Source organism: Streptomyces sp. G-G2 (assembly GCF_030063135.1).
GTDB lineage: Bacteria > Actinomycetota > Actinomycetes > Streptomycetales > Streptomycetaceae > Streptomyces.
Genome location: NZ_JASISO010000017.1, coordinates 57,672 through 115,342 on the forward strand (window position 1 = coordinate 57,672; position 57,671 = coordinate 115,342).

General features: G+C 73.6%; 32 protein-coding genes (2 of these 32 cut by a window edge). 26 read left to right on the top strand and 6 right to left on the bottom strand.

Annotation, left to right across the window (positions count from 1 at the left end):
* The 5 genes from QMF80_RS15820 to QMF80_RS15840 form a co-directional block, all read left to right on the top strand.
* Positions 1 to 14,519 carry the 3' portion of a non-ribosomal peptide synthetase gene (locus QMF80_RS15820; RefSeq protein ID WP_283453661.1) on the top strand. It extends 1,006 nt beyond the left edge of the window, so the window shows 14,519 of its 15,525 coding nt (coding positions 1,007–15,525); the start codon falls outside the window, past its left edge; its stop codon occupies positions 14,517 to 14,519.
* A 71-nt stretch (positions 14,520 to 14,590) separates the two neighbouring features.
* Positions 14,591 to 29,296 carry an amino acid adenylation domain-containing protein gene (locus QMF80_RS15825; protein WP_502962855.1) on the top strand — a complete coding sequence of 4,902 codons (14,706 nt, stop codon included), beginning with the start codon at positions 14,591 to 14,593 and terminating at the stop codon, positions 29,294 to 29,296.
* A gap of 128 nt (positions 29,297 to 29,424) precedes the next feature.
* Complete coding sequence (locus QMF80_RS15830; RefSeq protein ID WP_283453665.1) at positions 29,425 to 30,498, top strand: hypothetical protein; 1,074 nt, start codon at positions 29,425 to 29,427, stop codon at positions 30,496 to 30,498.
* A 100-nt stretch (positions 30,499 to 30,598) separates the two neighbouring features.
* Entirely contained in the window at positions 30,599 to 30,943 is a 345-nt protein-coding gene (locus QMF80_RS15835) for an alpha-amylase inhibitor (protein WP_283453666.1), read from the top strand.
* Positions 30,944 to 31,148: 205 nt separating this feature from the next.
* The gene (locus QMF80_RS15840) at positions 31,149 to 32,249 is read left to right on the top strand and encodes an NYN domain-containing protein (protein WP_283453667.1); all 1,101 of its coding nucleotides are present in this window, start codon (positions 31,149 to 31,151) and stop codon (positions 32,247 to 32,249) included.
* A gap of 88 nt (positions 32,250 to 32,337) precedes the next feature.
* On the opposite strand, the gene QMF80_RS15845 is transcribed toward QMF80_RS15840, so the two are convergent.
* From QMF80_RS15845 to QMF80_RS15855, 3 genes are all read right to left on the bottom strand, one after another.
* Positions 32,338 to 33,183: an ABC transporter permease gene (locus QMF80_RS15845; RefSeq protein ID WP_283453669.1), complete on the bottom strand. Its 846-nt coding sequence runs from the start codon at positions 33,181 to 33,183 to the stop codon at positions 32,338 to 32,340.
* Positions 33,180 to 34,136 carry an ATP-binding cassette domain-containing protein gene (locus tag QMF80_RS15850; protein WP_283453672.1) on the bottom strand — a complete coding sequence of 319 codons (957 nt, stop codon included), beginning with the start codon at positions 34,134 to 34,136 and terminating at the stop codon, positions 33,180 to 33,182. The genes QMF80_RS15845 and QMF80_RS15850 overlap by 4 nt, the downstream gene beginning before the upstream one ends.
* 199 nt (positions 34,137 to 34,335) lie before the next feature.
* Positions 34,336 to 35,571: a sensor histidine kinase gene (locus QMF80_RS15855; RefSeq protein WP_283453675.1), complete on the bottom strand. Its 1,236-nt coding sequence runs from the start codon at positions 35,569 to 35,571 to the stop codon at positions 34,336 to 34,338.
* A gap of 167 nt (positions 35,572 to 35,738) precedes the next feature.
* Here QMF80_RS15855 and QMF80_RS15860 point away from each other — a divergent pair, with 167 nt between their 5' ends.
* The gene (locus QMF80_RS15860; protein ID WP_283453677.1) at positions 35,739 to 36,275 is read left to right on the top strand and encodes a hypothetical protein; all 537 of its coding nucleotides are present in this window, start codon (positions 35,739 to 35,741) and stop codon (positions 36,273 to 36,275) included.
* On the opposite strand, the gene QMF80_RS15865 is transcribed toward QMF80_RS15860, so the two are convergent.
* Positions 36,179 to 37,051: a thioesterase II family protein gene (locus tag QMF80_RS15865; RefSeq protein WP_283453679.1), complete on the bottom strand. Its 873-nt coding sequence runs from the start codon at positions 37,049 to 37,051 to the stop codon at positions 36,179 to 36,181. The two genes, QMF80_RS15860 and QMF80_RS15865, sit on opposite strands and share 97 nt — an antisense overlap.
* A 362-nt stretch (positions 37,052 to 37,413) precedes the next feature.
* Here QMF80_RS15865 and QMF80_RS15870 point away from each other — a divergent pair, with 362 nt between their 5' ends.
* From QMF80_RS15870 to QMF80_RS15955, 18 genes are all read left to right on the top strand, one after another.
* Positions 37,414 to 37,632 (top strand): MbtH family protein, encoded by a 219-nt coding sequence (locus tag QMF80_RS15870; RefSeq protein WP_283453682.1) that lies wholly within the window; start codon positions 37,414 to 37,416, stop codon positions 37,630 to 37,632.
* Between the two features lie 85 nt (positions 37,633 to 37,717).
* On the top strand, positions 37,718 to 37,969 hold the full coding sequence (locus QMF80_RS15875; RefSeq protein WP_283453684.1) for an acyl carrier protein: 252 nt from the start codon (positions 37,718 to 37,720) through the stop codon (positions 37,967 to 37,969).
* A 54-nt stretch (positions 37,970 to 38,023) separates the two neighbouring features.
* Positions 38,024 to 39,274, top strand: coding sequence for a beta-ketoacyl-[acyl-carrier-protein] synthase family protein (locus QMF80_RS15880; RefSeq protein ID WP_283453685.1), 1,251 nt, complete (start codon positions 38,024 to 38,026; stop codon positions 39,272 to 39,274).
* Entirely contained in the window at positions 39,271 to 40,401 is a 1,131-nt protein-coding gene (locus tag QMF80_RS15885) for a beta-ketoacyl-[acyl-carrier-protein] synthase family protein (RefSeq protein WP_283453687.1), read from the top strand. Before QMF80_RS15880 ends, QMF80_RS15885 begins: the two co-directional genes overlap by 4 nt.
* Positions 40,398 to 41,288, top strand: a complete 891-nt coding sequence (locus QMF80_RS15890; RefSeq protein WP_283453690.1) for a beta-ketoacyl synthase N-terminal-like domain-containing protein — start codon at positions 40,398 to 40,400, stop codon at positions 41,286 to 41,288. The genes QMF80_RS15885 and QMF80_RS15890 overlap by 4 nt, the downstream gene beginning before the upstream one ends.
* Complete coding sequence (locus QMF80_RS15895) at positions 41,285 to 42,037, top strand: alpha/beta fold hydrolase (RefSeq protein WP_283453693.1); 753 nt, start codon at positions 41,285 to 41,287, stop codon at positions 42,035 to 42,037. The genes QMF80_RS15890 and QMF80_RS15895 overlap by 4 nt, the downstream gene beginning before the upstream one ends.
* Before the next feature lie 61 nt (positions 42,038 to 42,098).
* Entirely contained in the window at positions 42,099 to 43,106 is a 1,008-nt protein-coding gene (locus tag QMF80_RS15900; RefSeq protein ID WP_283453695.1) for an acyl-CoA thioesterase family protein, read from the top strand.
* Complete coding sequence (locus QMF80_RS15905) at positions 43,103 to 44,209, top strand: beta-ketoacyl synthase N-terminal-like domain-containing protein (protein WP_283453697.1); 1,107 nt, start codon at positions 43,103 to 43,105, stop codon at positions 44,207 to 44,209. The genes QMF80_RS15900 and QMF80_RS15905 overlap by 4 nt, the downstream gene beginning before the upstream one ends.
* Positions 44,206 to 44,610: a 3-hydroxyacyl-ACP dehydratase FabZ family protein gene (locus QMF80_RS15910; RefSeq protein WP_283453699.1), complete on the top strand. Its 405-nt coding sequence runs from the start codon at positions 44,206 to 44,208 to the stop codon at positions 44,608 to 44,610. The genes QMF80_RS15905 and QMF80_RS15910 overlap by 4 nt, the downstream gene beginning before the upstream one ends.
* On the top strand, positions 44,607 to 45,113 hold the full coding sequence (locus QMF80_RS15915) for a 3-hydroxyacyl-ACP dehydratase FabZ family protein (RefSeq protein ID WP_283453701.1): 507 nt from the start codon (positions 44,607 to 44,609) through the stop codon (positions 45,111 to 45,113). The genes QMF80_RS15910 and QMF80_RS15915 overlap by 4 nt, the downstream gene beginning before the upstream one ends.
* Positions 45,110 to 45,853, top strand: a complete 744-nt coding sequence (gene fabG / locus QMF80_RS15920; RefSeq protein ID WP_283453703.1) for a 3-oxoacyl-ACP reductase FabG — start codon at positions 45,110 to 45,112, stop codon at positions 45,851 to 45,853. The genes QMF80_RS15915 and fabG overlap by 4 nt, the downstream gene beginning before the upstream one ends.
* On the top strand, positions 45,850 to 46,545 hold the full coding sequence (locus tag QMF80_RS15925; RefSeq protein WP_283453705.1) for a 2-hydroxychromene-2-carboxylate isomerase: 696 nt from the start codon (positions 45,850 to 45,852) through the stop codon (positions 46,543 to 46,545). Before fabG ends, QMF80_RS15925 begins: the two co-directional genes overlap by 4 nt.
* Before the next feature lie 11 nt (positions 46,546 to 46,556).
* Positions 46,557 to 50,066: a non-ribosomal peptide synthetase gene (locus QMF80_RS15930; protein WP_283453706.1), complete on the top strand. Its 3,510-nt coding sequence runs from the start codon at positions 46,557 to 46,559 to the stop codon at positions 50,064 to 50,066.
* A gap of 81 nt (positions 50,067 to 50,147) precedes the next feature.
* Positions 50,148 to 51,185: a 2,3-diaminopropionate biosynthesis protein SbnB gene (gene sbnB, locus QMF80_RS15935; protein ID WP_283453708.1), complete on the top strand. Its 1,038-nt coding sequence runs from the start codon at positions 50,148 to 50,150 to the stop codon at positions 51,183 to 51,185.
* Between the two features lie 32 nt (positions 51,186 to 51,217).
* Positions 51,218 to 52,240, top strand: coding sequence for a 2,3-diaminopropionate biosynthesis protein SbnA (sbnA, locus tag QMF80_RS15940; RefSeq protein WP_283453710.1), 1,023 nt, complete (start codon positions 51,218 to 51,220; stop codon positions 52,238 to 52,240).
* Between the two features lie 43 nt (positions 52,241 to 52,283).
* Complete coding sequence (gene serA, locus QMF80_RS15945) at positions 52,284 to 53,948, top strand: phosphoglycerate dehydrogenase (RefSeq protein ID WP_283453712.1); 1,665 nt, start codon at positions 52,284 to 52,286, stop codon at positions 53,946 to 53,948.
* 17 nt (positions 53,949 to 53,965) lie between these two features.
* Entirely contained in the window at positions 53,966 to 54,448 is a 483-nt protein-coding gene (locus tag QMF80_RS15950) for a YbaK/EbsC family protein (protein WP_502962856.1), read from the top strand.
* Positions 54,445 to 55,227, top strand: a complete 783-nt coding sequence (locus QMF80_RS15955; protein ID WP_283453716.1) for a thioesterase II family protein — start codon at positions 54,445 to 54,447, stop codon at positions 55,225 to 55,227. Before QMF80_RS15950 ends, QMF80_RS15955 begins: the two co-directional genes overlap by 4 nt.
* Positions 55,228 to 55,257: 30 nt before the next feature.
* Here QMF80_RS15955 and QMF80_RS15960 read toward each other — a convergent pair whose 3' ends face one another.
* Positions 55,258 to 55,761, bottom strand: a complete 504-nt coding sequence (locus tag QMF80_RS15960) for a nuclear transport factor 2 family protein (RefSeq protein ID WP_283453718.1) — start codon at positions 55,759 to 55,761, stop codon at positions 55,258 to 55,260.
* A 112-nt stretch (positions 55,762 to 55,873) separates the two neighbouring features.
* Between QMF80_RS15960 and QMF80_RS15965 the strand changes: the two genes are divergently transcribed.
* Both QMF80_RS15965 and QMF80_RS15970 read left to right on the top strand, forming a co-directional pair.
* Entirely contained in the window at positions 55,874 to 56,434 is a 561-nt protein-coding gene (locus QMF80_RS15965) for a PadR family transcriptional regulator (protein ID WP_283453720.1), read from the top strand.
* Positions 56,431 to 57,216, top strand: coding sequence for an SGNH/GDSL hydrolase family protein (locus QMF80_RS15970; protein WP_283453722.1), 786 nt, complete (start codon positions 56,431 to 56,433; stop codon positions 57,214 to 57,216). Before QMF80_RS15965 ends, QMF80_RS15970 begins: the two co-directional genes overlap by 4 nt.
* Before the next feature lie 35 nt (positions 57,217 to 57,251).
* Here the strand turns inward: QMF80_RS15970 and QMF80_RS15975 are convergent, their stop codons facing one another.
* Positions 57,252 to 57,671 carry the 3' end of a PucR family transcriptional regulator gene (locus tag QMF80_RS15975; protein WP_283453723.1) on the bottom strand. 816 nt of this gene lie beyond the right edge of the window, so only the last 420 of its 1,236 coding nucleotides appear in the window; its start codon lies beyond the right edge, outside the window; the stop codon is at positions 57,252 to 57,254.

Genomic DNA, 57,671 nt, shown 5'->3' on the forward strand with positions numbered 1-57,671 from the left:
GGCTGTCGGGCCACTCCGAACTCTTCGACACCTACGTCGCGTTCGAGAACTTCCCCTTCGACCTCCAGGGCCTGCGCGACCTCGCGGGCGGCCTGACCATCGACGGCTTCGACGTCCTGGACGCCAACCACTACCCGCTCTGCCTCGTCTCGCACGTCCACGAGGGCAAGCTGCGGCTGCTGCTCAACTACCGCCCGGACCTCTTCGAGCTGGAGCAGGTCGAGGTCGTCGGCGCCCGGCTGGTGCGCCTGCTGCGGACCCTGACCGAGGACCTCGGGCGCACCGTCGCCGGACTGGACCTGCTCACCGGCGCCGAGCGGAGCCTGCTGGCCGCGGGCCCGGACACGGCGGCGGACGCGGTGGAACGCTCCACCTTCCCCGAGCTGTTCGCCGCCCAGGCCGCACGCACCCCCGACGCCGTCGCCGTCGAGTCCGTCGGCCTCTGCCTGACCTACGCGGAGCTGGACGCGCGCACCGACGAGCTGGCGGCGCTGCTGACCGCCCAGGGCGTCGGCCCCGAGCAGGTCGTGGCACTCGTCCTCGGCCGCTCCGTGGAGTCCGTCGTCGGCTCGCTCGCCGTGATGAAGGCGGGCGCCGCCTACCTGCCGGTGGACCCCGACTACCCGGCCGAGCGCATCGCGTTCATGTTCGGCGACGCGCGTCCCGCGGCGGTGCTCACCACCACCGCGTACGAGCGTGTGCTGCCCCCGTCTCAGGGCACGCCCGTGCTGCTGCTCGACGGCGCTCCGCAGCGGGCGGGCGAGCGCGTCCGCCCCGCCGGCCCGGTGTCCGTCGCCTCCCCCGCCTACCTGATCTACACCTCCGGTTCGACGGGCGTCCCCAAGGGCGTCGTCGTCACCCACACCGGTCTGGCCGCCTTCGCGGCGACCGAGCGCGAGCGGTTCGCCGTCGACGGCGACAGCCGTGTCCTGCAGTTCTCCTCGCCGAGCTTCGACGCCTCCGTGCTGGAGCTGTGCATGACGCTGACCTCGGGCGCCACCCTGGTGGTGCCCGAGCCCGGCCCGCTGGCGGGCGAGCCCCTCGCCGAGGTCATCGCGGCGCGCGGGGTGACCCACGCCCTGATTCCCCCGGCCGCGCTGGCCAGCGTCCCCGCCGTGGACCTGCCCGGCTTCGCCTGCCTGATCGTGGGCGGTGACGCCACCTCGGCCGAGCTCGTCGCACGCTGGGCGCCGGGCCGGCGCATGGTCAACGCGTATGGCCCCACCGAGTCGACCGTCGCGGTGTCGATGAGTACCCCGCTGGAGGTCACCGGCACGGTGCCGCCGATCGGCGCGCCGGTGCTGGACACCCGCGCCTACGTCCTCGACGGCGCGCTGCGCCTGGTTCCGCGGGGCGCCTCGGGCGAGCTGTACGTGGCGGGCGCGGGCCTGGCCCGCGGCTACCTCCGGCGTGCCGCTCTGACCTCGGAGCGGTTCGTCGCCAACCCGTACGGAGCCCCCGGCGAGCGGATGTACCGCACCGGTGACGTCGTACGGCTCGGCGAGGACGGCCAGTTCCAGTTCGTCGGCCGCGCCGACGACCAGGTCAAGGTCCGCGGCTTCCGCATCGAACTGGGCGAGATCGAGAGCGTACTGGCCCGCCACGAGGGCGTGGACCAGGCGGCCGTGACCGTGCACGAGACGCAGCCGGGCGTGAAGCAGCTCGTCGCCTACGTGGTCCCCACCGCCGCCGGCGGCTTCGACGCGGCGGGTCTGCGCACCCACGTCGCCGGGCAGCTGCCCGAGTACATGGTCCCGGCGGTCGTCATCGCGCTGGACGCGCTGCCGCTGATGGTCAACGGCAAGCTGGACCGCAAGGCGCTGCCCGCCCCCGAGCTCACCGTGTCCGACGGCCGCGCCCCGGCCACCGCCCGCGAGGAGCTGCTGTGCACGCTCTTCGCCGAGGTCCTGGGCGTGGAGAAGGTCGGCGCCGACCAGAGCTTCTTCGAGCTCGGCGGTGACAGCATCGCCTCCATCCAGCTGATCAGCCGCGCCCGCAAGGCCGGTCTGCGGTTCACCCCGCGCGACGTCTTCACCCACAAGACCGTCGAGGCCGTCGCCGCCGTCGCGACCGAGTCCACCGGTACCGAGCGCCGCCGCCGCGCCCCCTCCGACGGCGTCGGGGGAGTGCCGCTGACCCCGATCATCCACTGGTTCAGCGAACACAGCGGGCCCGTCGACCCGTTCAACCAGGCGATGCCGCTGCCCGTGCCCGCGGGCCTCGACACGGCCCGGATCACCACCGTGCTCCAGACCTTCCTCGACCACCACGACGCGCTGCGGCTCCGGCTCACCCGCATCGAGGACCTCGGCGAGTGGACGCTGGAGATCACCCCGGCCGGGACCGTCGCCGCCGCCGAGTCCCTCCACCGGGTCGACGCCACCGGGCTCGACGCGGACGCCCTGCGGGCCGTCATCGAGCGCGAGTCCGCCGCCGCCCAGGGCCGGCTCGCCCCCGAGCAGGGCCGGATGGTGCAGGCCGTCTGGTTCGACGCCGGTGCGGACCTGCCCGGCCGGATGCTGCTCGTCATCCACCACCTCTCGGTGGACGGGGTGTCCTGGCGCATCCTGCTGCCGGAGATCTCGGCCGCGCTGGAGGCCGCCGCCGAGGGCGCCGGGTACACCCCCGAGCCCGTCGGCACCTCCTTCCGCCGCTGGTCGCAGCACCTCGCCGCGGCCGCCTCGGAGCCGGACCGCATCCGCGAACTCCCGCTGTGGCGCTCCATCCTGTCCGGCCCCGACCCGCTGCTCACCGAGCGACCGCTGGACGAGGGCGACACCCTCGCCACCGCCGGACACCTCACCCTGCGGCTGCCCGCCGACGTGACCGAGCCCCTGCTGGGCCGGGTCCCGGCCGCTTTCAACGCGCAGATCAACGACGTCCTGCTCACCGCGCTCGCCGTCGCCGTCGCCGACTGGCGGCGCGGGCGCGGCCGCGGCGAGGACTCCTCGGTCCTGGTCGGCCTGGAGGGCCACGGCCGGGAGGACATCCTCGAAGGCGCCGACCTGTCCCGTACGGTCGGCTGGTTCACCAGCCTGTACCCGGTGCGCCTGGACCCGGGCGAGGTGCCCGCCGCCGAACTCCCCGGGGGCGGCCCCGCCCTCGTCACCGCCCTCAAGGCGGTCAAGGAACAGCTGCGCGCCATCCCCGACAACGGCATCGGCTTCGGCCTGCTGCGCTACCTCAACCCGCGCACCGCCGTGGCCCTGGCGAAGTTCGCCGAGCCGCAGATCGGCTTCAACTACCTGGGCCGCATCGGCGGATCCGGCGACGACGCCCAGGACGGCGGGCTCGGCGGCGGCGCCGACGACGCCACCCCCCTGCCGTACGCCCTCACCGCCAACGCCGTCACCGAGACCCACGCCGACGGCCCGCGCCTCACCGCCACCTGGACCTGGCCCGGCGCCCTGCTGACCGAGGACGAGGTACGCCGCCTCGCCGCCGCCTGGTTCGACGCCCTGCGCGCCCTGGTGGCCTGCGCCGACCGGCCCGAGGGCGTCGGCGGCCTCGTCCCGTCCGACCTGCCGCTCGTCTCCCTCACCCAGGCGGAGATCGGCCGCCTGGAGGGGGCGAGGCCGCACCTGAGCGACATCCTGCCGCTGTCCCCGCTCCAGGAGGGCCTGCTCTTCCACACCGAGTACGACCAGCGGGCCGAGGACGTCTACATCACCCGGCTGGCCCTGGACGTCCGCGGCGCGCTGGACACCGGGGCGCTGCGCGCCGCCGTGGCCGGGCTGCTGTCCCGGCACGCCAGCCTGCGCGCCTGCTTCCACCGCACGGCCGAAGGCGTCCCCGTCCAGCTCGTACCCGACGCGGTGGAGCTGCCCTGGAACGAGAGCGACCTCAGCCACCTCGGGGAGCGGGAGCAGCGGGACGAGCTGGACCGGCTGCTGGTCCAGGAGCGCTCCCGCCGCTTCGACCCCGAGCACCCGCCGCTGCTCCGCTTCACCCTGATCAAGCTGGGCACCGACCGCCACCGCCTGCTCTTCGCCGCCCACCACCTGCTGCTCGACGGCTGGTCCGCGCCGGTGCTCGCGGGTGAGCTCTTCGAGCTGTACGGGCGCCGCGGCGACGCGTCCGCCCTGCCCGAGGTCGTCCCGTACAAGGACTACCTGACCTGGCTGGCGGGCCAGGACCGCGCCGAAGCGGAGAGCGCCTGGCGCACCGCCCTGGCCGGGGTGACGGAGCCGACGCTGGTCGCCCCCGGAGCCGCGGGACACGCCGCGGCCCTGCCCGGCCGGATCGTCGACGAACTGCCGGGCGAGCTGACCGCCGCCCTCACCGCGACGGCCCGCGCGCACGGCCTCACCATGAACGCCGTGGTGCAGGGCGCCTGGGGCGTCGTCCTCGCCGCTCTCACCGGCCGCGACGACGTGCTGTTCGGCGAGACGGTCTCCGGCCGTCCGCCGGAACTGGCGGGCGTCGAGACGATGGTCGGACTCTTCAGCAACACCGTGCCCGTACGGGTCCGCCTCGACCCCGCGGCGTCGCTGGCCGACACCCTCTCCCGGGTCCAGGCCCAGCGGGTCGAGCTGCTGGCGTACCACCACCTCGGCCTCGCCGACCTCCAGGAACTCGCCGGACTCGGCACCCTCTTCGACACCGCGGTGGTCTTCGAGAACTTCCCGTCGGAGCCCGGCGCGATGGAGACCGTGCACGGCCTGGCCCTGTCCGAGGTCGACACCAAGGGCGACAACCACTACCCCCTGGGCATGGTGGTGATGCAGGACGAGCAGCGCCTGGTGCTCAACTGGTACTACCGCCCCGACCTGCTCGACGAGCGGCTGGTGACCTCCGCGACCCGGCAGCTGCGCCGGGTCCTGGAGGCCGTCGCCACCGCGCCGGAGACCCCCGTGGGCCGGCTGGCCCTGCTGGACGGGGCGCAGACCCGGGAGCTGACCTCCGGCTCCGCCGGGCCGGCCGTACCCGGCTCCGACGCCCTGGTCCACGAGCTGATCGAGGCCCAGGCGGTTCGTACCCCGCACGCCGTCGCGCTCGTCGACGGCGCCCTGGAGGTCGGCTACGCCGAACTCGACGAGCGGGCGGACCGGCTCGCCCGCACCCTGACCGCCCGGGGCGCGGGCCCCGGGACCCTGGTCGCGGTCGCCATGGAGCGCTCCGCCGAACTGGTCGTGACCCTGCTCGCCGTCCTCAAGTCCGGCGCCGCGTACGTACCGGTCGACCCGGCGTACCCGGGCGAGCGCATCGCCTACCTGCTCCAGGACGCCGCACCGCGCCTGCTGGTGACCACCCGGGCGGCCGCCGCCGCGCTGCCGCCGTCGGACATCGAGCGGATCGTCGTCGACGACGCGAAGACCGCCGCGGACATCGCGGCCGTCCCCGTCACCGGCGCCCGCCCGGCCTCCCCGTCCCCCCGGCACCCCGCCTACGTGATCTACACCTCCGGCTCCACCGGCCGCCCCAAGGGCGTCGTCGTCGAGCACCGCTCGGTGGTCGACTACCTCGGCTGGGCGGGCACCGCCTACTCCGGCGCGGCCGGTCTCGCGCTGCTGCACTCGCCGGTCTCCTTCGACCTCACCGTCACCGCCCTGTTCACTCCCCTCACGGTCGGCGGCAGCGTGCTCATCACGGCGCTGGAGGAGAGCGCCGCCGTCTCGGCGCGGCTCGCCACGACCCCGGTGACCTTCATGAAGGCCACCCCCAGCCACCTTCCGCTGCTCGGCGCGCTGCCCGCGGCCTACTCGCCCGCCACCGAACTGCTCCTCGGCGGGGAGGCCCTGCTCGGCGAGAACCTGGCCGGGTGGCGCGAGCGCCACCCGGACGCCACCGTCTGGAACGTGTACGGGCCCACCGAGGCCACCGTGAACGCCACCGAGTTCCGTGTCGCGCCCGGCACCGAACTGGCCCCGGGGCCGGTACCGATGGGCCGCCCGCAGGGCAACGTCCGGGCGTACGTCCTCGACGCGGCGCTGCGCCCGGTCCCCGCCGGGGTCGCGGGTGAGCTCTACCTCGCCGGGCCCTGCCTGGCCCGCGGCTACCTCGGCCGTCCCGCGCTGACCTCGGAGCGGTTCACGGCCGACCCGTACGGACCGGCGGGCGAGCGGATGTACCGCACCGGTGACGTGGCCCGCCGCCTCGCCGACGGCAACCTGGTGTTCGTCGGCCGCGCCGACGACCAGGTCAAGATCCGCGGTCACCGCATCGAACTCGGCGAGGTCTCCGCCGCGGTCGCCGCCCTCCCCGGCGTCACCGCCCAGGCGGTGATCGTCCGCGACGGCGGTGCGAGCGGCCCCCGCCTCGTCGCGTACGCCGTCCCCGCGGCCGGGACCGCCCCGGCCGGAGCGGAGCTGCGTGAGCGGCTCGCCGCCACGCTGCCCGACCACATGGTCCCGGAAGCCGTCGTCCTCCTGGGCGAGCTGCCGCTGACCGTCAACGGAAAGCTCGACCGCGCCGCGCTGCCCGAGCCGGAGTTCACGGCCGTCACCGTCCGCGCCCCGCGCTCCCCGCAGGAGGAGATCCTGTGCGGCCTCTTCGCCCAGGTCCTCGACCTGGCCGAAGCGGGCGTGGACGACGACTTCTTCCGCCTCGGCGGCAACTCGCTGAGCGCCGTGCGGCTGCTCAGCCGGGTCAGGTCGGCCTTCGGCTCCGACGTCGACGTCCGCGCCGTCTTCGAGGCGCCGACCCCGGCCCTGCTCGCCGCCCGGATCGTCCACGGCGATTCGGAGCGGCCCGAACTGACCGCACGGCCGCGGCCGCCGCAGGTCCCGCTGTCGTCCGCACAGCGCCGCCTGTGGTTCCTCGGCAGGCTGGAGGGCCCCACCGGTTCGTACAACATCCCCATCGGCATCCGGCTCACCGGCACGGTCGACCCCGACGCGCTGCGCGGGGCCGTCGCCGACGTGGTGACGCGCCACGAGAGCCTGCGGACCGTCTTCCCCGACACCGGTGGCAAGCCCCGCCAGCACGTCCTCACCGGCACCGACGCCCGGGTTCCGCTGGAGTGCGTCCGCAGCACACCGGACGCACTCGACGGCGCACTGCGCCGCGCCGCCGCCCAGGGCTTCGACCTCGCCCGTGAACTCCCCATCAGGGCGACGCTGTTCACCGTCTCCGACACCGAGCACGTGCTGCTGCTCACCGTGCACCACATCGCGTCCGACGGATGGTCCAACGCCCCCCTCGCCCGCGACCTGTCCCTCGCCTACGCCGCCCGGTCCACCGGACGCGAGCCCGGCTGGGCGCCGTTGCGGGTGCAGTACGCCGACTACACGCTCTGGCAGCAGGAGCTGCTGGGTGACGCGAAGGACCCGGCGAGCCTCGCGGCCCAACAGCTGGCCTTCTGGGAGCAGACCCTGACCGGCGCCCCGGCGGAGCTGGCCCTGCCCACCGACCGCCCGCGCCCCGCGGAGGCGACCGCGGCGGGTGCCACCGTCGAGTTCACGCTCGGCGCCGCACTCCACGCACGCCTCGCCGACCTCGCCCGCACCCACCAGGTCAGCCTCTTCATGGTGGCCCAGGCGGCCCTCGCGGCGCTGCTGACCCGCCTCGGCTCCGGCACCGACATCCCCGTCGGCACCGCGGTGGCCGGGCGCCCGGACGAGGCGCTCGAAGACCTCGTCGGGTTCTTCGTCAACACCCTGGTGCTGCGCACCGACACCTCCGCGGACCCGTCCTTCACGGAACTGCTGGCCCGGGTCAGGGCCGCGGACCTCGCGGCCTACGCCCACCAGGACCTGCCCTTCGAGCGGCTGGTCGACGCGCTGGGCCCGGACGTGCGGTCCCTGGCGCACACCCCGCTGTTCCAGGTGTTCCTCGCCTTCCAGAACAACGCGGCGCCGCGCCTGGAACTGCCCGGCCTGACGGTCTCCCCGGCGGAGATCGAACTCACCTCGGCCAAGACCGACCTCGGCGTCGAGCTGACCGAGACCTTCGACGCCGACGGCGGCCACGCCGGTCTGCGCGGCATGATCAGCTACCGCACCGACCTGTTCGACCGGTCCACGGTCGAGTCGGTCGCGGCCCGGTACACCGCCCTCCTCGACGCGGTCAGCACCGATCCCGGACTGGCCGTCAGCCGGATCGACCTGCTCGGCGACGCGGAGCTGACCGAAGTGCTCACCACCCGCAACGACACCGCCCGCGCGGTACGGGCGGCGACGTTCCCCGCGCTGTTCGAGGAGCGCGCCGCCGCCACCCCCGGCGCGGTCGCCCTCGTGGCGGGCGCCACCGAGCTGACCTACGCGGAACTCAACGCGCGGGCCAACCAGTGGGCGCACTGGCTGATCGGCAACGGAGTCGGCCCCGAGCAGCGGGTCGCCGTCGCCGTACCGCGCTCGGTGGACTGGCTCGCGGTCACCCTCGGCGTCCTGAAGGCGGGGGCGGCCCACCTGCCGGTCGACCCGGGCTACCCGGCCGACCGCATCGCGTACATCGTCGAGGACGCGCGCCCCGCCCTGGTCCTCACCACCGGGGAGACGGCCGCACGGCTGCCCCTGACCGGCTCCGCCTCCGTGATCCCCGTCGACGCGCCGGAGGTCCGGGCCGAGGTCGGCGCGGCCGCGGCGACCGACCCCGCCGACCGCGACCGTACGCACCCGCTCGGCCTCGACCACCCCGCGTACGTCATCTACACCTCGGGTTCCACCGGCCGCCCCAAGGGCGTCCTGGTCACCCACCGGGGCATCGCGGGCATGGCCGGCTCGCACGCCGAGAACTTCGCCATCGACGCGGACAGCCGGATCCTCCAGGCCGTCTCGCCCAGTTTCGACGTCTCCATGGCCGACCTCTCGATGACCCTCCTGTCCGGTGCGGCACTCGTGATACCCCAGGGCAACGCCTCGCCCGCGGGAACGGAACTCGCCGCGCTGATCGACGACCACCGCGTGAGCCACCTCCAGATCACCGCCGGGGTGCTCGCCACCCTGCCGCGCACCGAACTGCCCACCCTGAGCACCCTCGCGGTCGGCGGCGAGCCCTGCCCGCCCGACCAGGTCGCGCACTGGTCCCGCGGCCGACGGCTGCTCAACGTGTACGGGCCCAGCGAGGCGACCGTCTGCTCCACCATGAGCCGCCCCCAGAGCGGAGAGGTCCACCCGCCCATCGGCACCCCGCTGTGGAACACCCGGGTGTACGTCCTCGACGCCTTCCTGCGTCCGGTGCCGGACGGGACGACCGGTGAACTGCACATCGCCGGTGACGGACTGGCCCGGGGCTACCTCGGCCGGCCCGGGCTCACCGCCGAACGGTTCGTGGCCAACCCCTTCGGGGCGCCCGGCGAGCGGTTCTACCGCACCGGAGACGTGGTGCGGTGGAACGCCGACGGCCAGCTGGAGTTCGCGGGCCGCGCCGACGACCAGGTCAAGGTCCGCGGCTTCCGCATCGAGCTGGGCGAGATCGAGGCGGCCCTGGCCCTCCACCCGGGGATCGCCCACGCGGCGGTCTCGGTCCACGAGGACGCGGCGGGCCGCAGGCAGCTGGCGGCCTACGTGGTCCCCGCGGCCGACGCCCGCCCGACGGCGCGGGCCCTGCGCGGCCACCTGTCGGACCTGCTCCCGGACTACATGGTGCCCGCCTCCTACACCACGCTCGGCGCACTGCCCCTGAGCTCCAACGGAAAGGTCGACCGCAAGGCCCTGCCGGAGCCGGACCTCGGCCCCCGCGAGGAGGCCGGCGCGCCGGGCGACGAGAAGGAGACCCTGCTCTGCGAGCTGATCCGCGACCTCCTCGGAGTCGAGGGGGTGGGCGCGCAGGACAGCTTCTTCGAACTCGGCGGCGACAGCATCGTCTCCATCCAGCTGGTGAGCCGGGCCGTGGAAGCGGGCCTGGAGTTCACCGCGGCGGACGTACTGCGCCACCGCACCGTCGCCGACCTGGCGGCCGCCGCCACATGGGCCGGCGCCGCCGACGAGCGGCCGGACACGAGCGACGACTCCGGCACCGGCGAGATCCCGCTGAGCCCGGCCGCGCACGCACTGCGCGAACGGGGCGGCCCGGTCGGCCACAGCGTCGCCACCGCCGCGCTGACGCTCCCGGCGGACAGCGACGGCCCGCGTCTGGTCCAGGTGCTCCAGACGCTCGTCGACCACCACGACGCGCTGCGGCTGCGGCTGACCCGGCGCGCCGGAAACCTGGTCTGGAACCTGGAGAGCCGTCCGCGCGCCGAAGTCGACGCCGCCTCGCTGCTCACCCGGGTCGAGGCCGCGGACGCCGACACCCTGGCCGCCCTGATCGCCGCGCACACGGAATCGGTCCGCTCCACCGTCGCACCCGAGGACGGCGCCGTGTTCCGGGCCGTCTGGTTCGACGGCGGTCCCGGGGGAGAGCACCGGCTGCTGCTCGCGGTGCACACCCTGGCCGCCGACCAGAGCTCCTGGCGGATCCTGGCCGCCGACCTGCGCACGGCGTGGGACGCGGTGACGGCCGGCGTCCCCGCGCAGCTGGCGCCCGCGGCCACCTCGTACAAGGCCTGGGCCGAGGAGACGGCCGCCGCCGCGACCGCCCCGGAGCTCATCGACGAACTGCCCGTCTGGCACGAGATCCTCGGCGCGGGTACGGCGCCCCTCACCGGGCACGCGCTGGACGCCCGCCGCGACACCGCGGGCACCGTCCGCCACGTCGAGGTGTCCTTCTCGCCGGCCGAGTCCCGGGCCCTGCTGGACACCGTCGCGCCCGCCTTCGCCACCGGAGTGCCGGAAGTCCTGCTCGGCGCCCTCACGGCCGCCGTCGAGGAATGGCGCGCCCGCCTCGGCCGCGAAGGCGGCACCGGGGTGCTGGTCGCGCTGGAGGACGACGGCCGCGGCCACGGGCCCCTCGGCGCCGCCCTCGCCCGCACCGTCGGCCGCTTCACCACCACCCGTCCCGTACTCCTGGGCGCGGGCGAGCCCGGACCGGGCGCCGGCGCCCTGGTCAAGCAGGTCAAGGAGCAGCTCGCCGCGCTCCCGGACGGCGGCAGCGGCTACGGCCTGCTGCGGTACCTCAACCCCCAGACGGTGCCCCTGCTGGCCGCCCTCGGCGCGCCGCAGGTCCGCTTCGCCTACCACGGCCGCTTCGAGGCACCCCTCGCGGACGGCTCCGCTCCGTTCGGCGCTGCGGGCGCCGTGCGGGCCGCGGCGGGCGAGGACCCGGACATGCCGGTCGCGTATCCGCTCGACGTGGACGTCCGGGTGGACGCGGACGGGGACGAGCTGCGGCTGACGGCCCGCTGGGCGTGGCCGGACAGCCTGTTCGGCGCGACGGACGTGCCCGAACTGGCCGGGGCCTGGCAGCGCGCGGTGCGCGCCCTCCTCGCCGACGCGGGCCAGTCCGGCGGGCGGTCCCCCTCGGACTTCCCGCTGGTCCGGCTGGAGCAGCGCGACATCGACCTGCTGGAGCGGGACGGACGCGCGCTGGCCGACGTACTCCCCCTGGCACCGCTCCAGGAGGGGCTCCTCTTCCACTCCCTGTACGACCAGCGCGACGCCGACGTCTACACGGTCCAGTTCGGGCTGGACCTGGAGGGCGATCCCCGCACCGAGGTCCTGCGCACGGCCGTCCGGGCGCTGCTGGTCCGCCACGCCAACCTCCGCGCCGGATTCGCGTACGAGGGCCTCTCCCAGCCCGTCCAGTTCATTCCGGCGGGCGTGGACGTGCCGTGGACCGAGCGCGACCTCGGCGCCCTGGCCGACGCGGAGCGTACGGCCGAGGTCGGCCGCGTGATGCGGGAGGCGCGCTCGGAACGCTTCGACGCCGCCCGGCCCCCGATGCTGCGCTGCACCCTGCTCCGCCTCGGCGGTGGCCGGGCGCGCCTGGTGCTGACGTTCCACCACATCCTGCTGGACGGCTGGTCCACGCCGATCCTGCTGGACGAGCTGATGCGGCTGTACGCCTCCGCGGGCGACCCGGGCGGTCTGCCCGAGGTCCGTCCGTACGCCGGATACCTGGGCTGGGTCGGCGAGCAGGACCAGAAGGCCTCCGAGCGGGCCTGGCGCGAGGTGCTCGACGCGTCGGTGGAGCCCACGCTGCTGGTGGCGGCGGACCCGGACCGGGCCGCGGTCGCCACCGAGAAGCTCTCCGTCACCTTCGGGGGCGCGCTCGTGGCCGGGCTCACCGCCCTCGCGGGCCGCCACGGAACGACCATGAACACGGTCGTCCAGGCCGCCTGGGGGCTGTTGCTCTCCCGGCTCACCGGCCGGGAGGACGTGGTGTTCGGCGCCACCGTCTCCGGCAGGCCGCCCGAGGTCCCCGGCATCGAGCGCATGGTGGGACTGTTCATCAACACCGTTCCCGTACGCGTCGCCCACCGCGGAGCGGAGCGGGCCGACGTCCTGCTCTCCCGGCTGTGGAACCAGCAGATCGACCTGACGGCGCACCAGCACATCAGGCTGGTCGACCTCCAGCGGATCGTCGGCAAGGGCGAACTCTTCGACACCCTCCTGGTGTTCCAGAACATCCCGGCGGACGGCGCCGGATTCGGCGGCGCGTCCGACCGGGTCCGCGCGGTCGACCTGGAGATGAACGACGCGACCCACTACCCGCTCACCCTGGACGCGGGACTCTCCGGCGACCAACTGCACTGCGGACTGGGCTACCGGCCCGACCTCCTCACCAAAGCCGAGGCGGAAACCGTCGCCCAGGGCCTCGGCGAGGTGCTGGAAGCCCTCGCGGGCGGCCTGGCCCCCCGGGCCGCACCGGCGGACGAGGACCCCCTGACCCCGTGGTGGGCGCAGATCCGCGCCCGCTCGGCGCCGCAGGACGCCCCGCAGGCCCAGGAGGCCCAGGAGGCCCCGGCCGGGCCCGGGGACGTGCGCGCCGACGGCGGGACGGCCGACGGGGCCGCGCGCAGCGCCTCCCGCGAAGCCGTACTGGCCGCTCTCTTCGCCGAACTCCTCGGCGCCCCCGAGGTCGGTCTCGACGAGGACTTCTTCGAACTGGGCGGTGACAGCATCGTCTCCATCCAGCTCGCGGGCCGGGCCCGCAAGGCGGGCCTGCTCATCAGCCTGCGGGACGTCTTCAAGCACAAGACGGTCCGGGCGCTCGCCAGGATCGCCAGGGAGGACGAGGAGCGGACCGCCGAGGCGCCCGAGGACGCCATCGGCGAACTCGCCCTCACCCCGGTCATGCACGACCTGTACGAGCGGGGCGGGCCGACGGACGCCGTCCACCAGGCGGCCCTCCTCCAGCTCCCCGCGGGCTGCACGCGGGAGCGGCTGGTGGCGACCCTGCGGGCCGTCATCGACCACCACGACACCCTGCGGGCGCGGATCGTCTCCGGCCCCGACGGCCGGCGGATGGTCATCGCCCCGCGTGGCGCCGTCGACGCGGCCGCGCTGCTGAGCCGCACCGACATCGCGGACGTACCGCGGCAGGACCTGATCGGCGCGGTCGCCGAGGCCCAGACCCGGGTCCAGGCCGAGCTCTCGCCGGCCGACGGCGCCGTGGTCCGCGCGGTCTGGTTCGACGCGGGCCCCGCCGCGCCGGGACGGCTCCTGGTCCTGGTCCACCACCTCGCCGTGGACGGCGTGTCCTGGCGCGTGCTCCAGGAAGACCTCAAGAGCGCGTGGGAGGCCCTCTCCACGGGCAGCGAGCCCGTTCTCGAAGCGGTCGGGACCTCCTTCCGCCGCTGGTCCTCCGTACTGGCGGAGCAGGCGGTGTCCCCGGCGCGGACCGGGGAACTGGAGCTGTGGCGCTCGGTGCTGGCCACCGGCGACCCGCTCCTGTCGCACCGGCGCCTCGACGCCACCCGCGACGTCGTCGCCACGGCCCGACAGCTGACGGTGACGCTGCCCGACGCGGTGACCGCGCCGCTGCTCGGCCGGGTCCCCGCGGTGTTCAACGCGGCGGTCGACGAGGTGCTGCTCACCGGACTGGCGCTGGCGGTGGCCCGCTGGCGGCGCGAGCGCGGCCGCGGTGAGGGCTCCGCCGTCCTGGTGGGGCTGGAGGGCCACGGCCGGGAGGAGATCGCCGACGGCGTGGACCTCTCCCGTACGGTCGGCTGGTTCACCAGCCTCTACCCCGTCGCGGTCGACCCGGGCGCACTGCCCGAAGCCGATCTGTGGTCCGGCGAAGCCGTACTCGGCACGGCCCTGAAGCGGGTCAAGGAGCAGCTGCGGGCCATTCCCGACAAGGGGATCGGCTACGGCCTGCTGCGCCACCTCAACCCGGAGACCGGCCCGGAACTGGCCGGGTACGCCGAACCGCAGATCGGCTTCAACTACCTCGGCCGGTTCGGCGCCGTGGACGAGGCCGCCACCCGGGCCGAGGACTGGGCGGCGCCGCCCGAGGCGACCGAGACCCTCGGCAGCGGCGGCGACGACGCCAGGCCGCTGTCCCACGCCGTCGGCCTCAGCGTCGTGGCGCAGGACCGGCCCGACGGCGTGCGGCTGGTGGCCATCTGGTCCTGGCCCGACGAGCTCTTCGCCGAGGCGGAGATCCGTGAGATCGCCCGCCTGTGGTTCCTGGCCCTGGAAGTCCTGACCGAGTTCGCCGCCCGCCCCGAGGCCGGAGGCCTCACCCCGTCCGACGTGTCCCTGTTGTCGCTGTCGCAGGACGAGATCGATGAATTCGAAAGTGATCTGAGCTGATGAGAGGAAACAGCAAAGTGACGAGGCCTGGATTCGTCGACATCTGGCCGCTGTCCCCGCTCCAGAAGGGCATGCTCTTCCATGCCCTGTACGAGGAGCAGGGCGCGGATGTGTACGTCATCCAGATGGCGCTCGACCTGCGGCGCGAGCTCGACGTGGCCGCACTGCGCAATGCCGTGGCCGGCGTGCTCGGCCGCCACGAGAACCTGCGGGCGTCCTTCCGCAACCGCGCGTCGGGTGAGCCGGTCCAGGTCATCCTGCGGGACGCGGAGCCGGACTGGTGCGAGAGCGACCTCAGCGGCCTGGAGCCCGGCGAGCGCGCGGCGGAGCTCCAGCGCCTGCTCGACACCGACCGCACCCGTACGTTCGACCTCTCCCGGCCGCCACTGCGGTTCTCGCTGATCAAGCTGGCGGAGCAGGAGTACCGGTTCGTCTTCACCGCCCACCACATCCTGCTCGACGGCTGGTCCATGCCGCTTGTGCTCGGTGAGCTGATGGCGCTGTACAACAACGGCGGCGACACCGCGCAGCTGCCCCCCGTCATCCCGTACAAGGACTACCTCGGCTGGCTGGGCCGACAGGACCGAGCCGAGGCCGAGCTGGCCTGGAAGCGGGCCCTGGCGGGTACGGAGCCGACCCTGGTGGCGGGCGACGGCGCCGGAGTCGCGCTGCCCGAGACCCTCATCGAGGAGGTCTCCCCGCAGCTGTCGGCGGCGCTGATCGAGCGGGCCCGGTCCCTGGGGCTCACCCTCAACAGCGTGGTCCAGACGGCCTGGGGCATGGTGCTCGGCGGACTGACCGGCCGCGACGACGTCGTCTTCGGCGAGACGGTCTCCGGCCGCCCCCCGGAGCTGAGCGGCGTCGAGAAGATGGTCGGGCTGTTCATCAACACCCTGCCGGTGCGGCTGCGCATCGACGGCGCGCTGACGCTCGGCGAACAGGTCCGCGGCCTCCAGGACCAGCAGGCCGACCTGCTCGCCCACAAGCACCTCGGGCTGGCCGAGATCCAGCAGCTGATGGGCAGCGGGCCGCTGTTCGACGCCATCACGATCTTCGCGAACTACCCCGTCGACACGGATACCCTGCGGAACTCCGCCGAAGGGATCGGCGCGGTCGGGGCCTCCACCGTGGACGCCACGCACTACGCCCTCAACCTGGAGGGGACCGTACGCGGCGAGCGGATGACGGTCCGTCTCGACCACCGCCGGGACCTGTTCCACGAGGGCGCCGGGCGCGAGATCCTCGACCGCCTGCTGCACGTCCTGGCGGCCTTCGCCGCCGACCCCGGCCGGCCGGTCGGATCGGTGGAACTGTTCACCCCCGCCGACCGCGAACGCCTCGTGGCCTCCCCCCGCTCGGCCGCGCCCGCCGCACTCGCGGCCGGCGCCCCGGCCGGATCCGCCGCGTCCGCGGCCGATGAGCCCGCCGACGAGCGCGAGGCACTGCTGTGCCGGCTGTTCGCCGACGTGCTCGGCGTCGAGTCCGTATCCGTCCACGACAGCTTCTTCGAGCGCGGCGGCGACTCCATCAGCTCGATCCAGCTGGCGCACCGGGCCCGCAAGGAAGGCCTGACGCTGAGCCTGCGCCAGATCTTCGAGCACAAGACCGTCGCGCGGCTCGCCGCGCTCGCCGACGCCCCGCGACCCGCGCGGGCCCCCGCGGACGACGGCACCGGACCGGTGGAGCTCACGCCGGTCATGCACTGGCAGCAGGCCCAGGGCGGTCCCGTCGACGCCTTCAACCAGACCATGACCGTGCCGGTCCCGGCGGGCCTCGACGAGACCCGCGTCCGCGCGGCCGTGCAGGCGCTCCTCGACCACCACGACGCCCTGCGCATGCGGCTCGGCAGTGGTTCCCGGGGCTGGGAGCTGGAGATCGCGGCCCGCGGCGCGGTACGCGCCGAGGACTGCGTCCAGCGCTGCGAGTTCACCGACGAGGACACCGCGGCGGCGCGGGTACGGGCCGCCACGGAGCGGCTCGCACCCGCCGAGGGCCGCATGGTCCAGGCCGTCTGGTTCGACGCCGGAGCCGACGCCGAGGGCCGACTGGCCCTGGTCGTCCACCACCTGGTGGTCGACGGCGTCTCCTGGCGCATCCTGCTGCCGGACCTCGAGGCCGCGTTCGCCGCGCTGGCGGCGGGTGAGGCCGTACGCCTGGAGCCGGCCGGGACCTCGTTCCGGCGCTGGACCCAGGAACTGGCGAAGGAGGCCCGTTCCGCGTCACGCGTCGGCGAGCGGGACCTGTGGCGCTCGGTGCTGGCCACCGGGGACCCGCTGCTGGCCGACCGCCGGACCGACCCCGCCCGCGACGTGGTCGGCGTGGGACGGCAGCTGACCGTGACCCTGCCCGCCCCGGTGACCGAGTCGCTGCTGAGCCGGGTTCCGGCGCTGTTCCACGCCGGTCCCGACGAGGTGCTGCTCACCGGACTGGCGCTGGCGGTGGCCCGCTGGCGGCGCGAGCGCGGCCGCGGTGAGGGCTCCGCCGTCCTGGTGGGGCTGGAGGGCCACGGCCGGGAGGAGATCGCCGACGGCGTGGACCTCTCCCGTACGGTCGGCTGGTTCACCAGCCTCTACCCCGTCGCGGTCGACCCGGGCGCGCTGGCGCAGGACGAGCTGTGGTCCGGCGGCGCGGCCCTCGGACAGGCCTTCAAGGCGGTCAAGGAGCAGCTGCGGGCCATTCCCGACAAGGGGATCGGCTACGGCCTGCTGCGCCACCTCAACCCGGAGACCGGCCCGGAACTGGCCGGGTACGCCGAGCCGCAGATCGGCTTCAACTACCTCGGCCGACTGGGCCGGGCCGACGCCGGGGACGCCGCCCGTGCCGACACCGTACGGGTCCGCGACCTGACGGGCGCCGGGGACGCGGCGATGCCGCTGGCGTACACCCTGGAGCTGAACGCGGCGGCCGTGGAGCACCCCGAGGGGCAGCGACTGGTCGCCTCCTGGACCTGGTCCGGCGAACTCCTCGCCGAGGACGAGGTCCGCGAGATCGCCGCCCTGTGGTTCCGGGCGCTGGAGGCCCTGGCCGCGCACGCCGCGCTCCCGGACGCCGGTGGTCTGACCCCCTCGGACCTGCCGCTGGTCACCGTCTCGCAGGGCGAGATCGAGCGGCTGGAAGCCGCCCCCACCGGGCTCGCGGACCTCCTGCCGCTGTCCCCGCTCCAGGAAGGCCTGCACTTCCACGGCCTGTACGACGAGGCGGCATCGGACGTCTACACGATCCAGTCCGTCCTGGAACTGCACGGTCCCGTGGAGGCCGATGCGCTGCACCGGGCCGCCCGCGCCCTGCTGCGCCGCCACGACAACCTGCGCGCCCACTTCGTGGAGGGCGCGGCGGGCCGCACCCTCCAGGCGGTCCCCGCCCGCGTCGAACTCCCGTGGACACAAGCCGACTTCAGTGATCTGGGCGAGCGTGCGGCGGCCGAGCGGGTCGAGGGCCTGCTCGCCGAGGACCGGGCGCTGCGCTTCGACCTGTCCCGGCCTCCGCTGGTCCGCTGCACGCTGATCCGGCTCGGCGAGGACCGGCACCGCTTCGTCCTCACCGTCCACCACATCGCCGTCGACGGCTGGTCGATGCCGCTGCTCGTCCGGGACCTCTTCCAGCTGTACGGGGAGTACCGGCGCGGCGGCGACGAGAGCGCCCTGCCGCCCGTCACCCCCTACAAGGAGTACCTGGGCTGGCTGGCCGCCCAGGACCGTACGGCGTCCGACGAGGCCTGGCGCGCGGCGCTCGCCGGGATCGAGGAGGTCACCCTCATCGCCCCCGCGGCGGACGGCGCCGGGGAACCGGCCGTCCCCGAGCGCGTGACCACGGAGGTCCCGGACGAGCTGGCCGCCGCGCTCACCGCAGCGGCCCGGCAGCACGGGCTGACGGTCAACACGCTGGTACAGGGCGCGTGGAGCCTGGTGCTCTCGGCGCTGACCGGCCGCGGCGACGTGGTGTTCGGCGCGACGGTCTCGGGCCGCCCGCCGGAGCTCGGCGGCGTGGAGAACATGATCGGCCTGTTCATCAACACCCTGCCGGTGCGGCTGGACATCGACCACAGCCTCACGCTGTCCGGTCTCTTCCAGCGGCTCCAGGAGGAGCAGTCGCGGCTGATGGCCCACCAGTACCTGGGACTCGCCGACGTCCAGCGCCTGGCCGGAACCGGTGAACTCTTCGACACGCTCGTGGTGTTCGAGAACTACCCGGTGGAGTCCGAGCCGCTGGAGAAGGCCGCGCAGGAGCTCGGTGTCGTCGACGCCGAGGTGCGCGACGCCGTCCACTACCCGCTGGCCCTGCTGGCGGCCCAGCGCGGCGAGCGGATCACGGTGGACTGGTCCTACCGGCCGGACCTGCTGGACCGGGACCGGCTGCTCGCCGTCGCCGAGCGCTTCCTCGGCGTACTGCGGGAGTTCGCCGCCGACCCCGGCCGTCCCGTCGCGGAGCTCGACCTGCTGACCGGTGCCGAGCGGCAGCGCCTGCTGGTGGAGTGGAACGACAGCGAGGCCGCGGTCCCCCCCGGTTCGGTGACCGAACTCTTCGAGGCCCGCGCCGCCGGGACCCCGGACGCGCTCGCCCTCGTCACCGAGGACCGGGAGCTGTCGTACGGGGAACTCGACGCCCGGGCGAACCGGATGGCCCACTGGCTGCGCGCCCGCGGAGCGGGCCCCGAGACGTTCGTCGCCGTACTGCTGCCCCGCTCCGCCGACCTGATCGTGGCCCTGCTCGCCGTGCTCAAGGCGGGGGCGGCCTACGTGCCGGTCGACCCCACGCTCCCGGCGGACCGGATCGCCTACATGCTGGAGGACGCCGCACCGGTCCTCACGCTGACCGGGGACGAGATCGCCGCCGCCGCACTGGAGACCTACCCGGCCACGGCGCCGGGCGTGACGCGGCTGCCCTCGCAGGCCTCGTACGTCATCTACACCTCGGGCTCCACCGGACGGCCGAAGGGCGTCGTGGTCCCCGGCGGTGCGATGAGCAACCTGCTCGCCGCGGTGCAGCAGCGGCTGCGGCTCACCCCGGCGGACCGGCTGGCGGCGCTGGCCACGGTCAGCTTCGACATCGCGGTCATGGAGCTCTTCGTTCCGCTGGTCAACGGCGCCGCGGTGGTCCTCGCCGGTTCGGAGACGGTGAAGAACCCCGAAGAGCTGGCCGCGCTGACCGCCCGGACCGGGGCGACCGTGATGGAGGCGCCCCCGAGCCTGTGGCACGTACTGGAGAGCACCGTCCCCGACGCGCTGCGCGGGCTGCACAAGGTCACCGCGGGCGAGGCACTCCCCGCCGACCTGGCCCGTCGGCTGTGTGCGCTGGGCGGCACGCTGACGAACCTGTACGGCCCCACCGAGACGACGGTCTACTCCACCGGCACCGAGATCGACGGCGCCGGACCGGTCACCATCGGCGGTCCGGTCGCCAACACCAGGGTGTACGTCCTGGACGCGGCCCTGCGCCCGGTCCTGCCCGGCGTCGCCGGTGAGCTGTACATCGCGGGGGCCGGTGTGGCCCGCGGGTACCACGGCCGCCGCGCGCTGACGGCGGAGCGGTTCGTGGCCGACCCGTTCGGCCCGGCCGGTACGCGGATGTACCGCACCGGCGACCTGGTGCGCTGGACCGACGGGGGACGGATCGACTACCTCGGCCGCACCGACTTCCAGGTGAAACTGCGCGGCTTCCGGATCGAACTCGGCGAGATCGAGGAGGTGCTGAACGGGCACGCCGACGTCGGCCGTGCCGTGGCCGGGGTACGCGAGGACCGGCCCGGGGACAAGCGCCTGGTCGCCCACGTGATGCCGGCCGAAGGCCGCACCGTGGACCCGGCCGCACTGCGCGGCCACGTCGCGGACGCGCTGCCCGGCTACATGGTCCCGGCGGCGTTCGTGGTGCTCGACCGGCTGCCGCTGACCCCGAACGGGAAGGTCGACCGGAAGGCGCTGCCCGCCCCCGAGTTCCGCGCGGACGAGGCCTCGGGCTCGCCGCGCACGGAGGCGGAGGAGACCCTCGCGGCGCTCTACGCCGAAGTCCTCGGCGTGGAGCGGGTCGGTGTCGACGACAGCTTCTTCGCGCTCGGCGGCGACAGCATCCTCACCATCCAGCTGGTCAGCCGTGCCCGTCGGGCCGGCCTGCACTTCAGCCCGCGCGACGTGTTCGCCGCGAAGACCGTGGAGGCCCTCGTCGCGGCGGTGGAGGCGGTGCGCGAGAAGGACGCCGCGCCGGCGCCCGTGACGGGTGACGGCGTCGGGGACGTCCCGCTGACGCCGATCGTCCACTGGATCCGCGAACGCGGCGGAGCCATCGACCAGTTCAACCAGACGATGTCCCTCCCGGTCCCCCCGGGCGCGGACGCCGCCCTGGTGACCGCGGCGCTCCAGGCGGTCCTCGACCACCACGACGCCCTGCGGATGACCCTGTCCCGGATCGGGGACGACTTCGGCTGGTCGCAGGAGACCGCCCCGGCCGGCACCGTCCGCGCCGAGGACCACGTCCACCGCGTGGACGCGGCCGCCCTGATCGCCTCCGGCCTGACGGAGGCGGAGCTCGACGCCCGCGCCACCCGGGAGATCACCGGGGCCCAGGGCCGCCTGGACCCCGGAGCCGGTGCGATGGTCCAGTGCGTCTGGTTCGACGGGGGCGCCGACGCCCCCGGCCGGCTGACCGTCGTCGCGCACCACCTGGTCGTCGACGGCGTGTCCTGGCGGATCCTGCTGCCCGACCTGGAAGCCGCCTTCGAGGCGCTGACGGCGGGCCGGCCGGTGACGCTGGAACCGGTCGGCACCTCTTTCCGCCGCTGGTCGCAGCAGCTGACCGAACTGGCCGGTGCGCCGGACCGGATGCGGGAGCTCGCCCTGTGGCGCGGGATCCTCGACGGGCCGGACCCGCTGCTGACGCCCCGCCCGCTGGACCCCTCCCGGGACACCTTCGGCTCGGCCGCCTCGCTCAGCCTGAACCTGCCCGCCGCCCTGACCCAGCCCCTGCTGGGCCGCATCCCCGCGCTGTTCAACGCCGGGATCAACGACGTCCTGCTGACCGCGCTGGCGCTGGCCGTCACCGACTGGCGGGAGCGCTCCGGACGCGGCGCGGGAGCGGACGTCCTGATCGACCTCGAGGGACACGGCCGCGAGGAGATCACCGACGGCGTGGACCTCTCCCGTACCGTCGGTTGGTTCACCAGCCTCTACCCGCTGCGCCTGACCCCGGGCGAAACCCCGTCCGACGAGCTGTGGGCGGGCGGCCCGGGCGCCGGGCGGGCGGTCAAGCGGATCAAGGAGCAGCTGCGGGCCCTGCCGGACAACGGCATCGGCTTCGGCCTGCTGCGCCACCTCAACCCGCAGACCGCCCAGGTCCTGGGCCGGTACGCGCAGCCCCAGATCGGCTTCAACTACCTGGGACGGCTGGGCGCCGCCGAGGAGGCCGCCCCCACCGGGCGGCCGGAGGTCGAGCACGACCTGTCGGGCGTGGCCGACGCGGGCATGGCCCTGCCCCACGCGGTGGACCTCACCGCGACGGCCGTCACCTACCCCGACGGGCCGCACCTGGTCGCCCACTGGATCTGGGCCCAGGAACTCTTCTCCGACGAGGACGTACGCGACCTCGCCGAGACCTGGTTCCGGGCCCTGGAGGCCCTCGTCCTGCACGCCGAGGGCAACCAGGGGGCGGGCGGCCTCAGCCCGTCCGACCTCACCCTCGTCACGCTCGGACAGGACGAGATCGACCGGCTGGAATCCGCGCAGAGCGGGATCAGCGACGTACTGCCGCTCTCCCCGCTCCAGGAGGGGCTGCTCTTCCACGCCCTCTACGACGAGCGCGGAGCCGACATCTACACCACGCTCCTCGCCTTCGACCTGCGCGGCGAACTCGACGCCGGCACGCTGCGCGAGGCGGCCGCGGCCCTGCTCCGCAGGCACGACAACCTGCGCGCGGCCTTCCGGCCCGGCGCCTCCGGCCAGTCGCTCCAGGTCATCCCCCGCGAGGTGGACCTGCCCTGGCACGAGGTGGACCTGAGCGCGCTGGACGAGGCCGGACGCGAGCGGGAGCTGGACCGGCTGACGCAGCGCGCCCTGGCCGAGCGCTTCGACCCGCGCCGGGCACCGCTGCTGCGCTTCACCCTCGTCAAGGTGGGCGCCGAGGCACACCGCCTCATGCTCGCCAACCACCACATCCTCTTCGACGGCTGGTCCGGGCCGGTCCTGTCCGGCGAGCTCTTCGAGCTCTACCGCACCGGCGGCGACGACTCCGGCCTGCCGCGCGTCACCCCGTACAAGCAGTACCTGGCCTGGCTCGCGGCTCAGGACCGGCCCGCCGCCGAGCAGGCCTGGCGCCGGGCACTCGACGGGGTCGACGAGCCCACGCTCGTCGCCCCCTCGGACCCGGCCCGCGCGCCGATGCGCCCCCGGGTGCTGGAGGTGCGGGTCCCCGCCGCGACGACGGCCGCCCTCACCGCGCGGGCGCGCCGCCACGGACTGACCAAGAACACCGTGATCCAGGGCGCCTGGGGCCTGCTCCTGTCCGGTCTCACCGGACGCGACGACGTGCTCTTCGGCGAGACGGTGAACGGCCGCCCGGCCGAGCTCCCCGGAGTGGAGTCCATGGTGGGCCTCTTCATCAACACCCTGCCCGTACGGGTGCGGATCGAGCGAGGGGACTCGTTGCTGGCCCTCTTCACCCGGCTCCAGGAGCAGCAGTACGACCTCCTGCCGCACAAGTACCTCGGCCTCACCGACATCCAGCGGATCGCGGGCACCGGAGCGCTCTTCGACACCTCCACCGAGTTCAGCAACTACCCGGTCGACGCGGAGAACCTGGAGGAGACCGCCGAGGGGCTCGGGATCGTCGACGCCCAGATCCAGGACGGCACCCACTACCCGCTGGCGCTGGGCGTCACGGACGGACAGCTGATCACCCTCAGGATCGACTACCGCGCCGACCTGTTCGACGACGAGACGGCCCGCGCCCTCGCCGAGCGGCTCCAGCTGATCCTGGAGCGCTTCGCCGCCGACCCGGGACAGCTCGTCGACTCCCTCGACCCGCTGTCCGCCGCCGAGCGGCACACCCTGCTCGTCGAGTGGAACGACACGGCCCGCGCCGTGCCGTCCGCGGGCGTCGCCGAGCTGTTCCGCGCCCAGGCCGCCCGTACCCCCGACGCCCCCGCCGTCGTCTTCGGCGCCGAACGGCTCGACTACCGCGGGCTGGACGAGCGCTCCGACCGGCTGGCCGGGCGCCTCGCCGCGCTCGGAGTGGGCCCGGAGACCCCCGTCGCCGTGCTGATGGAACGCTCCGCCGACCTCCCGGTCGCGCTGCTGGCCGTCCTCAAGGCGGGCGGCGCGTACGTGCCGCTGCGCGACACCGACCCGGTGACGCGGCTGCGGCACGTCGTGGACGACACGGGCGCACCGGTCGTCATCACCGACCGCGCCCTCGCCGCGCGCGCCGCGGAACTCGGCGTCCACGTCCTGCCCGCACACGAGGACACCCCGGCCGAGGCGCCGCGGGTGAGCGTCCTCCCGGACCAGCTCGCCTACATCATGTTCACCTCCGGCTCCACCGGCCTGCCCAAGGGCGTGGAGATCACCCAGCGGGACGTCGTCGAGCTCGCCCTCGACCGGCGCTGGGAGGGCGACGCCCACCAGCGGGTGCTCCTGCACTCCCCGACCGCCTTCGACGCCTCCACGTACGAACTGTGGGTCCCGCTGCTCACCGGCGGCTGCGTGGTCGTCGCCCCGCCCCGGGAACTCGACGTCGCGGGCCTGGAGCGCGTCCTCACCGAACACCGGGTCACCGGACTCTGGCTCACCGCCGGACTGTTCCGACTGGTCGCCGACGAGGCACCGGGCGCCCTGGCAGCGGTGCGCGAGGTGTGGACGGGCGGCGACGTGGTACCGGCCGAGGCGGTCCGGCGGATCCGCGAGGCCTGCCCCGCCACCGTCGTGGCCGACGGCTACGGGCCGACCGAGACGACCACCTTCGCCCTCGGCCACGTCATCGCGGCCGACGAGCCCGTACCGGCCCACGTACCCGTCGGACGACCGCTCGACAACATGCGCGTGTACGTCCTGGACGCGGCGCTGCGCCCCGTCCCGGTCTCCGTCGCGGGCGAGCTGTACATCGCGGGCGGCGGACTCGCCCGCGGCTACACGCACCGGGCGGCGCTCACCGCCGAGCGCTTCGTGGCCGACCCCTTCGGCCCCGCGGGCTCCCGGATGTACCGCACCGGGGACCTGGCCCGCTGGACCGGCGACGGCGTCGTCGAGTTCGTCGGCCGCGCCGACGAACAGGTCAAGCTGCGCGGCTTCCGCATCGAACCGGGCGAGATCGAGGACCGGCTGGCACGCCACCCCGACGTCGCCCAGGCCGCGGTGATCGTGCGCGAGGACCGGCCGGGCGACAAGCGCCTCGTCGGATACGTCGTCGGGACCGGGTCCGTGGACACCGGCGCGCTCAAGGAGTACCTGAGCGGCGAACTGCCGGACTACATGGTGCCCTCGGCCCTGGTGGCCGTCGCCGGCCTGCCGCTCACCGCCAACGGCAAGACCGACCGCAGGGCCCTGCCCGCTCCCGACTACGGCAGCGCGGCCGCACTGCGCGCCCCGCGCGACGAGCGGGAGACGGCGCTGTGCGCCCTGTACGCCGACATCCTCGGCGTGGCGGAGGTCGGCATCGACGACAGCTTCTTCGACCTGGGCGGCCACTCGCTGCTCGCGACCAGGCTCGTCAACCGCATCCGTACCGGCTTCGGGGCCGAAGTACCCGTGCGCGCCGTGTTCGAGGCACCCACGGTGGCGGCCCTCGCCGCCCGGCTGACCGATGCCGACACGGCGCGGCTGCGCCTGGCACCGGGCGAACGGCCGGCCGTGATCCCGCTGTCCCACGCCCAGCGCAGGCTGTGGTTCATCGACTCGGTCGAGGACACCACCGGCTCGTACAACATCCAGCTCGCCGTACGGCTGCTGGGCGAACCGGACCCGGACGCGATGCGGGCGGCGCTCGCCGACGTCATCGACCGCCACGAGAGCCTGCGCACCGTCTTCCCCGCCGAGGCGGGCGTACCGCGCCAGCGGATCCTCTCCGCCGACGAGTACGAGTTCACCCTCGACACCCGCACGGTGACCGAGGCGGAACTGGACGGCGAACTGAGCGCGCTGGCGGTGTCGGACTTCGACCTGACGGCGGACCTCCCGCTGCGCGCCCGCCTGCTGCGGCTGGCGCCCCGCGAGCACGTCCTGGCGCTCGTGCTGCACCACATCGCCGGCGACGGCTCCTCGCTCGCCCCGCTGGCCCGCGACCTGGGAACCGCCTACGCGGCCCGCGCGGCAGGCCGGGCACCCGAGTTCGCGCCGCTGCCGGTCCAGTACGCCGACTACGCCCTGTGGCAGCGGCGCAGCCTCGGCGACGAGGACGACCCGGAGAGCGCCTTCGGGCAACAGCTCGGCCACTGGCGCACGGCTCTCGCCGGACTGCCGGAGGAGCTGGAACTCCCCTTCGACCGGCCGCGCGCCGCCGAAGCGGGTACGGCCGGCGGACAGGTGCCGCTGCCGATCCCGGCGGAGCTCGCGCGGGGGGTGCGCCGGCTGGCCGCCGAGAGCGGCGCCAGCCTGTTCATGGTGCTGCACGCCGCCGTCGCGGCCCTGCTGCACCGCCTCGGAGCCGGGACCGACATCCCGCTCGGCACCGTGGTCGCCGGCCGCGGCGACGAAGCCCTCGAGGAACTCGTCGGCTTCTTCGTCAACACGCTGGTCCTGCGCACCGACCTCTCCGGCGACCCGGCCTTCCGGGAGCTGGTGGAGCGCGCCAAGGCGGCCGACCTGGCGGCCTTCTCCCACCAGGACGTGCCCTTCGAACGGCTGGTGGAGGAGCTCAACCCGGTGCGGACGCTGTCCCGCAACCCGCTGTTCCAGGTCGCGATCAGCCTGGAGAACAACGAGGAGGCGGACCTGTCGCTGCCGGGCCTGACCCTGGCACCGCAGCCGACGGACGCGGAGGTCGCCAAGTTCGACCTCTCCTTCAGCTTCGGCGAGGAACACCTGCCCGACGGGACGACCCTCCTGGGAGGCCGACTCGAGTACAGCACCGCCCTGTTCGAGCGCTCCACGGCCGAGGCCTTCGCCGAGCGGCTGGTGCGCCTGCTGGAAGGCGCGGTCGCCGACCCCGGCACGCCCGTCGGCGCGCTCGACCTGCTCAGCCCGCGGGAGGAATCCCTCCTCGGCGAGGTCAACGACACGGCGCGGGACCTCCCGCAGGACACCGTCCACGCCCTGTTCGCGGCGCGCGCCGCCCGCACCCCGCGGGCCGTGGCCCTCACCGGCGCCGGAGAGCGGCTCGACTGCGCGGAGCTCGACGCCCGTGCCAACGCGCTGGCCCGTCGCCTGATCGACGCGGGCGTCGCCCCCGGCGACCGGGTGGCGATCCTCCAGGAACGTTCGGTGGCCCTGGTGGTGTCCACCCTGGCCGTGCTGAAGGCGGGGGCGGCGTACGTACCGCTCGACGCCCGCCACCCGGTGCCGCGCCTGGAGGGCATCGTGGAGGAGACCCGGTGCCGGGTGCTCCTCGTCGACCGGGCGATGGCCGGGGTGGAGTTCCGCCACGACGCCGAGGCGCTGACCGTCGATCCCGTCGACGGATCCGGCCCGGCGGACGGGTACGACACCACCGACCCCGACGTGCCCGGGCACCCCGACCAGCTGGCGTACATCATGTACACCTCCGGATCGACGGGCCGGCCCAAGGGCATCGGCGTCACCCACCGCAACGTCGTCGCCCTCGCGGCCGACGACCGGTGGACGAGCGGCCACGAGCGGATCCTGCTGCACTCGCCGCACGCCTTCGACGCCTCGACGTACGAGATGTGGGCGCCCCTGCTGGGCGGCGGGCGGGTCGTGGTGGCGCCCCCGGGCCAGCTCGACGCGGACCGGCTCCGCGCGCTGATCGCGGACGACGGCCTCACCGCCGTGTTCATGACCACCGCCTTGTTCAACCTGCTGGCCGAGGAGGACCCGGGCGTCTTCGCCGGGCTCGCCGAGATCTGGACCGGCGGCGAACAGGTCTCCCCGGCCGCCTTCCAGCGGGTGCTCGACGCCTGCCCGGACACCGCGGTGGTGAACGTATACGGCCCCACCGAGACCACCGTGTACGCGACCTGCCACCCGCTGCGCGCCCCGCACCGGGTCGGCCGCACCGTGCCGATCGGCCGCCCGATGGACAACCAGCGCGCCTACGTCCTGGACGACCGTCTGCGCCCCGCTGCGACCGGCGTGAGCGGCGAGCTCTACCTGGCGGGCGCGGGCGCGGCGCGCGGCTACTTCGGGCTGCCGGGCATGACCGCGGAACGGTTCGTGCCCGACCCGTACGGGACGGCGGGCGAGCGCATGTACCGCACCGGCGACGTCGTGCGCTGGAACGCCGGGGGAGCGATCGAGTTCGTCGGCCGGGCCGACCACCAGGTGAAGATCAGGGGCCTGCGCATCGAACTCGGCGAGATCGAGTCCGCCCTGGAGGGCCTCCCCGAGGTCTCCCGGGTCCTGGTGACCGTGTGGGAGGAACAACCCGGGAACAAGAAGCTGGTGGCCTACGTCGTTCCGGTCGCGGGCGCCGGGACCTCCGGGCTGCGGGGGGCGCTCGCCCAGCGCCTCCCGGACTACATGGTCCCGTCGGCGTTCGTCGTCCTGGACGGCCTTCCCCTGAACGCGACCGGGAAGATCGACCGCAAGGCCCTGCCCGCCCCGGACTTCGGCCCCGCGGCCGGCGGCCGGGGACCGCGCAACCCGCGCGAGGAGCTGCTCTGCCGGCTCTGGGCCGAACTGCTCAAGCTGGACCGGGTCGGCATCGACGACAACTTCTTCGAACTCGGCGGCGACAGCATCGTCTCCATCCAGCTGACCAGCCGGATCCGCTCCGTGTTCGGCGTGGCGCTGTCCAACCGGGCGGTCTTCCAAGCCCCCACGGTGGCCGCCCTGATGGACCTGATGGGCGCCGGCGGACAGCAGGAGGACTCCTTCGACGTGGTGCTGCCCCTGCGTACCGGGGGAGGAGCGCCCCCGCTGTTCTGCCTGCACCCGGTGGGCGGCGTCAGCTGGATGTACTCCGGGCTGATGCGCCACATCGACGGAGACCGCCCGATCTACGGGATCCAGGCCCGCGGCCTGGCCCGCGAGGAGGAACTGCCCACGTCGATACCGCAGATGGCCGAGGACTACGTGGAGCGGATCCGCGAGGTCCAGCCCGTCGGCCCGTACCACCTGCTGGGCTGGTCGATGGGCGCCCTGTTGGCCCACGAGGTGGCCGTGCAGCTCCAGCGCCAGGGCCAGGCCGTCGCGCTGCTGGCCAACCTCGACCAGGTGCCCGTGACGTTGGAGGAACTGGGCGGCGAGTACGTCGTGGCCGACGAACAGAAGGTCCTCCTGGCCCTGCTGGACTTCGTCGGGCGAGACCCGGGGATGTTCGGGGACGGCCCGCTGGAGTACGACGCGGTCATGGCGGTCCTGCGCGACGAGGGCAGCGCCCTCGCGACCTTCGACGACGAGCACATCCTGCGGATCGGCGCGGTGAACAACAACAACTGGGGCCTGACCGTCGACTACCGGCCCGGCGTCTTCGAAGGCGACGTGCTGCTCTTCGTCTCCACGCGGGACGACGAGCACCCCGACGACAAGGCGGAGCACTCCCTGGGCGGACTCCGCCCGTACGTGAGCGGCGCCATCGAGGTCCTGGAGGTCGACTGCGAACACCGCCAGCTGCTCCAGGCCGGACCGGTCGCCGAGATCGGCCGCGCCGTCCAGGAGAGGCTCCGCGGCGCGCGGGACTGATCCGCACGGCCCCGCGGGCCCTCCTGCCGCCGCCCGGTGGCCGAGCCCCGGGATCTGCCGTTCGGCAGATGTGCGCCGCACCCCCGCACGGAATGCTGGTTCCAGAACAACCGAGGAGGCACAGCACCATGACACAGGTGACCGAAAGCGCGGCGTTGCCGCGACAGGCGCGTACCCCGGGCGCCGTGCGCCGCCGACTGGCCGGCTGGCCGGGCTGGATCGGGTACGCGGCCTTCCTGGTGCTGCTGGCCTACGGACTGGCCCAGACGTACTGGGCCCTGGGCGGATCCGGCTTCCCCTTCGGAGCCGACGACGCCAACCCCGAGTACTCGGCCTTCGAACACGTGGGCCGGGCGCGGCTCGCCCCGTGGCTCGCCGCCGGGTTCCTGCTCAGCGCCGGGGTGGCGCTGCTCCTGGCCCTGCCCGGGCGCCGCCGGATCCCCACCCCGGTCCTGCTCGGCGCCACGGCCGCCTCCGGAGCCTGCGTCTTCTTCACGCTGGCCGACTTCCGCATCCTCGGGAACCTGGCCTACGTCTTCATGCTGAAGTTCAGCGCCATCAACTGGACGGTGATCAACCAGCTGTTCGCCGTGGTCGCGGTGGCGCTGATGGCCGCGTCCGCGATCGCCTACCAGCGCCGGACCACCGACGCCTGCGGCAACTGCGGCCGCACCGAGGCCGGCGCCGAATGGACCTCGCCGGCCTCCGCCGCGCGCTGGGGCCGCAAGGCCGCGTACACCGCGGTCGCCGTACCGCTCGTGTACGCCACCACCCGCTGGGCCTGGGCCCTCGGTTACCCGCTGGGGATCTCCGACAAGCTGTGGCAGGAGGGCAAGGCGGACCACCTCTGGATCTTCGGCGCGGCCCTCGCCACGATGGGCGCCCTCGGCTCCCTGCTGACCCTGGGGCTGGTGCAGCGCTGGGGCGAGGTCTTCCCGCGCTGGATGGTGGGGCTGCGGGGCAAGCGGGTGCCGATCAGCCTGGCGGTCATCCCGGCCTGGCTGGTCTCCCTCATGGTGACGATCGCCGGAGTCATGTACATCCGCCTGCACTTCCAGGGAGCCTTCGACAACCAGAAGGACGACTGGGGCGCCACCGTTCCCGAGACGGTCTGGCCCGTGTGGGGCATCGCGCTGGCGGCGGCGGCCCTCGCCTACTATTTCCGGCGGCGCGGCACGTGCGGGCACTGCGAGCGCGGCTGACCCGGTGCCCTCGAAGTTTCTGATCCAGCGTTGAGCGGACCGGTCTGCCTCGGTGAGAGTGAAGGCGAGGCAATTGCCCGTAAACAGATGAGATGAGATCATGCGTAAATATGCTTCAGGCATCGCCGCGGCGGCCCTGGCGGGTACGGCACTGCTGGGCGTCGGCCAGGCCCACGCGGCCCCCGCCCCGGCTGCCCCCGCCGCAGCGGCCGCCCCCGCGCCGAGCTGTGTCAAGGGGACGTCAGCGGTCATCTTCTTCCGGTTCGTGACCGTCTGGATGACCAACAACTGTACGACCGCGCAGCGGGTCAAGCCGACGTGGAACTACGAGATGGTTCCGGCGCCCGACTGCTACGAGATCCAGCCCGGCCAGGAGGCGCAGTTCCAGAAGGACGTGCCGATCATGGGAACCAGCTGGAAGTTCCAGAGCCTCGTCAGCTGCTGATGCCCCCGCGTCCCTGATCGCCACCCAGTTCCGGCGGTTTCCGGTCCGAACCCCCGCGGACCGGGAGCCGCCTTCCCCATGTGCGCCCGCCCTTGCGGCCGCGCCGGATCTGCCGATCGGCAGATGTGCCGGGACGCCCCGCGCGGCAGCCTTGATCCCACGACGACAGATACCGCTTCGAGCGGTGAATCAGAGGAAGTCCGTCATGCCGAACACAGCCACCGCAATGCGTACCGGGGAGACCTCCCCGGATGTCGTGCCCCGTCGGCGCTGGTGGTCCGCCTGGCCGGACCGGGCCGGATACCTGGCGGTCGTGTGGTCGGCGCTCTACGGGGCGGCGGCGCTGTACTGGGCCCTCGGCGGGGACGGCTACCCCTTCCAGCGGGTCGACGAGGACCGCTCGTCGGGATCGATCCTGGAGCCGAGCCGGGCCGAGGTGGTCGCCCCGGTGCTGGCCGTGTTCTGCGCCCTCGGCGTGGTCGTAGGCCTCCTGATGCTGAGGAACCTCGGGGCCGGCCGGATCCGCAAGGCCCTGCTCGCCTACGGGTGGGTGGCCGGCGTCGCCCTGACCCTCCTGATCCCCGACTACTCGCTGCTCGGCCTGCTGGCGTTCTCCCCGGCGCTGCTCGTGTTCGCCTTCACCGGGGTGCCGGGCCCGCAGGACATGGGCGACATCCTGTACTGGCACCGCGGGAACCTGATGATCGTCTTCATCGGCGGGCTGCTGTGGGTCGCCGCGACGCTCGCGTACCAGCGGCGCACCAACGGGCAGTGCGTGCACTGCGGCCGGGCCCCGCACGGCCCCGGCGCCTGGACCGACCCCGTCAGGCTGCGCACCTGGGGGCACCGGGCGGTCTACCTGGCCGTGCTCTCGACCCTCCCGTACGACGTCACCCGCATCGCCTGGTACTTCGGCTGGCCGCTCGGCATCACCGACGGGTTCCTGAAGGAGATGCAGGACACGCCCAACATGCTGGAGATGGGACTCGCGCTGGGAGTGCTGTCGACCCTGGGCAGCCTGATGATGCACGGGCTGGTCGCCAGGTGGGGCGAGGTGTGGCCGCGCTGGGTGTGGTTCAAGAAGGGCCGGACGATCCACCCGGCGACCGCCATCATCCCGGCCGGGTTCGTCGCGGTCGTGCTCATTCCCGCGGGCCTGATGGCGGTGCGCGGCTTCGAGTTGACCTCGTGGGGGATCACGGGCCCCGCGGTCCTGTGGGTGGTCTGGGGCGCCGCCCTGGGCGCCGCCACCTACCTGTACCAACTGCGCCGCCGCGGCGTCTGCCGCAGCTGCGGCCAGCGATGACGGCCGGTCGGTCATCGGCCCCGGTACGCGGAACGGCCCGCAGTCCCCTCCGGGAGTGCGGGCCGTTCCGCGTACCGGGGCGATCGGCTCACGAGACCTTGCGGAAGCTGCGGATCGCCAGCGGCGCGGTGAGGGCCACGACCACCAGGCAGATGCCCAGCGGAGCCAGGACCGTACTCAGCCGGGGCTCCCCGAAGGCCAGGTCACGCGCGGCCGTGATGGCGTGGGACATGGGGTTGACCTCCGCGAAGCCCTTCAGCCAGCCCGGCAGCCCGTCGGCGGGCACGAACGCGTTCGAGGCGAACAGCAGGACCATGTTGACGATGCCGCCGATCGGCTGCAGCGCCTCCGGGCGGCGCAGCCACGCGGACAGGGCCATGAACACCCAGCCCAGCGACCAGCCCAGCACCACCGCGACCAGGACCGCGCCCAGCGCGCCGAACACCCCGCCGGCCGGGTCGAACCCGAAGACCAGGGCCGCGGCCACCAGCATGACCAGCATGTTGACCGTGTTGAGCACCGTGTCGGCGATGCTCCGGCCGATCAGGATGGACGCGGTGTGGATGGGCATCGCCTTGAAGCGGGCGATGATGCCGTTGTTGAGCTCCGTGGTCAGGGCCACGCCCGACTTGAGCCCCGCGCTGATCGAGCCCGTGACGAGGAAGGCGGGCAGCAGGTAGTCGATGTAGCTGACCCCGGCGGGGAACGCGCTGGTCTGCGAGACGCTCTTGAAGACCTGGCTGAACACCGTCAGCATCAGGATGGGTTCCAGGACCCCCGGGAGCACCAGGGCGGGCTCGCGCAGGGCCCGCAGTGACCGGCCGGACAGGACGTAGATCTGCTTCAGGATGCCGGTCCCGCCGAACTGCGGGGGCGCCGCGGCGGCGGCTTCGCGGGTCGGCGGGTCGGCCGCCCGGCTGGTGGTGATGGTCATCGGGGAATCCCTGCCTGGTGTCCGGTGGAGTGGTTCAGGGCCATGTACACGTCGTCGAGGGACGGTTCGGCGAACGCCAGTCCCGCGAGGTCCACCTCCGCGTCGTCGGTGGCCCGGACGACGCGGGCCAGATCGGTGGAGTCCGTGACGGGCATCGTCAGGACGAGCCCGTCACCCTCGTGGGCGGGCGAGAACCCGGCACCCCGCAGCGCCTCGGCGGCCCGCGGGCGGTCCTGCTCGCCGCGCACCGTGACGGATACGGTGCGCCGTCCGATCCGGTTCTTCAGCTCGTCGGCGGTGCCGGACGCGATGACCCGGCCCGCCGCCAGAACGGTGATCGAATCCGCCAGGTAGTCGGCCTCGTCGAGGTACTGGGTGGTCAGCAGGACCGTGGTGCCGTCCTTGACGAGACCCTTGACGATCTCCCACAGGGCGCGCCGCGCCGCGGGGTCGAGGCCGGTGGTGGGCTCGTCCAGGAAGATGACGCCCGGGTGCCCCACCAGACCGGCCGCGAGGTCCAGGCGCCGGCGCATGCCGCCCGAGTAGGTCTTCGCCTTGCGCTCCGCGGCGCCCGTGAGGTCGAAGATCTCCAGCAGTTCGTCGGCGCGGGCCGCCGCCCGGCTCCGGGACGCGCCGAGCAGCCGCGCGATCAGGACGAGGTTGCCGCGCCCCGAGAGGGTCTCGTCCACCGCCGCGTACTGGCCGGTGAGCCCGATGCGCCGACGGACCTCCTCCGCTTCGCGGGTGACGTCGAGACCGGCGACCCGGGCCCGGCCCGAGGTCGGCAGGGCCAGCGTGCTCAGGATGTTGACGAGCGTGGTCTTCCCGGCACCGTTGTGGCCGAGGAGGCCCAGTACCGTCCCCCGCTCCGCGCCGAGGGTGACACCGTCGAGCGCCTTGGTCGGGCCGAAGGCCTTCGATATGTCCGAGACTTCAATCATCAGGTCGTCCATGAATTATTCCCTCGCTCGGTGCCGGGAGCCCACCACCGGTCGTCGGGCACAATTCAGGAATGACCGAAATGGATAACATGGGCCGCTGCCTGTCAGGGGTACGGTAGCGGTGGCATGCGGAAATACGGAGCGGGAATCAGAAGTCTCGAAGTGATATTGCGGGCCGGTCGGCGAACCTGCTAATCGCCGCTATCCGCGGTCATTCTCCGATGGGCAGCGCGGCGGAGGTCCGCCACCCTCCGTCGGCCTGGACGCCGAAGTCGAGGGTGCCGCCGAGCGCCGCGACGCGTTCGGCGAGGCCCGCCAGTCCCGAACCGCCCCCGCGGCGGCCCCGTTCGCCCAGCCCCGCTTCGCTGATGGACGGCGCGCTGTTGGTCACGGACACGGCCAGTACGGGGACGGGGCCGGAGAGGTCGGGCAGCACCCGGACACGGATCAGCGGAGTGGTCGGGGCGTGCCGGCGGATGTTGGTCAGCGCCTCCACGACCGCCCGGTGGGCGGTGGCGGCCACCTCGCGGGGAACCCGCCCGACGTGACCGGGCGACAGGTCGATGCCGAGGTCGACCTCGGCCCGTCCCGCGTCCCGGAACCGGTCGATGACGTCCACGACGTCGGCCAGCCCGTAGGCCTGGGGCTGGCCCTCACCGCTGTGTCCCGCGTCCCCGGAGGCCGCGTCCCCGTCGGCGCCGTCGAGCATGTGGACCGTACGGTCCATGGAGCCCAGCGCCTGGAGACCCGCGGCCTCGATCTGGGCCAGGAGCGGCAGGACCTTGTCCGGCTGGGCGGCGCCGATCACCTGGGCGGCCTGGGCGAGCACCACGATGCCCGAGACGTCGTGGGCCACGAAGTCGTGCAGGTCGCGGGCCAGTTGGAGGCGCTGGGTGCGGCGGGCGTCGTGCACCGCGCGCAGCCTGCGGGACTCCAGCGTGCGCAGATAGCCGCCCACCGCGGCGGCTCCGACGGCGCCGAGTGCGAAGAAGGCGCTCTGCCCCGCGGCTTCCAGGACCGTCGGCGGCAGCTGGAGGCGCAGCACGACCGTCGATTCCAGCAGCCCGGTCACCGAGCCGAGCACGACGGCCCGGCGGACGGGAGCGCGCCGGGCCAGCAGCAGGACGAGCACCAGCAGGGCGGCCGCCTCGATCAGGGCGAGGGGGGCGCCCGGGTGCGGCTGCGACTCGGCGGGCGGCGGCATCTGGGCGGCCGTCCCCAGGGCCGACGTCACGGCCACGGTCACGGCCGTCGCCGTGAGCGGGACCCGGGCGGGGAAGGCGGTCAGGGCGAGCACCGCCGTGACCGCCACCACCATCGGCAGGACGGCCCGCCAGCCCGCCGAAGGGGCGGCGAGCAGGGCGGCGGCCAGGGCGCCCGCCCCCAGCACCCCGCAGAGGACGCTCGGAGCGGCGCTTCGCAGCCGGTGTCGTGTGTCGTCGCGCATTGGACGGAGTTTAGGGGCTGTCCCGCGGGAGGCGACATCGAGGTCACCGTTTTCCGCGTGCGCGAAATGGCAGCAAACTGCCATCCGGTTCGGCTCGGAGGAAGGGTGCCGGTGTTCTTCCCTAGGATGTACAGCGAATTGATCCGTAATGGCGCGAGGAGATCGAAATGGCCCGTGGCGATCAGTCGGAACTGGACCGCCTGGTGCCGCAATGGCATTTCAGGGAGATCCACCGGATTCCCGTCGCCGGCACGGTGGACGACGTGATGCGAGCCGTGTACGCGACCACCTGGGCCGAGGCGCCTCTCGCGCGGCTGCTCGTCGCCATCACCCGGGCCGACGTGTCGGCGGAGCGCCGCATCGTCTCCGACTACCTCCGAGAAAGCGGCGAGGTGGTGCCCAGCGGAGACGAAGAGTTCCTCTTCGCCGGAGTGCAGTCGATGGACGACATACCCCGGCCGCCGGGCACGATCTCCGAGATCGTCCGGGAATGCGCCGATCCGGGAATCCTGAAGATCGGGATGAACGTCCGCTACGCCGGCGGGATCCTCTCCACGGAGACCCGGATCTTCGCGACGGACGACCGGACCCGGCGCAAGTTCGCTCCCTACTGGCTGTTCATCAGGTGGGGCAGCGGAGCGACGCGCGCGTCCATGCTGCGGGCGATCCGGGGCCGGGTGCTGAGGGAGGCGTCGGCGGCCTGAACACCGGCGGCGCGGGCACCGCCCGCTCCGTCCGGCCCGGCCGGGCGCAGCGCGCGCACGTGGTCGGGCAGCCGCTGCCACACCTCGGGCGTGTAGAAGTGCCCACCGGGCAGCCGCGTGGCCGTGAAGCCGCCCGCCGTCAGCGGGCGCCACTCCCGCGCCCCGGCGTCGTCCATGTCGTCCCGCTCCCCGTACAGCACCTGCAGCGGCGCCCGTACGCGTGTACCGGGCCGCGGGCGGTAGCCGTCCAGGACGCGCAGGTCGGCGCGGAAGGTGTCGACGGCCATCCGCGCCAGCTCGGGCTCGGCCCGGACCGCGTCCGTCAACTGCCCTGACGAGGCCATCCAGTCGAGCAGTCCCTCGTCGGTGTCGCGCAGGCCCGGGGGAGTCGCCAGGGCTTCCCGTACGCGCGTGGGAGCGTGGGCGGCGGAGACGACCACGGCCCGCGGCCCGGGCCCGCCCGCCTGCTCCGCCCGCACCGCCAGGTCGAAGGCGACCCAGGCCCCCATGCTGTGCCCCAGGAGTACGTACGGGCGCGGGCCCAGGGCCCGCACCGCCCCCAGCGCCTCGGCGAGGAGCTGCTCCCAGTCCCGCGCGAACGCGGTGGTGAAGCGCCCCTCCCGGCCCGGATAGCAGTACAGGACCAGTTCCACGTCCTGCGGGAGAGCCTGCGCCCAGGGGCGAAAGCGCGCCGTGCCGCCGCCGCAGAAGCTCAGGCAGAGCAGGGTCAGCTCCGCCTGTGGCCGCGGCAACGGCCTGATCAGCGGTCCGGACACCTGAACTCCCTGCTCGGGGTAGGGGGGATGGCACGGTCGACCGTACTGGCTGGGACCCGACGGCGCCGATCACGCCAAGAATTCTTCGATGGCCGGAAGGAGACCCGGCCGCCGGTGCGCACGGCGAACGGGGCCGGCGTCGGCCGCGGCGGGGCGCCGGGGCGGAGCAAACGTACCTTTTCGCCGCCGCCGCGGTCGGCCCGGAGTCGCGCGGTGAAACCGCGCAATACATTATTCAATTCCTTTCATTGCAATCTCTCACAGGCTGCGGCGCCTGCCGGGCCGACAGGCCTTGTCGAGGCGATTCCCGGACGCCTAAGGTCGGACCGAATTGGGCGACAGCGTCAGGAAGGGAACAGTCGATGGCCAATCCATTCGAGGACGAGAGTGCCGAGTACTACGTACTTGTGAACGAAGAGGGACAGCATTCCCTCTGGCCCGGCTTCGCTGAGGTTCCGGCGGGCTGGACCGTGGCGCACGGCAAGGCCGCCCGGGCCGAGTGCCTGGACTACGTGAACGAGCACTGGACGGACATGCGTCCGCGCAGCCTCGCCGCAGCAATGGCCGCCGACGCCGCCTGAAGAGGCCCACGAATTTCTCCGTGACGGCGGCCCGAGCGCACCTCACGGACGACCAGCGATTCAGCGATCTAGGAGAAGCACAATCATGTCGACCCTCACCGACGAGCGCCGCACCGCCATCAAGGAAATCGTCTGCGACATCCTTGAACTCGAAGAGGACGAAGTCAGCGAGACCAGTCTCTTCATCGACGACCACGGCGCCGACTCGCTGCGTGCCATCGAAATCCTCGCCTCCCTGGAAAAGGAATTCGGTATCACCATCGACCAGTCCGAGCTCGCCCAGATGGTCAACCTGGAGCGCGTCTACGACGTCGTGTCGGCGGCTCCCGTCCGCTGACCCGGCCCGCACGTCCGCCGCACCGCAGGTTCGCAGGTCTGAAGGGGGAAGAGCATGTCCTCAGTACGCCCCGGCGCCGACACCGGGAAACGCCGGGTGGTCCTCACCGGCATGGGAGTCATCTCCAGCATTGGCATCGGGGCCGAGGAGTTCACCGCCAGTCTGCGGGCCGGGCGTAGCGGCGTCAGCCCGATCTCGGTGTTCGACGTCGAAGGCTTCGCCCACGTCAACGGGTGCGAGGTCAAGGGCTTCGAGCCCGAACAGTGGATCTCCCGCACCCCGGTGCGTGAGCTGGGCCGGGCCAGCCGCTTCGCCGTAGCGGCGGCGCGGATGGCCGTGCAGGACGCCGGTCTGGATCCGGCCGAACTCGCCGGCCGACGGGGGCTCATCTCCGTCGGCACCACGGACGGCGAGTCCTACGAGCTGGACCAGCTGGTGGCCGCCGAACTCGCGGACGGCCCGGAGCACATGGACCCGGAGATCGTCCGGCGCGTGTCGCCGGCCAGGCTCTCCACGGCCATCGCCCAGGAGCTGGAGCTCACCGACATCGAGGCCCCCACCATCGCCACCGCCTGCTCCGCGGGCAACTACGCGATCGGGTACGGCTTCGACGCGGTGAGCTCCGGCGAGGTCGAGTTCGCGCTGTGCGGAGGCGCGGACGCGATGTGCCGCAAGACCTTCACCGGTTTCTACCGGCTGGGCACCATCGCCCCGGAGTTCTGCCAGCCCTTCGACGCCGACCGCAAGGGCATCCTCACCGGTGAGGGCGCGGGCGTGCTGGTCCTGGAGAGCCTCGACTCGGCCCTGGCCCGCGGCGCCACCATCTACGCAGAGGTCCTCGGCTACGGCCTCAACTGCGACGCGTACCACCAGGTCGCGCCGAACGGCGACAGCGTCGCCCAGGCCATGCGCATCGCCCTGGAGAACGCGGGCGTGAAGCCCGAGGAGGTCGACCTGATCTCCGCCCACGGCACGGGCACCAAGGCGAACGACATCACCGAGGCCGACGCCATCAACAAGGTCTTCGGCGAAGGCCCCCCGCGCACCATCTCGCTGAAGTCGATGCTCGGCCACACCATGGGCGCGGCCAGCGCCCTCGGGGCCATCGCCTGCGGACTGGCGATCACCCACGGCTTCATCCCCCCGACCATCAACCACCACAAGACCGACCCGGAGTGCCGGATCGACTGCGTCCCCAACCACGCGGTCGAGGCCGACCTGCGGATCGTGCAGAACAACGGCCTGGCCTTCGGCGGCAACAACGCCATCGTGATCCTCGGCAAGTACGAGGGGACGCGGACGTGAGATACCCCATCGTCGGCGTCGGGGCCGTCGCCGCCATCGGCCGGAACCCGGACGAGATCTTCACCGCTCTGTGCACGGGACGCAGCGGGCTGGCGCCCCTGCGGGCCTTCGACCGGTCCCGCTTCAACGCGCAGCAGCTCTTCGAGATCGACGACCGCCAGACCGACGGCGTCGACGAACCGGGCCGCGCCACCCGCTTCCTGATCGAGGCGGTCCGCCAGGCCGCCGAGGACGCCGGACTCCCCGAGGACCTCGCCGGGATCCCGGTCCTGGTGGGCACCGGCCTGCGCGAACTGAGGTCCCTGGAGCTGTGGTGGCGCGACGGCGTCCCCTTCGACGCCGACGGGCTCCACTTCGAGGACGCGCTGCGGCGCAGGTTCGGCGCCGACGACACCCACACGTTCGCCGGTGCCTGTTCCGCCTCGCTGTACGCCCTCGCCCTGGCCTGGGACATGCTGGAACTCGGCGAGGCGGAGACGGTCATCGTGGCCGGCTGCGACGTGGTCACCGAGAGCATGTTCGGCCAGGCGGACCGCGTCCAGTTCGACCCGCCGCCCTCCGTGCGCCCCTTCGACAAGGACCGCCAGGGCACCATCCTGGGCGAGGGCGCCGCCGCCGTCGTCCTCACCCGCAGCGCCGCCGAGGACCGTCCGGTGCGCGCCTGGCTGCGCTCGGTGGCCGTCAACTGCGACGCCCACCACCAGACCGCGCCGGACGAGGCCGGAGTGGAGGCCGCCGTCCGCGAGGCCCAGGAGCTGGCGCGGGTCACGCCCGACGAGATCGACCTCGTCGTCCTGCACGCCACCGGCACCCCGCTCAACGACCGTACGGAAGCCACCGTGACCACCCGGGTGTTCGACGGCGCCGCCCCGGCGCTCACCGGCATCAAATCGCTCACCGGACACACCTCGGGCTCGGCCGGGCTGCTCAGCCTGATCGTCGCGGTGCGCTCCCTCGACACCGGACTCGTCCCGCCCGTCGCGGGCCTCGTCGAACCACTGCCCGAGGGCGCCGGGCTCCACCTGGTGACCGGCGCGCCGCTGGCGGCGCCCCTGCGCCTGGCCCAGGTCAACAGTTTCGGCTTCGGCGGCGTCAACGCCGTCGCGATCGTGGGAGGTGCCGCATGAGCGTCGCCGTCTCCGGTGTCGCCGTGGCCCTGCCCGGCGCGGCCGACCCGCGCGCCCTCCTGCGGCCCGCCGTCCCCGGCGCCGCCCCGGTGGACGCCGCTGCCCTCATCGGCAAGAAGGGTCTGCGCTTCAAGGACCGCGCCACCCGGCTCGGACTGCACCTCGCGTACGCGGCGCTCACCGACGCCGGGTTCCTCGACGGCTGGGAACCCACCGTCCCCGGCGAGCGCGTCGGCGTCGTGGTCAGCTCCAACCTCGGCAACGCGGACACCGTCTGCCGAGCCGTGGAGACCATCGCCAAGGAGTCCACCAGCGCACTCAGCCCGATGGACACCCCCAACGCCTCCAGCAACATCATCGCCTCGGAGACCGCGATCCGGTTCGGACTGCGCGGCCCCAACCTCACCGTGTGCAACGGCAGGACCTCGGGTCTCGACGCGGTCCGCTGGGCCGCCCTGATGCTCCGCTCCGGCCGCGCCGACCACATGGTGGTCACCGGCGTCGAGCCGGACAACGAGGTGACCCGCCGCCTCGTGGACGGGCCGGTGGCCGACGGCGGCGCCGCCCTGGTGCTCAGCCGCACCCCCACGGCATCCGCCAAGGCGCTGCTCGGCCCCCTCGTCCGCACCTCCCGGCCCGAGGACACCGTCGCCCGGCTCTCCGGGCCGGTCCCCGGCGCCGGGCTCTGGCTCACGCCCGAGACGGGTCCGGACTCCGGCTCCGCCCTGCGGCTCACCCTCGACGGCTGGGGCGAACTCTCCGGCGCGCTGGGCGTCGTACAGTGCGCCGCCGCGGCCGGCTGGTTCGCGCAGGGGCACACCGAGCCGGTGTACGCCCTGATCGGAGGCGCCGGAGCCGCCCTGGTCCGCGCCGAGGGCGCGGCATGAGCGATGTGGTGCTGCTCCACGGACTCGGCAACAACGAGTCGATCTGGGAGCCGATGGCCGGGCACTGGGACCCGCGGGTACGGGTCCACGCGCCCCGGCTGCCCTGGCACAGCGGCGGGATCGCCGGATGGCGGCACGAGAGCGATTCGGCGGCGCTGCTCCAAGGCGTCCTGGACGCGGTCCCCGGCGGCGCCGACGTGGTGGTGGCCCACTCCTTCAGCTCGGTGCTGCTGCTCGAACTGCTCGCCCGCCGGGCGGCCGCCGGGGATCCGCTCGACGTCGCCGCCGTCGTCCTGGTCAACCCCTTCTACCGGGCCGACGCCGACGAGTTCCACTGGAACCTGCTCGGTACGAGCATGGCCGACTTCCCGCGCACCATGGCCGAGTCCATCCGGCTGCGCACGCTCGACCGGCCCATCGGCGAGGACCTGCGGGCCGACATGGCCCGCCGGATGACCGAATGGGTCGGCCCGTACGGCTGGCTCCGCTTCTTCGAGACCTATCTGCGCACCCCGCTGTTCCGCGTCGACCTCGTGGAGACCCCGGCGCTGGTGATCGGCGGCGAGCTCGACCTCGCGGCCCCCGTGGACGAGGCCCGCCGGCTCGCCGCCCGGCTGCCCGCGGGCACCTGTGTGACCGTGCCCGGCTGCGGCCACTTCCCGATGCTGGAGCGGCCCGAGTGGCTGGCCCGCACCGTGTGGTCCGTCCTCGACCGGACCCCCGAACCGGCCGGGCTCCCGGCGGCCTGACCCGGTGCCCCCGATCCATCCCACGTCCGACCCGATCCGCCCCCCTACGAAGGAGTCCGTGATGGGCCCGACGCCCCATCCCGCTGTGACGGCGCTGCTGGAGAACCCGACGACAGGACGGCTGCGCCCCCTGTTCGAAGGCAACAACATCAGCTTCGCCATCGGCTTCAAGCACATCAACTACGTTGCCGAGGCCGCCGTCCTGAACCATTTCAGGTCCGCGGGCCTGCCCGTCGGCGACCTCTACCGGCGCTTCGGGCTCGGATTCGACGTGGTGGACATCCACTCCCGCCTCGCCGCGCTGCTCGCCGTCGACGACGAGGTGGAAGCGGTCGTCACCCCGGCCACCAAGGCCGGCGAGGACCGGCTCCGCTTCAAGGTCGAGCTGTACGTCGAGCGCGACGGCAAGCGCGTCAAGTGCGCGGGCTCCAAGGTGCAGGTCGTCCTGCGCGTCGACGACCACATCAAGGCCGAGGAGTCCTTGCCCGAGGGGATCGAGCGGTTCACCGCCGTCCGCCTGGGCACCGGCGAACGCCGCGGGATCGCGGCGGCCCCCCGGCCCTACGGGGAGTTCACCGCGGGCCGCGGCACCACCGCCGACCCCGTCCTGGACGAGATCATCGGCGACACCAACGCCTTCGGCTGGCGCTGGCGGATGCCGTACTTCTACTGCCACTTCAACGAGCGCGTCCAGATGTCCGGCTTCCTGCGGATCATGGAGGAGGTCGAGGACCTCTTCCTCGCCGACCGGGGCCTCCCCATCAAGAAGGTCCTCGACACCCGGGGCTGGATCCCCGTCGTCACCCAGTCCCGGATCGAGATCCTCGACGAGACCGTGATGGAGGAGGAGCTCTACACCGTCTACACGGTCGAGAGCGTCTTCAAGACGCTCCTCTACTCCACCCGCATGGACTGCTACGTCCTGCGCGACGGCTCGCTCGTGAAGACCGCCACCGGCACCATCACCCACGGCTACCTCCACGAGTCGGCGCCCAACCAGTGGGAGATGGCCGAGTTCGACGAGTCCACGGTGGCCGCGCTCTCCACCCCCCGCCGGGCGGCGTCATGAGCACCGCCGTGGCAGCCCGGGCGGTCATCACCGGCTGGTCGGCGGTCTCCCCGTACGGCATCGGCGCCGACGCGCTGACCGAGGGCCTGCGCAGCGGGCGCTCGACGGGCGCCCCGGTGGACACCGCGCGCTGGAAGGTGCCCGGCGGCCGGGCCCATCTGGTACCCGGCTTCGAGACCCGCGAGGTGCTCGGCAAGAAGGGCACCCGCTCCATGGACCGGGTCACCGGCCTCGCCGTGGCCGCCGTCGGCTCGCTGCTCGATCGGCCGGGCGCCGTCCGGGAGTCGGAGACCGGCGAGCGGGCCGCGCTGGTGCTCGCCACCACCACCGGCAGCGCCGCCAGCATGATGGACTTCACCCGCAGCTCGCTGGTCGGCGACCGGCCCTACGACGTCGACCCGGCCGTGATGCCCAACGCCGTCATGAACTGCGCCGCCGGCCAGTGCGCCATCTGGTACGGCATCAAGGGTCCCAACACCACGCTGGCCGGCGGCCGCGCGGCGAGCCTGCTCTCCCTGAACTACGCGACCCGGCTGCTCTCCTCGGGCCGCGCCGACACCGTGCTCTGCGCCGCCGCCGAGGAGTACTCGGCCGCCCGCTACTGGCTGGAGCGGCACAGCCGGGGCGCCGAGGCGCCCGGCGTCCCGCTCGGCGAGGGCGCGGCCGTCCTGCTCATCGAGCCGGCCGACCGCTTCGCCCCCGGACGGCCGGCGCTCGCCGAGGTCCTGGCCGTACGGACCCGGGTGGCCACGGGCAGCCTGGTGCGCCCGGCCCTGGAGGCCTGCGTACGCTCCGCCCTCGACGCCGCGGGCGTCCGCCCGCGGGAGGTGTGGGCGGCCGGCGCCGGTGACGCCCCCGGCCTGCTCGGCCACCTGGAGCGCGAGGTGCTCACCGAGGTCTGCGGCGCCGAGGCCCTGGAGCGGGTACCCGCCGTGAGCCGGATCGGCGACGTCTCCGCGGCCTCCGGGTCGTTCCAGATCGCCATGCTGCTGGCCACCGCCGCGGGCGACGCCCAGGCGGCCGGCCAGGTCGCCGTCGTCACGTCCGCCGACCGCGACGGCTCGCTGGCCTGCGCGGTGCTGCGGCTGGGAGGTACCTCGTGACCACGGCCGCGCCCGCCCCGGTCAGCCCGGTCGCCGCCGAGGTCCGGGTGGAATCCCGTACCGAGGACGGCCTGGCCGCCACCGCCCGCGTCGAGATCCTCGCGAGCGAGCCGGTGTTCGCCGGCCACTACCCCGACTTCCCGATCTTCCCCGGGGTCTGCGTGCTGGAATGCGTACAGCGCGCGGCCACCGACGGGGACGCCGCTCCGGCCCCCACCGAACTCGCCGCCGTCGAATCGGCGCGGTTCGCCGGAGCCGTCTACCCCGGGGACACCCTCACCCTCACCCTCAAGTGGCGCCGTACGGAGGCCGGACTGCGCTGCGACGCCGTCGCGGCGACGGAGCGCGGCAAGGCCGCGTCCGTACGGCTGCGCTACGAGCCCGCCGGAGGTGTGCGATGACCACCGCACCCGTGCGGTCCCTGCCCCGGGTGACGGATCTGCTTCCGCACCGCTACCCCATGCTGCTCGTGGACCGGGTACTGGAACTCCTACCCGGCGAGTACATCCGCGCCGTCAAGGCCGTCACCCACAACGAGCCCTGGTACCAGGGGATGTCCCCCGGATCCCCGCTGGACTACCCGCCGTCCCTGCTCATCGAGTCCTGGGGCCAGACGGCCGGGCTGCTGGCGTCGGCGATCGCCGACGCGCCCGTCGGCCAGGTCATGCTCTTCGGCTCCGTGGCCGACGCCGAGTTCCACCGGCCGGTGCGGCCCGGCGAACTGATCGAGCACCGGGTCCGGATCACCAGGGCCCTCACCGACTCGGTGATCTTCGAGGGGACCAGCCACCGCGGCGACGAGACCGTGATGAGCGTGACCCGGATGGTGATGGCCTTCCGCCCCGCCGAACAGCTCCGCCCCACCGGCACGCCCGCCGGCAGCAACCGAGAGGCCACCCGATGACCGACAGCAGGCCCGTGGCGCTGATCAGCGGAGGCTCCCGAGGCATCGGCCGGGCCACCGTGCTCAAGCTCGCCGCCGACGGCTACGACGTGAGCTTCTGCTACCACTCCCGGGAGGAGGCGGCGCAGACCCTGGCCAAGGAGGCCGACCAGCTCGGCGCACGCGTGCTCTACCGGCGCGTCGACGTCAGCGACGCGGCCGCGGTGCGCGCGTGGGTGGCCGCCACCGAGGACGAGCTGGGGCCGGTCGCGACCGCGGTCACCTCGGCCGGCATCACCCGCGACAAGGGGCTGGTGATGATGTCCGACGACGACTGGAAGTCGGTCCTCTCGACCAACCTCGACGGGGTCTTCCACGTGTGCCGCGCGGTGGCCTTCCCCATGATGAAGCGCCGCGAGGGCAGCATCGTCAACATCTCCTCGGTCGCCGGGATCTACGGCAACGCCAGCCAGACCAACTACGCCGCCTCCAAGGCCGGGATCATCGGCTTCTCCCGGTCGCTGGCCAAGGAGGTCGGCCGCTACGGCATCCGCGTCAACGTGGCCGCCCCCGGATTCGTCGACACCGACATGACCGCGGCCGTGTCCGAGCGCGCCGTGGAGGGGGCCCTCGCGAACGTGGCCCTGGGCCGCATGGGTACCGCCGAGGAGGTCGCCGAGCTGGTCGCGTTCCTCGCCGGCGAGCGCGCGGGCTACATCACCGGATCCGTCTTCCAGATCGACGGGGGGATATCCCTGTGACCACCCGCAGGAAGAAGAACCCCAGGTGGTACTTCTCGCTTCGCAGCCCGTACTCGTGGTTCGCGTACCGGGACCTCACCGAGAAGTACCCCGACGTCCTCGACCAGATCGAGTGGATCCCGTACTGGGAGCCCGACGAGAGGTCCACCCAGCTCCTCACCGAGGCCGGGGTCACCCTGCCGGTGATGCCGATGCACCGCTCCAAGAACTTCTACATCCTCCGCGACGCCCGTCGCTGGGCGCACGCCCGCGGCTGGCACGTGACCTGGCCGGTCGACCGCGCCCCGCACTGGGAGGTCTCCCACCTGGCCTACCTCGCGGCGCGGGAGAAGGGCATGGGACGGCAGTTCGTCGACCTCGCCTACCGCGCGCGCTGGCACGAGGGCCGGGACCTCGCCGACCGGGAGACCATCGCGGCCATCGCCGGCGAGCTCGGCCTCGACCCCTCGATCGCCGACGCGGTCGAGGACCCGGACCTGCGGAGCAAGGGCGTCGAGTGCCTGATCGCCGCCTACCACGACGACGCCTTCGGGGTGCCGTTCTTCATGCACGGGCGCGAGGCGTTCTGGGGCGCCGAGCGCGTGGGCGCGTTCGTCGCCGCCGTGCGCGGCTACGACTGGGACGGCGTCAGTGACGCGCCGTTCGCCGCGGCCCCCTTCACCGTCGCCCCCGACAGCGGCCCGCAGGCCTGACAGGAGAGACGATGACGACCACCGGAACCCCCCAGCGGCTGATCCCGCGCTCGGTGCCGCCGACACGGACCCCGGACGGGGCGCCCGCGCCCACCGCATGGGCGGAGCTGACCGTCCCGGTCCCCGTCCGGCTCGCCGCGCGGGTCCGGCTGCTGGCCAGGCGCGCGGACGCCGACTGGGCCGCCGCGCCGCTCGCCGCGCACACCGTCGTACTGGCCGCCCTGAGCGGTGAGCGGACCGTCGTGAGCGGCTACGTCCCGCCGGCCGCCGCGGGCTCCGCCGCGGCCGCCCCGCGGCCCCTGACGCTGTCCCTCGGCGCCGGGACCCCGCGCGAACTGCTGGCCACCGCCGCCCAGGCGGCCGCCGCGCCCGCCGGAGGCGCCTTCGAGACCGTGCTGGACCTCGGCCACACCGACGGGGACCCCGCCGCGGCGGACCGGCACACCGTCCTGATCACCACCCTGCGGTACGGCCCCCAGGGCCCCTCCCTGCTGCTGCGCCACCGCACCGACGTCCTGGACGCCGAGGCGGCGGCCCGGATCGCCGGGTACTACGTCACCTCTCTGGAACAGCTGGTGGCCGCGCCCGGCGCCCCCGGCCGCGACCGGGGACTGCTCGGCGAAGCCGAGTACCGCCTGCAGATCCACGGACTCGGCGGAACGGCGCGGGAACTCCCCGACCGGCGGTTCCACGAGCTGTTCGAGGAGCAGGCCGCCGCCAGGCCCGCGGAGACCGCCGCCGTGCACGCCGGCCGGAGCTGGACGTACGCCGAACTCAACGCCCGGGCCAACCGGATCGCCCACGCCGTGCTCGCCAGGGAACTGGGCGCCGAAGCGGTGGTGGCCGTGGTCACCGAGCGCAACCTGGACTGGCTCGCGTCGGTCATCGGCATCTTCAAGGCCGGAGCCGCCTACCTGCCCGTCGAGCCGCACGCCCCGGCCGACCGGATGGCCCGCACCCTGGTGCGGGCCGGCTGCCGCCTCGTCCTGACCGAGGAGGGCGGCCCCGGGCACCTGGAGCAGGCCGCGCCCGCGGAGCTGGAGCTCCTCGACGTCACCGACGCGTACGCGCAGGGGCACGGCGAGGACAACCCCGGCGTCCCCGTGGCGGCGGACCAGCTCGCCTACCTGTACTTCACGTCGGGTTCCACCGGCGAGCCCAAGGGCGCGATGTGCGAGCACGCCGGGTTCGTCAACCACCTGTACGCCAAGATCGACGACCAGGGCATCGGCGAGGGCCAGGTGGTGGCGCAGACCGCGCCGCAGTCCTTCGACATCTCGCTGTGGCAGCTGGTCGCGGCGCTCGTCGTGGGCGGCCGGACGCTGATCGTCGGACAGGACGCGATCCTCGACGTCGACCGCTACCTCGACACCATCGAGCAGGGCGAGGTCGCCGTGCTCCAGGCCGTCCCCTCCTACCTGGAGGTGGTGCTCACCCGCCTGGACGACGCCCCTCGTGAACTGGCCGCCCTGCGCTGCGTGTCGGTCACCGGCGAGGCGCTGAAGAAGGAACTCGCCGTCCGGTGGTTCGAGCGTTTCCCGCACATCGCCCTGATGAACGCCTACGGGCTGACCGAGACCTCGGACGACACCAACCACGAGGTCATGACGTCGGTCCCGGTGTGGGACTCCGTACCGCTGGGGCGGGCGGTGGGCAACGTCACCGTCTACATCGTCGACGAGGACCTGCGGCCCGTCCCCCTCGGCGCACCCGGCGAGATCGTCTTCTCCGGCGTGTGCGTGGGCCGCGGCTACGTCAACGACCCCGAGCGGACGGCGCAGGTCTTCGGCGAGGACCCGCACCGGCCCGGGCAGCGCCTGTACCGCTCGGGTGACTTCGGACGCTGGCTGCCCGGAGGCACCCTGGAGTTCCTCGGCCGCCGCGACGCCCAGATCAAGATCCGGGGCTTCCGGATCGAGATCGGCGAGATCGAGAACCAGCTGCTGAAGCTGCCGGGGGTCCGCGACGGCGCGGTCGTCGTCGTCGCCACCCCCGACGGGAGCCGCCACCTGGTCGGCTTCCAGAGCGGCTCGGACGAGGACCCGGACACCCTGCGCCTGCGCCTGAAGGAGACCCTGCCCGTCTACATGGTGCCCGGCAGGCTGGAGTGCCTGGACGCCCTGCCGCTCACCCCCAACGGCAAGACCGACAAGCGCGCCCTGAGCGTCCTGGCCGCGGAACTGGTGACGGGGGAGGACGAGCGGGCCCACGAGGAACTCGTCACCGACACCGAACGCGAGCTCGCCCGGGCCTGGTCGGCGGTGCTGAAGGTGCCCGTCGGAAAGCTCGGGCGCGGCGACAGCTTCTTCGACCGGGGCGGCACCTCGCTCTCGGGCGTGCGCCTGGTCGTCCGCATGGAGCGCGCGTTCACGCTCAAGGACCTGATGCTGCACCCGACGCTCGGCGCGCTCGCCGCACTGATCGACTCCGGGGCCGCGGGGACCGCCGCTTCCCCCGGCGCGGACTCCGGGTCCGCCGCGCCCGGCGCGCACTCCGCCCCGGCCACCGCCCCGGCCACCACCGCGGCCGCGGCGGCCACCGCCGACGCACGGGCCGTCCCGTACGAGGTGACCCGCACCGAAGGCCGCCCCGCCGTGCTGACCCTCGACGGCCCGGCCCCCGCCGATCCGGCGGCCTGGGCCGCCGCGCACCGCGCCCGGCTGCGGGCCACCGTCGCCGAGCACGGGGCGCTGCTGGTGCGGGGCCTCGGCCTGGCGGACGCCCGGGCCGTGGCCGCGGTGAGCCGGGAGGTCCTGCACGAGGTCATGACCGAGCGGGAGGGCTTCGCCGTCCGGCGACGGCTCGCCGACGGTGTCTACTCCTCCTCGGAGTGGCCCGCCGACCAGCCCATGTGCATGCACCACGAGCTGAGTTACGCGCGAGAGGTCCCCGGCACACTGCTCTTCGCCTGCCTCACCGCACCCGACTCCGGCGGCATCACCGGCGTCGCCGACTCGGCGGACGTACTGGAGGCCCTCCCGGCCGGCCTGGTCAGCCGTTTCGAGACGCAGGGGTGGCGGCTCGACCGCAACTACACCGATACCGTCGGCGTCAGCCTCGCGGACGCCTTCGGCACCGCCGACCGCGCGGCCGTCGAGGCGTACTGCGCGCGGCGCGGCATCACGTCCTCCTGGCAGCAGGGCGGCGACCTGCGCACCAGCCAGCGCGCCGCCGCCGTGCTGACCCACCCCCTCACCGGGCGCCGCGGCTGGTTCAACCAGATCGCCTTCCTCAACGAGTGGACGCTCGACCCGCTGATCAGGGAGTACCTGACGTTCGAGTTCGGCGACGACGGGCTGCCGTTCAACAGCACGTACGGCTCTGGAGCGCACCTCGACGAGGACACGGTGCTCGCGATCAACGCGGTGTACGAGAAGCACACGCTGCGCGAGCCGTGGCGCGCCGGAGACCTGCTGATCGTGGACAACCTCCGCATGGCGCACAGCCGGGAACCGTACGAGGGGAACCGGGAGATCGCGGTCGTCCTCGGCGACCCGGTCACCCTCCCGAACCACCCGTAGCACACCGCCGCACCGGCGGATCCGAGGCCGGGCGCCCCGCGGCGCCCGGCCTGCCACTCGCCAATCCCCTGGATGGAAGCCATGTCCCGTCAGTCGCTCGTGCCGCCCTTCGCCGTCATCACCGGCGCACAGGTGGCCGAGGTGCTCACCGGCAGCGAGAAGCAGGTCGTGGACCTGACCGAAGAGATCTACCGGCTCCACGGCAGGGGCGAATCGGTCAACCCGCCCTCGTACTTCCTGCGGTTCCCCGACCGGCCCAGCTCCCGCATCATCGCCCTGCCCGCGTCGGTGGGCGGGGACCGGCCGACCGACGGCCTGAAGTGGATCTCCAGCTTCCCGGAGAACGTCGCGGCCGGCATTCCGCGCGCCTCCGCCGTGCTGATCCTCAACGACCACGCCACCGGCTACCCGTTCGCCTGCCTGGAGAGCTCGATCATCAGCGCCTCCAGGACCGCGGCCTCGGCGGCCCTCGCCGCCGACCGGCTCAGCAGGGGCCAGCGCCCCCGCCGGATCGGCTTCATAGGCACCGGCCTGATCGCCCGCTACATCCACCACTACCTGGAGGCGACCGGCTGGACCTTCGACGCGCTCGGCGTCCACGACCTGTCGGACCAGCACGCCGAAGCGTTCGCCGGCTACCTCGGCGGCCGCCCCGGCGCCGCGCCCGTCGTCGTGCACCCCACCGCCGAGGAGCTGATCAAGGAGAGCGACCTGGTCGTCTTCGCCACGGTCGCCGGCAGCCCGCACGTCCACGACCCGTCCTGGTTCGCCCACAACCCGCTGGTGCTCAACGTGTCCCTGCGGGACCTGGCCCCCGAGATCCTGCTGTCCGCCACGAACATCGTCGACGACATCGAGCACTGCCTGAAGGCGGACACCTCCCCGCACCTGGCCGAACAGCTCACCAACAGCCGTGAGTTCCTCGACGGCACCCTCTTCGACGTCCTGGAAGGCAGGGTCGAGCTCCCCGCCGACCGCCCGGTGATCTTCTCCCCCTTCGGCCTCGGCGTACTCGACATCGCCCTCGGCCGCTACGTGCACGACCAGCTGCGGGACGCGGGCGGGCTCGGCGTCATCGACGGCTTCTTCCACGAGCTCGACCGCTACGGCCGCAACTAGGCGGCGCCGCCCGAACGGAACCCGGTGATGAAGTGACGGTCATATCAGCCCCGTACGAGATCAACGTCGACGACGTCTTCGTGGATCTGCAGTCCGTCTTCGACGTACCCCTCTTCCTCAAGTACGAGGGACTCAACCTCGCCGGCTCGGTCAAGCTGAAGGCCGCCCTGGAGATGGTGCTCGCCGCCGAACGCGACGGGACCCTGACCCCGGGGGACGTGCTCGTCGAATCCTCGTCGGGCAATCTCGGCATCGCCCTGAGCATGATCGCCGCCAATCGGGGATACGGCTTCGTCTGTGTCACCGACTCCCGCTGCAACCCGGCGAGCCGCCGGCTCATGGAGTCCTTCGGCGCCCGTGTCCTGGTCATCTCGCGCCCCGACAAGGAACGCGGCCTGCTGGGCGCCCGGATCGACTACGTGCAGCGGCTCGTCGACTTCGACCCCAACTACGTCTGGCTCAACCAGTACGTGAACCCGAACAACTGGCTGGCGCACTACCGGACCACGGCCCCCGCCGTCGCCGCCCAGTTCCCCGAGCTCGACGTGCTCTTCGTCGGGGCCGGCACCACCGGCACCCTGATGGGCTGTGCCCGCTGGTTCCGCGAGCAGCGGCGTCCCGTACGGATCGTGGCCGTCGACAGCATCGGCTCCGTGACCTTCGGCGGACCGGCGCTCCCGCGGCACATCCCGGGCCTCGGGGCGGGCGTACGGCCGATGCTGCTGAACGACGACCTCGTCGACGAGGTCGTGATGGTGCCCGAGCGGGACACTTTGGAGAGCTGCCACGCCATGGCCCGGCAGGGGTTCCTGTTCGGCGGCTCCACCGGGACCGTCGTGAGCGGCGCCCTGCGCTGGCTCGCCGGACGGCCGCGGGGCGAGCGGCTCACCGCGGTCGCGCTCTCCCCCGACCAGGGAGACCGCTACCTGGACACGCTCTACGACCCCGGCTGGGTGGAGCAGCACTTCGGCGCCCCCCAGACGTGGGACGCGGTGGCGCCGACCACCGCCGCCACCGCCGCCGAGCCGCCGCGGCTCGTCACGAGCGTCGGCTGAACCCCACATCCGGCAACGCCCCCGCGAGAACAGGAAGCGCGCCATGAAAAGGCCAGTCGTACTGATAGCCGAGGAACTCTCTCCCGCCACCGTCGAGGCCCTGGGTCCGGACTTCGAGATCCGGCACTGCGCGGGCGCCGACCGGGCCGAGCTGCTGGCAGCGCTGCCCGCGGCCGACGCGGTACTCGTACGCAGTGCCACCCGCATGGACGCGGAGGCCATCGCGGCGGGCACCCGGCTCAAGGTGATCGGCCGGGCCGGAGTCGGCCTGGACAACGTGGACGTGGCCGCCGCCTCCCGGGCGGGCGTCATGGTGGTCAACGCGCCCACCTCCAACATCGTCAGCGCCGCCGAGCTGACCGTCGGCCTGCTGCTCGCCGTGGCCAGGAACATCCCACAGGCCGACGCGGCGCTCAAGGACGGCCACTGGCAGCGCAGCCGGTTCACCGGGGTCGAGCTCTCGGGCAAGACGCTCGGCATCGTCGGCCTCGGCCGGATCGGCACGCTGGTGGCCCGCCGGATGGCGGCCTTCGGCATGCGGCTGCTCGCCTACGACCCGTACGTGCAGCCGGGATACGCCGACGCGGCCGGAGTGCGCGTCGTCGGCCTCGACGAGCTGCTCGCCGCATCGGACTTCCTGACGGTCCATCTGCCCAAGACGCCCGAGACCACCGGCCTCATCGGCTTCGAGGCGCTGCAGCGGGTCAAGCCGGGGATCCGGATCGTCAACGCGGCCCGCGGCGGGATCGTCGACGAGGCCGAGCTGTACGCCGCGCTCAAGGAGGGCCGGGTCGCGGGCGCCGCTGTCGACGTCTTCTCCGTCGAACCCTGCACCGACTCCCCGCTGTTCGACCTGGACACCGTGGTCGTCACCCCGCACCTGGGCGCCGGTACCGCCGAGGCCCAGGAACGCGCCGGGGCCGCCGTCGCCGGATCCGTACGCCAGGCCCTCTCGGGACGCTTCGTCCCGGAGGCGGTCAACGTGCGGATGGGCGTGGTCGACGACGACCTCGACCCGTGGCTGACGCTCACCGAACGGCTCAGCCGGCTGTTCACCGCCACCGCCGGCGGTCTGCCCGGGCAGCTCCAGGTGCAGGTCTCCGGCGAGATCTGCCGTCACGACACCGCCGCGCTGGCGCTGGCCGCGCTCAAGGGCGCGCTCGGCGCGGTGGTCGAAGGGGGAGTCTCCTACGTCAACGCCCCGCTGATCGCCCAGGAGCGGGGTCTGTGCGCCGACGTGAGCACGGGCACCGGCAGCGCCGGCACCGGCACCGACAGCACGGGCACCGGCAGCACCGGCCCCCTGCACCGCAGCCTCGTCGCCGTCGAGGGAACGCTGCCCTCCGGCGAGCGGGTATCGGTCCGCGGCACCCTGAGCGGCCCGAGGTCCGGCGAACGGCTGGTCCAGATCAACGGGTTCGAGGTGGACCTCGCGCTCAGCGGGGACATCGCGTTCTTCCGCGCCCCCGACCGGCCCGGGGTGATCGCGGGGGTCGCGGAGGTCCTCGGCCGCGCGGGCATCCCCGTCGAGACCCTCCAGGTCGCCCGGGACCCCTCCGGCACCGGCGAGGTCCTGGTCGCGGTCGGTCAGGGTGCGCCCGGCCGGGATGCCCAGCGGCTGGGCGGACCGGCCGCCCAGGACTTCCTGGACGACGCCGCCGCCAGGATCGACGCCACCCGGAACTGGTCGATGGAGCACACGGCGTGAGTACACATGACTGGCTGATGGGCCAACTCGTGCGCAGCGAGGCCCGCTTCCGGGTCATCGACCACGCCCCGGAAGGCCGCACGGAGCCCGCCAGCCTGCTGCGCCGTCACGCCCTGGCGCAGGCGGCCAAATGCCTGGTGGTGCGCGTCGCGCTGACCCGCCGCACCCGGCGGTACGTCCTGGCCGTCGTACCGGGGGACCGCAAGGTCGACCTCGACGGGATCAGGGACATGTACAGCGGCAAGGAGGCGTCGTTCGCGGCCCGCGACGTGGCCGAACGGCTGGCGGGCAGCGTCAGCGGCTCGGTCATGCCCTTCGCCCGGGACCCCGAGCTGGACCTCGTGGTCGACCCCGACCTGCTCGTGCACGACGAGATCTTCTTCAACGCGGCCCGGCTCGACCGGTCGGTGGCCCTCGCCACGGCCGACTACCTCGCGCTGGCCCGACCCCGGGTGGAGTCGATCGCGCAACACCCCCTGGCCCAGAGGATGACAGGATGACCGTCCGTACGAACCCCACCACACCCCGCGCCACGGTGGACAGCGACCGGTGGTTCCGGCGGTACGCCGTCCGCGCCGACCCGCGCCGCCGGCTCCTGGTCCTCCCGCACGCGGGCGGCTCGGCGAGCTTCTTCCACAGCTGGGGCGTCGCGTTCGACAGCGACACGGAAGTCCTGGTCGCCCGGTACCCGGGCCGGCACGACCGGCTCACGGACCCGTGCGTCGAGACCATGGACGAGCTCGCCGACCAGGTCACCGCCGCACTGCTGCCCTTCCTGGACGTCCCCCTGTCGCTCTTCGGACACAGCATGGGCGCCTCCCTGGCCTACGAGGTCGCGCTGCGCCTGGAGAGCGGGCACGCGGTGCGCCCCGCGGCGCTCCACGTGTCGAGCCGCAAGCCCCCGCACCGGCTGACCCCGCGCACCCTGCACAAGGAGAGCGACGACGCGCTGATCGCCGAGGTCCGCCGGCTCGGCGGCACCGACGACGCCCTGCTGGACGACCCGGACCTGCGGGAGATCGTGCTGCCCGCGATCCGGGCCGACTTCACGGTCGTCGGCACCTACGGCCCCCGCGCCGCGACCCCGGTGGGCTGCCCCGTCCACGCCCACATCGGCGACCAGGACCCGTCCACCACGGTGCGGGACATGTCCGCGTGGGCCGATGTCGCGCCCGCCGGGTTCGACCTCCAGGTGCTGCCCGGCGGCCACTTCTACCTGACGGAGCAGCGCGCGGCCCTGATCGCCTCCCTCGCGCGGCAGCTGACCGCCACCGGCTGAACCGGGCCCCGGACCCTCGCCCGGACCCCCTCAGGCGCGGACGGCCGCGTCCGGCGCCGGACTCTCCGGCGCCGGGCCGCCCGGCGCCGGGCCGCCCGGCGCCGGTACGAGGCCGTCCGCCACCAGCCCCGCCAGCACCGCCTGCCCCAGCGCCACCACCGCCGACTGCGGCCGGACCATCACGGTGATCTCCCGGATCCGCGCGCCCTCGCCGCCGTCCCCCTCCAGGTGCAGCAGGTCGATGCCGTGGATCTCCTTCCCGTCCACCGTCGCCCGGAAGACCAGGACCGCCGCCGGGGCCTCGGTCCCGTCGGCCGCGGTCTGCGCGGCCCCCTCGAACCGGCCGACGTAACGGAAGTCCTCGAAGGTCCGCAGCAGCACACCGAAGAGCCCCGCCACCATCGGCAGCCCCTCGAACGGCGTGAACTTCACCGGGCTGTAGAGCCGCACGTCCTCGGTGAACAGCTCGTTCAGGGCGGTGAGATCGCGGCGGTCGACGGCGGCACGGAAGCGGTCCACGGTGCTGGTGGTCATGACGTCTCCTCCGTCCTCATACTCATGAAAACGATTACTCAATTTCTTGACTATGATGACCCAGGTCCCCGCCCGTGACCAGGCCCCGCGACAGCAGAGGAAGGCGAGCCCGATGGCACTGCGCCACGCCGTACTGGCGGCGCTGCTCGACGAGGAACTGAGCGGCTACCAGCTGGCCAAGGCCTTCGGCATGGGAGTGGCGAACTTCTGGCACGCCCTCCCGCAGCAGGTCTACGTCGAACTCGCCAAGCTCGAACAGGAAGGCCTGATCGCGGGCCGCGAGGTGGTCCAGGACACCCGCCCCAACAAGCGGCTGTTCCAGGTCACCGCCACCGGCCTGGCCGAACTCGAACGGTTCACGGCCGCCGCCACCAAGCCCTCCTCCATCCGCGACGACCTCCTCGTCAAGGTCCAGGCCGCCGGACACGTCGACAGCGACGCCCTGATCGCCCAGCTCACCGAACGGGCCGCCTTCGCCACCGGCAAGGTCGAACTCTTCGAAGCCATGCTCCACAAGATGCGCGGCGAGCGCACCGAAGAGGAGTACCTGCGCCACGGCGACCGCATCGGCCCGTACCTGACCTGCCTGCGCGGCCTCGACTTCGAGCGGGCCAACCGCGACTGGTACGAGCGCACCGTGACGATCCTGCACGAGAGGCGGCGCCGGCCGTGACCAGCGCTGGACCGCTCCGCCCCGGCCCGCTGCGCTACGTCGCCCTCGGCGACAGCCAGACCGAGGGCGTCGGCGACGGCGACGACACCACCGGCCTGCGCGGCTGCGCCGACCGCTTCGCCGAAGGGCTCGCCGCCCACCACCCCGGCGTCCTGTACGCCAACCTCGCCGTCCGCGGCCGCCTCGCCGGACAGGTCAGGCAGCAGCAGCTCGGCCCCGCCCTCGCCCTGCGCCCCGACCTGGCCACCGTCGTCGCCGGGGTCAACGACCTGCTGCGGCCCCGCTTCGACGCCGACGAGGTCGCCGCCCACCTGGAGGCGATGTTCGAGGCGCTCACCGCCCGGGGCGCCCGCGTCGCCACCGTCACCTTCCCCGACGTCACCCGGCTCATCCCGCTCGCCCGGCCCCTCGGCTCCCGGATCGGCGCCCTCAACACCCGCATCCGGCTGGCCGCCGCGCGCCACGGCGTCGCCGTCGCCGACACGGCCCGCCACCCCGTGGTGATCGACCCCCGCCTGTGGAGCCCGGACCGGCTGCACGCGAACCCGCTCGGCCACGCCCGGATCGCCGCCGCCGTCGCCCACGCCCTCGCCCTGCCCGGCAGCGACGACGCCTGGACCCGCCCCCTGCCCGGCCCCCGCCCCCCGGACCGCACCACCCTGGACGACCTCCGCTGGGCCAACGCCTTCCTCGGCCCCTGGGTCGCCCGCCGCCTGCGCGGCCGCTCCTCCGGCACCGACCGCGCCCCGAAGCGCCCCACCCCCCTGCCCGTCACCACCTGAACGGACCGCCCCCGTCCCCACCGGCGGACCCGCGCCTACGCCCTCGCCGCCCGCCCCGCGTCGTACGCCGTCAGGGCCGCCGCCAGCCTGCGCGCGTCGCCCGGGTCCGTCGCGTCGTACCCGGTCAGCAGATGGATCCGGCCGAGCCGGTAGGTCAGCGTGTTGCGGTGCACCGTCAGCGCGTCCGCGGCCTGCGCCCGCCGGTAGCCCGCCGCGACGAACTCCCGCAGCGTGCCCAGCAGATGGGGCTGCCCCGCCAGCGGCGCCAGCGTCCCGGCCAGCGCGTCGCGCGCCGGGCCCGGCTGGACCAGCTGGTACTCCACGGCCAGATCACCGAGCCGGTACAGCCCCGGCTCCCGCCCCAGGGTCTCCGCCAGCGCCAGCACCTCGGCCGCCTCGGTGTGCGCCTGCGCGATCGCGGCGTGCCCGCCCGCGACGGCCGCCGCCGCCAGGCA

Coding starts and splice junctions, on each gene's coding strand:
- QMF80_RS15825 (WP_502962855.1), top strand. CDS start 14,591: ATGCTCTTCCATGCCCTGTACGAGGAGCAGGGCGCGGATGTGTACGTC.
- QMF80_RS15830 (WP_283453665.1), top strand. CDS start 29,425: ATGACACAGGTGACCGAAAGCGCGGCGTTGCCGCGACAGGCGCGTACC.
- QMF80_RS15835 (WP_283453666.1), top strand. CDS start 30,599: ATGCGTAAATATGCTTCAGGCATCGCCGCGGCGGCCCTGGCGGGTACG.
- QMF80_RS15840 (WP_283453667.1), top strand. CDS start 31,149: ATGCCGAACACAGCCACCGCAATGCGTACCGGGGAGACCTCCCCGGAT.
- QMF80_RS15845 (WP_283453669.1), bottom strand. CDS start 33,183: ATGACCATCACCACCAGCCGGGCGGCCGACCCGCCGACCCGCGAAGCC.
- QMF80_RS15850 (WP_283453672.1), bottom strand. CDS start 34,136: ATGGACGACCTGATGATTGAAGTCTCGGACATATCGAAGGCCTTCGGC.
- QMF80_RS15855 (WP_283453675.1), bottom strand. CDS start 35,571: ATGCGCGACGACACACGACACCGGCTGCGAAGCGCCGCTCCGAGCGTC.
- QMF80_RS15860 (WP_283453677.1), top strand. CDS start 35,739: ATGGCCCGTGGCGATCAGTCGGAACTGGACCGCCTGGTGCCGCAATGG.
- QMF80_RS15870 (WP_283453682.1), top strand. CDS start 37,414: ATGGCCAATCCATTCGAGGACGAGAGTGCCGAGTACTACGTACTTGTG.
- QMF80_RS15875 (WP_283453684.1), top strand. CDS start 37,718: ATGTCGACCCTCACCGACGAGCGCCGCACCGCCATCAAGGAAATCGTC.
- QMF80_RS15880 (WP_283453685.1), top strand. CDS start 38,024: ATGTCCTCAGTACGCCCCGGCGCCGACACCGGGAAACGCCGGGTGGTC.
- QMF80_RS15890 (WP_283453690.1), top strand. CDS start 40,398: ATGAGCGTCGCCGTCTCCGGTGTCGCCGTGGCCCTGCCCGGCGCGGCC.
- QMF80_RS15895 (WP_283453693.1), top strand. CDS start 41,285: ATGAGCGATGTGGTGCTGCTCCACGGACTCGGCAACAACGAGTCGATC.
- QMF80_RS15900 (WP_283453695.1), top strand. CDS start 42,099: ATGGGCCCGACGCCCCATCCCGCTGTGACGGCGCTGCTGGAGAACCCG.
- QMF80_RS15905 (WP_283453697.1), top strand. CDS start 43,103: ATGAGCACCGCCGTGGCAGCCCGGGCGGTCATCACCGGCTGGTCGGCG.
- QMF80_RS15915 (WP_283453701.1), top strand. CDS start 44,607: ATGACCACCGCACCCGTGCGGTCCCTGCCCCGGGTGACGGATCTGCTT.
- fabG (WP_283453703.1), top strand. CDS start 45,110: ATGACCGACAGCAGGCCCGTGGCGCTGATCAGCGGAGGCTCCCGAGGC.
- QMF80_RS15930 (WP_283453706.1), top strand. CDS start 46,557: ATGACGACCACCGGAACCCCCCAGCGGCTGATCCCGCGCTCGGTGCCG.
- sbnB (WP_283453708.1), top strand. CDS start 50,148: ATGTCCCGTCAGTCGCTCGTGCCGCCCTTCGCCGTCATCACCGGCGCA.
- serA (WP_283453712.1), top strand. CDS start 52,284: ATGAAAAGGCCAGTCGTACTGATAGCCGAGGAACTCTCTCCCGCCACC.
- QMF80_RS15950 (WP_502962856.1), top strand. CDS start 53,966: ATGGGCCAACTCGTGCGCAGCGAGGCCCGCTTCCGGGTCATCGACCAC.
- QMF80_RS15955 (WP_283453716.1), top strand. CDS start 54,445: ATGACCGTCCGTACGAACCCCACCACACCCCGCGCCACGGTGGACAGC.
- QMF80_RS15960 (WP_283453718.1), bottom strand. CDS start 55,761: ATGACCACCAGCACCGTGGACCGCTTCCGTGCCGCCGTCGACCGCCGC.
- QMF80_RS15965 (WP_283453720.1), top strand. CDS start 55,874: ATGGCACTGCGCCACGCCGTACTGGCGGCGCTGCTCGACGAGGAACTG.